Raw genomic sequence first — 57671 nt, 5'->3', positions numbered from 1 at the left:
GAAGGCCAGAATGAAATCGTCCGCCAGATCATCAAGCGGGCCGAACGCGGGAAGAGGGGCGCGTGAAATGCGGGTGAAATCTTGGATGAAGTCGGCGCTGCTGCGGGCGCCGGAAGGTGAAGGTGCCGGCGGTGATGCGCCGGCGCCGGCGGCACCGGCCGCGGGGCAGGATGCGGCGCCGAAAGTGCCGTCCAGCCTGTTTGACATGGTGGATCAGAAGACGGATACCACGGCCGCACCGGCGGCGGATGCCGGGAAGCCCGCCGATGCCGCTGGAAAGCAGCGGCCGGAGTGGCTGCCGGAGCAGTTTTGGGACGCAACGAAGGGCGAAGCGCAGTGGGAAAAGCTGGCGCAGTCCCACCAGGATCTGCGGCGCCAGCTGGGCAAGGGCGATCATAAGCCGCCGGCAACGGCGGATGCCTACAAGCTGCCGCAGCTGGGTGAAAAGCCGATTCTCGACGTGCCGGCCGACGATCCGGCGTTGAAGGCTTTCCGCGACGCGGCACACGCGCAGGGGCTTTCGCAGGGGCAGTTCGATGCCCTGATCGCCCCGGTCCTGGCGACACTGGCGGAAGCCATGCCGCCGGCGGAGACCCCGGAAACGAGACAGGCCGCCTATAAGGCGGAACTGCAGAAGCTGGGCACCGGCGGCGCCGGCCTGGTGAAAGCCGTCGGGCAGTGGGGAAGAGGCCTCTTCCAGAAAGAGGCCCTGACGGCCGATGAATGGGAGGAATTCCAGCTGGCGGCAGGGACTGCCGCCGGCGTGCGCATGCTGTCGAAGCTGCGGGATCTGGCTGGCGAAAAGTCGATCCCGATGGACCCGATGAGCATGTCGTCAAGCGTCGGATCCATGGCCGAGGTCGAAGCCCTGTACAAGGAAAAGGACTTTGACACATCCCCGGAGAAGCAGCGGAAGGCGCAGGAGATGATCAACCGCTTGATCGCCAACGGCACGATCAGATGAAACGAGGAAACTTTTTTCCACAAAATGCCTGAATGCATAAAGGCGGGTCATGTCAACTTGACATGCACCCGCCTTGATCGTGTAAATAGTGCGTCCGCCTATCCCGTTATTGGGACCGGACCCGCTGGCGCCGGATGCGTCACGTGACAGGGCGGCACGCATCCGCCAAGCGACAGGACCCCGCGTCAGGGCGGCTTATCAGCTGGCAGTGCCAGGACTGACCCGCGAGCACCGGGCCGATCGGTCGCGATCGTCGAAGATGGATGATCGCACGCTGCGATATCGCAGCGCCGAGAGGTGCATATGTCCGTTCCTGCCTCGCTGGCGACCCAGGTCGATTACGACATGAGGGTCAAAGCCGCCTACGGATCCAAGGGTGGGGTGCTGCGCCCCACCGCCCGGCTGAAGACCGATTGGGTCGGGACTGAAGTCGAATTTCGCCTGGGCGATGAAATCGTCGCCTATCCCGATGATAACGGGGTGCAGGACATCAAGGCTGCGAACAGCGGTCAGGATGTCGTGAGGACCAGCACGCGGGGATGGCGCGCGGGCGATTACATCAAGACCACTGATGTCAACAACACCAACATCGACGATCGCGCCCAGATCGCCCGGAAGGTCGGTGGCGCCATGGGGCGCCGCGAAGATCAGGTGGGCATCGATGCGCTGGTCACCGGCCAGCCCAGCGTGCAGATCGATACCGATGTCGGTGGGGCCGGCACCGGCCTGAATCTCGCCAAGCTGCGCCGGGCGAAGGCGTATTTCGATCACCTCGAAGTGCCGGAGACGGACCGGTACATGCTGACCCATGCCATGGCGATCGAAAGCCTGCTGGGGCAGGTCGAGGTGACGTCGGCCGACTACGCCAACGCCAAGGCGCTGGTCGATGGCAAGGTCGATTACTTCCTGGGCTTCCGCTTCAAGACGATCGGCCGGCGCCCGGAGGGTGGTCTGCCGCGCGTCGGCAACATCTGCACGTCGTTCGCCTTCCATGGCGGCGCTGATGGAGCGATCGGCATGGCCTGGCGCTTCGAGGGGCGGACGATGGTCGACTGGGTCCCTGAAAAGGGGGCGTACCTGGTGCAGGGCATGATCAAGGCCGGGGCCGCGGTCATCGATCCGCTGGGTGTGATCCGCATAGAGCACACCGAAACTGCACCGCCCGTGGCCTGAGAGGAAACGAGACCATGGCCTTTTCCCTGAAGCGCTTGAACGCGATCGGCGGCCAGTCCGCATCGACCTACATGGCATCGGGGGCCGTCGTGAAAGGCGGCCCCATGGTGCATTCCTACGTCTCGGAAGATCCCCTGGCCACCGTGCGGGCCAGCGGATACTTCAACGACGCGTTCGGGCTTTTCAACCTCGGCGACTGGATTTTTGTCACCACGATTACCGGCGGCGCGGTCACCGCCGCCGGCATCATGATCGTGAACAGCGTCAACGCGGCCACGCGGGTGATCGACGTCACCGATGCGACGGCGATGACCGTCACCGACACGGACTGACCCCATGTCCGTCGCCGCGCTCGACGTCCGTCTGGCCAATCAGGCCCTCGCCCTGCTGGGATCGCGATCGATCCAGGCGCTGGACGAGGGGAGCGGTCTGGCGTCGATCGTGTCGACCCTCTACGGCACGGTACGGGATGACGTCCTCTCGTCGTATCCGTGGCGTAGCACGCTCCGCAAGGCGCGCCTCCCTCGCCTTGCGGAGCGCCCCATTGCCGAATGGTCCTATGCCTATGCCCTGCCGGCCGATCTGCTGGTGCTGCGGGGGATCTGGTCGAGCGACAGTCTCTTTGCCGCGGCGCCGGATTATGAGCTGTACGGGGACCAGGTGCACACCCAGGCGGTGCAGGTCTGGGCCGATTATCAGGCGCGGATACCGGAGGCGTTGTGGCCAGCCCATGTGCGGCAGCTGTTCGTCTTCGCGCTGACCGCCATGCTGGCGATCCCGGTCACGGAACAGACGACGAAAGCGGATTTCTGGGAGGGGAAGACCTGGGGCACGCCGTCCGAAAATCGGACGGGGGGCTATGCCCGGGTGGCCCGGACGATCGACAGCCAGCAGCAGCCGCCGGCGGTGATCACCGATTTCCCGCTGATTTCCGCGCGTTTCGGGGGGTGAGCAATGCCCCGTGTCCGGACGGCGCAGGTCAATTTCACCCAAGGCGAACTGGCGCCTCAGGTCGGCGCGCGGATCGATCTGAAGCAATATTACGGGTCCGTCAGGATGGCCCGGAATGTGGTGACCTTCCCGCAGGGCGGCTTTCGCGCGGCGCCGGGGCGGGTGGTGGTCGACGCGCTCGATGATGCCGCCGGCGGCGCCCGGCTGATCCCCTTCGCCTTCAATACCGAGCAGGATTACCTTCTCGTGCTGACAGCCAATCGGCTGCGGGTCTACCGGGATGATGCCGTCGTCGCGGATATCGCGACGCCCTGGGATGCGACCGTGGTCGCCGAACTGGACTATGCGCAGTCGGCCGACACCCTGATTGCCGTGCACCAGAGCATGGCGCCGCAGCGGCTGATGCGGGGTGCGACGCATGCCGACTGGACCATCGGCGCGATGCCGATGAGCCGGCTTCCGACCTATGATTATGGCGCCGTCACGCCGACCGGCACGGTCACGCCGTCGGCGGAAGAGGATACGGTGACGCTGACCGCGACCGATCCGGTCTTCACAGCCGCGATGGTGAACGGCTGGGAATTCAAGGGCAATGGCGGGATCGCGCGCATCACCGAATTCACCTCCGCGACCAGCGTCAAGGCGAAAACCCGCGTCGCTTTTTCGGATACCGACGCGATCCCCGCGGACGACTGGCACCTGGAAGAGCCGGTGATCAGCACCGCCCGCGGCTGGCCCGGGGCAGTGACCTTCCACGAGGGGCGGTTGTGGTTGGGGCGGATGGCGCGCCGACCATCGTCGATTTTCGGCAGCGTCGTGGGGGATTTCTTCAATTTCGACTTGGGGGACGCGCTCGACGATCAGGGCATCGATGCCGCGATCGACAGCGACCAGGTCAACGCGGTGATGGCGATCGCCTCCGGATCTGACCTGCTCGTCTGGACCACGGGCGCGCTCTATATGGCGCTGCGGGGCGGCAGCCCTGCCCTGACGCCGAAGACATTCGCACTGGCGGAACAGACGCGGCGCGGGCTGGCGCCGAGCAAGCCGCCGCGTCCGGTCGAGATCGACCGCGGATGGATCTTTGCGGAGCGCGGCGGCCGCACGCTCCATGAAGCCGTGTACCAGGAAGTCGCCCAGGCCTACACGACATCGCCGCTGTCCCTGCTGGCCCAGCACCTGGTCCGCGACCCGGTGCGGCTCGCCGTGCGGAAGACGTCGCGCGACGACGACACGGACTATGTCCTCTGCGTCAATACCGACGGGACCGTGGCCGTGATCAATACCCTGCGCGACCAGCAGGTCACCGGCTGGACGCTGGTCGAGCCGGCGGGCCAGGTGCTGGACATCGCCGTCGTGGACGGGACGATCTATTGGCTGATCCGCCGGGTGATCGCCGGCACCACCCGCTATCTGATCGAGCGCTGGGACCAGGCCGTCAGGCTGGACGGCGCCGCGGTCGCGACCGGTGACGGGATCACCAGCGTGACCGGGCTCGACTGGCTGGAAGGGGCCACGGTGATGATCATCGCCGATGGCAGCCTTCAGCCGTCGCAGGTGGTGATGGGCGGTGCGGTCACCCTGGCCCGGCCGGCCGATCGGGTCGAAGTCGGGCTATGGGCGATCCCGCTGGTGCAGACCCATCCGCTGGAACCCAGCCTGCCGGACGGGCCGGCTATGGGGCGCCTGTCGCGCCTGGTCCGCGTGATGCTGCGGACCGTCGAGGTACAGAACGTCACCGTCGCCGGCGAGCCGGTGAAGGCGCGGCGCTTCGGCATCGGCGCCGGCTCGCCGCTCGATCGCGCGCCCCCGGTGCTGACCGGTGACATCCTGGTCGACGGCTTCAGCGGCTGGGATCGGCAGACCGTGGTGACGATCACCCAGACGGCGCCGGGGCCTTTCGAGGTGATCGGGCTGGTGGCGGAGGTGCAAATCTGATGGTCGAGACCCTGACCGCGCTTGCCGTCGGATCGGCGGGCACTGCCGCGACCGCGACGACGGCCGCGACGGCGGCCACGGCGGGGCTGTTCGGCGCCGGCGGCGCCGTCACCACGGCCGGGCTGATCACCGGCGGCCTGTCTCTGGCCTCGGCCGGTCTTGGCTTCGCGTCGGCCCTTGGCCAGGCCTCCGCACTCCGGAGTCAAGCCAAGATGGAAAATTTCAATGCGCAGCAAGAGCTTATCAGGGGGCGAGAAGCGGAGAATGAAACCCGCCGTCGCCTGATCGCCTCTCTGGCTGCTGGCACTGCCGCCGCCGGCGCAGCCGGAGCCGATCTGAATGCCGGCTCGATCCAGACCGCGCAGATGGGCGCGGCGGCGGATGCCGACCGCGAATTGAGGGTGAACCGCGACAACACCATCATCGCATCCGGCACCCGCCGGATGAATGCACGTGCGCTCAGGGCCGATGCGACCGGCGCCGTGATTGGCGGCGCGGCCCGTGCCGGCGGCAGCCTGTTTGATTTCGTCGACCGCCGATTGGCGATCGGCTGATGGCGCGGCGCCCGGGACCGCTGATCCCCGATTATCAGCCGCTCGGCATCCGCCCGACCGGGCCGGTGCAGACGCTCCAGAGCGATGGGGTGGCCCGCGGCCTGGGCACGCTGTCGGAGCGCCTGGACGTCTTCCTGGGCCGGCGCCTGGAACGCGAGGCACAGAGCGCGGCGCGGCAGGGCGCCGCAGCGGGTGCCGCCGCCGGCGCGGCCGGCCAGTATGCCGAGATGGACCCGGAGACGATCCGCGGCGCTGCCTATAACAGGGCGGCGCTGGAGACCTATTCCAGGCGCCTCGAAGCCGACGCGCTCGACACCCTGGACCGCCTGGCGCAGGAACATGAGGCCGCGCCGCAGAACCTGGCCGCGGCCGCGGATGCCTGGGCCAAAGGGGCGGCGGAGGGCATCCCGTCTCAGGAAGGGCGGGCGATTTTCAGCGCCTCTTTCGGGACACTCGTCCGCCCCTATGTGAATGCCGCCCGGCGCCAGGCTGACGCCCGGGTCGCGGATGAGCGTATAGCGACCTGGACGGCGGCAGAGCCCAAGCGCCTGTCGCTGGTGCAGCGCCTGGCGCGCGAGGCTGCCGCGGGCGACGCCGATGCGAATGTGGCCCTGGAAGGGGCGATGACGGCGCTGGAAGCCGACTTGATCGCGCTTGGCCCGAAATCGGCATTTGTGTTCGGCGGTGTCGAGTATCCGGCCGACCCGACCCGCGCCGGCGCGCTCACCCTGGCCGCGATCCAGGAGCGGGTGAACGCCTATGACGCCGAGGTCCGCGAAAACGCGGTGATGGGCTGGTGGGAAACCGGGCCGAAGACGCAAGGCCGGATCGACAGCTGGCGGAAACGCGAGCTTGGACCGAAGGGCTCCGGGCTGACCGAAGAGCAGATCGACCAGCTGACACGACGCATGGAAGCCGATCGGGCGAAGGTCGATGCCGGCGCAGCCGTGGGCAAGGCCATCCTGCGCGACCGGATCGCCAGCCATCTGGCCAGCCTGGAGGCGACCGGCGTTGGTGTCGACGGCGTGACGCCGGCGACGGTCGCGGCCGTTCTGGGGCCGGCGGCCGCTGCGGATCTGGCGGCGGCAGAAGCGCGCTCGCGCCGGGTGCACGACGTCGTCACACAGGCGGCGACGGCGACGCCCGACGAGCTGGCCGCGCTGCTGGAAGGCATCAAGCCGAAGCCGGGCGCTGCGACCTTTGCCGATGATGCCTCGGCAGCCGCCCGGGCGGCGCAGCGTCTGGCGCCGCAGGAAGAGGCCTTTCGCGGGCTGGTGGCCTCTGATCTGGAGAGCCGGACCACGACCGGCCAGGGCGTGGACGGGGTGACGCCCGAGACGGTGCGCAGCATTCTGGGCGCGGCGCCGGCGGCGGCGTATCGCCAGGCCGTGGCGGCGGCAGAGCGCCAGTATCAGGCGGTGACCGCCGGCAAGACCGCATCCCCCGAAGACCGGGCCGCGATCGCGGCGGCGATCGCGCCCAAGGGCGGCGCCGGCAGCTATGCGGCCGATGCCGATGTTTATGGCCGGGTGGTCGCGGCCCTGAAGGACCAGGCCGAGGCGATCCAGGCGGACCCGGCCGGCTATGTCGTGCGCACTGTCGGCCCCGTGGCCGGCGACGAGCTGATGGAATGGCAGCGGCGCCTCGGCATCCCGGCCGGTCAAGAGCGCCTGTTGACCAAGGCGCAGGCGGCGGAAATCGTGGGACGCCTGAGCACGGCGCGCGGCGAGGGCCGCGCCGATGCCATCCAGGCGCTGGAAGGCGAATACGGCGCCGACTGGCCGCGTGTCATGGGCCAGCTGGCCGCGGCCGGGCTGCCGGCGGAATATCGCGTTCTCGCCATGGTCGACGAGCCGGTGGCCCGGGCGGAGCTGGGCGGGGTGCTGGACACCCCCATGCGCGATCTGGAACGGCTGGCGCCGACCGCCGGCGATCTGAAGGCGGTGAAGGAAAGTGTGCGATCCCAGATGGCGCCGATCGATCAGGCGCTGGCGCATGCGCCCGACGGCCCGCAGCGGGCGGCGGAAATGGAGGCGGCCGCGCTGCGCCTGGCGCTGAGGCGGATGCAGGGCGGCGCGGCGCCGGATGCGGCGGCCAGCGGCGCCGTGGAAGCGCTGACCAGCCGGATGGACATCGTCCGCCAGGGGGCGGCCACGGCGCTGGCGCCGCGCGGCTGGGGCGGGCGCACGGAAGCCTATGGCAGCCAGCTTGTGACCGCGCTCACGCCGGCGGATGTGGCGGACCCGGGCCCGAGCCCTGGCGCCCTGCCGGCCGATGAAGCCACCCGGCGCGCGGCGGCGCTGGACGCGGCCCGGGCAGGACGGTGGGTGATCAACGACACCTCCGATGGCTGGGTGCGGCTGGACGCGCGCGGCCAGCCGGTGCGCCTGGCTGACGGCAGTATCATGCAGTTGTCGTTTGGGGACGTCCCGAGTGCGCCAGCCTGGCCGGATCCGCCCGACCTTGAAGGCCGTGCCCGGCAAATGCGGGTGACCGACGAGCAGGCGCGCCAGATGCTGGTCGGCGATCGGCCGAAAATCGTGACCCTCTATCCGGGAATGAGTGGCTATTGGGGCGAAGAGACGGAGCAGCTGACCAAAGATAATGACAGCGCAGGCACGCCCCGCCGTCTCTTCGTGCAGCTCGACAGCGCGGGCCGCGAGGTCGATAGCTGGTATTTCGCGGAGGGGCAGCCCTTCGTGAACATGCTGGCGGCCGATCGGATTGACGAGCTGATCGCCGACCCCGACACCTTCGACCCGGCCAATCCCAGCAATTTCGAGCCGCGGATTTTCGAGGTGCTACAGCGCTTCCGGGGCGATCCCGCCGGCCTGAAGACCTGGGCGCGGCGGCATCCCGATGTGCGGCTGTATAAGCAGGAGACCGGGCGATGACCGGTCTCGGCATCTACACGCAACCCACCGCCCCGAACAGGCGCCTTGAGGCGCTTGGCTACGCGACCCTGCCCGCCTCGACATCGGCCGTGCTCGACGCCACGGCCGAAGAGACCTCGGCGACCAATATCACGCCGCTGACCCGGCGCTGGCTGTCCCGACGGCTGGAAGACCAGGGCCGCACCCTCGATCCCGAAGAGGCGAATAGCCTCTATGGGATCGATGGACAGCTGTCGTGGACCGAGCCGGTCGCCGAGGGGATCGCGCGGGAGCTGCGCGACCTGAAGCAGGCGGAAATCAATCGTCAATCCGTGCTGGCCCGCGCGCAGGGCGGCATCTGGGAAGGCACGCAGGCCCTGGGCGTCGGGCTGTGGCGATCGCTGCTCGACCCGATCGGGATCGCGGCAAGCTTTATCCCCTTCGTGGGCCAGGCGCGCTATGCCACGGCGCTGGAAGGCGCCGGCAGTGCGGCCGGCCGGGCGCTGGTACGGACACGGCTGGGCGCCATCGAGGGCGCGGCCGGTGCGGCCGTGCTGGAGCCGGCCATCCTGGGCATGACGGCCGAAGAGCGGGCCGATTATAGCCTGGCCGATAGCATCCTCAACGTCGCCTTCGGCGGTGTCATGGGCGGCGGCCTGCATGCCGGCGCCGGCTTCGCGGGTGATGCCGCCCTGGGCCGCTACCGGTCGCCCGCGACCGAAGCCGTCGACAGCCTGACGCAATCCGGCCGGGCGGATGTGCATGAGGGGCTGATGTCGGCCGCGGTGGGCGCCGTCGCCGAAGGCCGGCCGGTGCCGCCGGAAATCGGCGCGGCGGTACGAGCCGCCATGCCGCCCCGGCGCCCGGCGCGCCGGTCGAGCATCCAGGAAGTCTATGACAGTGAGCAGCGGCGGATACAGACGCGATACGAGGTGGTCGAGGCCGACAGCCTGGTCACCAGCAATCTGGCTGATGGCACGATCAATCCGGCCTTTCCGGCGGATCTTCAGCCCCGCCAGCGCGACCGCATGGCCAGCCGCGAGCAGATATCGGCGATGGCGGCCGACCTTCAGCCGGCGCGCCTGGGCGCATCGGCCGATGCCGCGACCGGTGCGCCGGTGGTGTCGGCGGAAGGTGTCGTGGAAAGCGGAAATGGCCGGGTGCTTGCGATCCGCGAGGCCTATGCCCGCGGCCTGGACGCCGACTATCGCGCATTCCTCGCCCGGGAGGGCTACCAGATCGAGGGCATGACGGCGCCGGTGCTGGTGCGGCGCCGGGTCTCTGACTTGACGCCAGAAGACCGCCGGCGCTTCACGGTCGCGGCGCAGTCGTCGGGGACGCTGGAGCTGTCGGCGACCGAGCGGGCGATGGCCGATGCCGGCGCGATCGACCGCGCCCTTGCCTATCTGGACGAGGCCGCGGAGCTGGACGCGGCCGCGAATGCCCGTTTCGTCCGCGCCTATCTGGAGGCGCTGCCGCAATCGGAGCGCGGCCGGCTGGCGACGGCGACGGGCGATCTGTCGGCCGACGGGCTGCGGCGAATCAAGGCCGGACTTTTGGCGCGCGCCTTCGGCGATGCGGATCTGGTGGCCCGGATCACCGAGGCGGCCGACCCGTCCAGCCGGTCGCTGGGGAATGCGCTGGAAGCGGTGGCGCCCGCCTGGGCGCGGATGCGGGCGGAAGCGGCTTCCGGGCAGATTTCGGCCGGCGCCGATGCCACCACGGACCTGGTGCGGGCCGTGCGGATGATCCGCGACCAGCGGGCCGCCGGCCGGCCGCTGGCCGAGGTGATGGACCAGTACGACGCCTTCGACCCACCGACGCCGGCGACGTCGGCGTTCCTGGCCGGGATGCTGGTCGAGCGGCCGGACGGGACCGTGACCACCAGATCGGGCGAGGCGATCACCCGCCATCTGCGCGCCTATGTGGATGCGGCCGTCAAAACCTCGCCCGTGCCCGACATGTTCGGCACGGCGCCGGCGACGGCGGACGAGATCCTGGCCGGTGTCCGCCGGGTCGCACAGGCGGGCGAGATCGAGGACCGGGCGGCGATCGAGGCGGCGGAACGCCTGGCGCCGGCCGATGACCCGCTGCCGCGCCGCAGCGAGGCGGGGATTGAGATGCCGGCCGACGATCCGACCCTTGATGCCGAGCTGGACGAAGCCGTTCGGGTCGGCGCGCTGTCGGCCGACGAGGTGCAGGCGGCACGGGCCGAAATCGCCGCGCTCGATGCCGAGGCGGACGCGGAGGCTTCGGGCTGGGCTGCCGCGGCCTTCTGCATGGGGAGGCGGTCGGCATGAGCTTCGAGCAATGCGCGGCGGATATCGGGGCGGCGATGGGCCGCGAGGTGACGCCGGCTGAAGCGCTGGACCTGATGGACCGCATTCAGGCCCGGGCCGACAGCATCCGGGCGACCCGCGCCGATCTGGCGGACGCGGAGCTGCGCCGGGTGGCGGCGGAAGAGCTGGCGGCACAGGCCCGGGCGGCGGCGGCTGTGGAAGCCCGGAATAAGCGGCTTGACCTGCAACGGCAGGCGGCGCGGCGGGGGCTGATCGATACCGCGCCGAAGGTCGGCGACACCCCGGGGGCCTATATGGGCCTCAAAGCGCTTCTGACCGGCGTGAATACCCCATTCGCGGGGCATCGCTATAGCGTCGAGGCCCGGGCGAAAGGGCTGCGGACCACGCTGCTGCGGGGCATGGCGACCGAGATCCGGCAGACCGGTGTCACCTCTAAGGAGCTGGCGAGCCCGGAATTCGGGCGGCTGGTCGCCCGCGAGGTTTTCGAATTGAATCGCGAGGGTGGAAAGACCGGGATCACGAAGAACAAGAGCGCCGGCCAGATTGCAGAGATCGGGGTGAAATACCTCGATCGGGCGCGCGAGATCCAGAATCGCGCCGGCGCCTGGATCGGGCAGTATGAAGGCCGGATTGCGCGGACGGCTCACGATCCGGATCGGATCAGACGCGCCGGCTTCGAGAGCTGGCGGGATTACATCCTGCCGCGGCTGGACGAGCGGACCTTCGAGGGCGTGACCGATCGGGACGCCTTCCTGCGATCGGCCTGGGAAGCGCTGGTGAGCGGCGTGCACCTGACGCAGGAATGGAAGGGCTTCGACAAGGCGCCGGCCTTCAAAGGGCCGGGCAATCTGGCCAAGAGGCTGTCGCATGAACGGGTGCTGCACTGGCGCGATGCCGATGGCTGGTTTGACTATCAGCAGAAATTCGGCGCCGAAAATCTGATCGCGGCCTGGCTGGGCGAGATGGACAGCGGGAGCCGGAATGCGGCGCTGATGGAGGTGTTCGGGACGAACCCCCGCTATGGCTTCCAGGCCGATCTTGAATACATCCGCGCGACCAGGCGGATGGACCACAATAAATCGCGAGAAGTGGCGCTGACCCGCCGGTTCGACGTGCTGGACGGGACAGCGCAGCAGCCGGTCAATCGGACCCTCGCGCGCGTCGGCCAGCTGATCCGCATGCAGCAGCGGACGGCGAAGCTGGGCGGGATTGTCATTTCTGCGGTCACCGACCTGGCCGGCAAGGCGTCAGAGTTGCGGTACCAGGGGTTGCCATTGCTCCAGGCGTATAGCGATGGCGTCCTCTCGACCGTGCGCGGCCGCCGGGGCCAGAACCCCGAGCTGGCCGCAGAACTTGGCCTTGGCGTCGAGGGCATGATTTCCGCGCTGCACGCCCGCTATGACGCCGACGATCCGTCGGTGTTGGGGAAGCTGTCGCGCTGGGAAAACCTGTTTTTCGAGCTGACGGGGATTTCCTACTGGACCGATGCGCAGCGCACCGGCGCCGTACAGCTGATGGCGCACCAGCTGGGCAAACAGCAGGATCGAGCGTGGGGCACCTTGAAGCCCGAAAGTCGGCGGCTTCTGACCGGCGCCGGCATCACGCCGGCGGAATGGGAGGCGCTGCGTAAGCTGCCCTGGACCACGGACGAGGAAGGCCGCGTTTTCCTGACGCCGGAGCGGGCGCGGCAGATCGGGGATGACGCCCTCGACGAGCTGCGGGCGGCAGAGGTGCAGCGGACGATTGATGCGCATCTTGACCGGCTGTCGGTCGATGTCGGGCAGGCAGATAAGCTGGCGCGTCGGATCGAAAAGCTGCAAGCCGTGCTCGACAAGATGTTGCCCGGAGATCGCGACGCCGAAAAGCTGGACATCCGCGCCACTGTCGACGCGATGCGGCGCTATCAAAAGACGACTGCCCAGCTCGGGCAAGATGTTATGAAGCTGCGGTATGGGGAAGCGGGAAAGAAGTTGTCGCCCAGCAAGGCGCTGGAGAGGATGGCCCGCGAGGTGAATACTCTCGCGCGCGCCGAACGGCAGATCGGCGAGAAATTCGCCCGGCAGCTGGCCGCGCTGAAATCGAAACGGGCGCGCGGCGAGGCTGCGCAGGACGCGGCGGCGCAGGCTATCGACGGGGTGCGTGACGCCCTGGTCGAGCGGCTGGAGCGCATCGAGCGGGCGCCGGAGCGGCTTGAAAAGGCCCTGGCTGACGGCCGGATCCGCGCGCGTGAAGAGCTGGCGCTGAAGCTGGACGCGATGTATGCCGACCGGGTCGACTATGCCGTTCTGCAGGCAGGTGTCGACGAGCGGGCCATCCTCACCGGCGGCACCCTGCCGGGCACGGAATGGGGCGAGGCGCTGCGGCTGATCACGCAGTTCAAGTCGTTCCCGGCCGCTGTCCTCAATAAGTCGTGGGGCCGCACGCTCTATGGCGAGACGGCCCGGCCGGCGAAGGTCGCGGCCGTCATCCATCAGCTGACCGCCTCGATCCTGCTGGGCTATGTCGCCCAGAGCCTCAAGGAGATGTCCCGCGGCCGCGAGCCGCGCGACCCGGCCAATCCGGGAACCTGGGTGGCAGCCATGGCACAGGGCGGCGGCGCCGGTATCTACGGCGATTTTCTGTTCGGGGCCTATAGCCGCACCGGCAATACCGCGCTGGAAACGCTGGCCGGCCCTTTCTTCCCGACCGCCTCCGACTTCATGAACGTCATCTACGGGATCCGAGAGGGCGAAGACCCGTCCGCGGCCGCGCTGCGGCTGGTCACGGCGAACACGCCCTTCCTGAACCTGGCCTACACCCGGTGGGCGATTGACTATCTCGTCCTGTTCAATCTCCAGGAAGCCATGTCCCCGGGCTATCTCCAGCGCCACGAACGGCGCCTGGCCCGGGAGAACAATCAGAAATACCTGCTGCCCCCGTCCCGCGTGATCCCGCGCGGCGGCGGCTGGCCGACATCTCCGGACGGAGGGTGATCCCATGGCCGACTTTCCTGTCACCCCCTCGACCCGAGTCGAGCGCTACGAGATGACCGGCGGGGAGACATCGCTTCCCCTCAGCTGGCCAGTCTTCGGGGCCGGTGATATCCGCGTGGTGCGCCGGCGCAGTGGCGCGGATGTGACGCTGGTGCTCGATACCGATTACAGCGTATCCGGTATCGGGGCTGCGACCGCCACTGTGACGCTGTCTCTGCCGGCGCTGGCTGGAGATTTGATCGCGATTGTCGGCGCGATGCCGATCAGACGGCTCACAGACTACATCGAGAGCGGTGATTTCACCGCGCGGGCGATGAATCAAGAGCTGGATCGCATCGTCATGTGGTCGCAGGAAATCGAGCGTCAGATAGCGCAGTCGGTCCGATTTCCTGATGCGGACGGCCCGCAGCCGCCGCTCGAAGGCGTCGCGGCGCGGGCAAATAAAATACTGGCGATGACGTCAGCCGGGACGCTGACCTATATTCAAATGCCCTCATTCAGCAACACGATGACGGTTTCATCTGTTGACGAAATAAGGTCGTATAATTTCGAGGAAATGAAGAGCAGTAATGAAAGCCTTATCTATATAAGGGCGATCGGATACTACGCGTCGACCGACGGGGCTGGCGGTGTGTACGTTTGGGACCCGTCCCCCTGGATACCGTCCGAAATTATTCCTGGCCGCCTGACACCGGACGACGGCGGGACGCGGCTTGTCCCGACCGGACAGTCAAGCGGTCCAGGTCTCTGGCGCCGGGTGACAGCCGGCAGGGAGCGTCTCTCCCTCAAATGCTGGGGAGCGAAAGGCGATGGGGTCACTGACGATAGCGACGCTATGGAGGCGGCCGTCAGGTGGGGGGCGGTCTTCGTCCCTCAGGGCGAATACCTCATGACCAGGCGGATTAATGTCAACGGAAATACATCAATAATTGGTGCACATAGAACAGTATCATGGATAAAAATGACAAATCCTGACAGATATTGCTTCTATGGTGACAGCCAAAATAATGTAGTTATAAGTCATATTGGGTTTAAGAACTGCACTTCCGCAGGTCTTATTGTGATGGATATTGCGGCGGGTGCACCACCAGAATCAGGGGCTAATGGATGGTCGCTAAACAACCTGTGGTTCACCGCGTGCCGGGGGCCGCACATTAGAGTGTCTGGCCCATATGACATGGGATGGACTGACATTGACATATTCCAGCCCATGTCGCGGAATGACCGCGTAGTGTATCCCTATACAGATTCCGCCGTTATATTCGGAAATGGCGTCAATAATATAGCGATAAACGGACTTCGCATAGAACAGCCAAAATATTGCGGAGTATTTGTGGCCGCAAAGGCAGAGATATATATCCAGGAAGGAAAGATTGATTGCGGTTTTGCCTCGGGTGGATCGCCAGAAGTCTGTGGTATGTGGATCGAAGGCCGCCTGAGACTGAGCGCATATCTCTTTTCCGGCTTCATCGGCAGCCCGAAAATCGCCATCCACGGACAAGGCAAGGTGTCGGCTGACGATGGCTGTACCCTCGGCGGCGGTGGTGGGGCCGTGCACGTGCTCATTGACGGTAGCTACGGGGTGACGGGCCAGACGCCGGAAGGTATCCGGCCGACCGGCCCGGCTTTTTCATGGGCCGGGAGCATCGAGCGGACTCACCCCGATGTGTCCAGCTCCACGCCTGCGATTTTCGACGGCAAAATGTCAACACCGATCAAAGGTGTGGCCCAGGTGGCGGGCAAAAGTGGGAACTCGATCAGCTTCGGGACGAGCCTCACAACCGGAACGCCGTGGGCAAAACATCATATTGCAGGTCGCGGAAATGGATTGACGCGGCGCTCAAAAATAAACACTTATTATAACTATGGCGTAAATCTATATTCAACATCTGAAGTCTCCGAATACAGCATTGGAGACTATGTTTATGTTGAATATTCGCCGAGCCACGATCTTGATATTACCATGGGAGCAAGGATTGAGTCAAATCTACCTTTCTTCATACAGATAGCAAATATGACGGTCCTGTCCGCGTCATATTCTTCCGGCGTGACGAACATCATCACATCTGCAGTTTTTCCTGAAAACGAATATACGGGACGATGGGTCTATACATCGTCTTCTTCACATAAGATTATCGGATCCGGCGGTTCGGCAATACAGGTGCCATACGATGTCGCCAGCGATTTTGCTGTCGGGGACAGCATTACAGTCCGTGGCGGAGCCCTGTTCCAGACGATGCTTTTGGGGACCGCGGTCGTCTGGTCTCAGGGCGGCGCCCTGCGATCCGTCGACATCAGTGCCCTGCGCGCTGTCGGGCGCGGACCGCGAGATGTCTATCCGTATCGTGATGGGGTCTGATGCTCTCGGATATCTGGGCCGCCGCGCGGCAAGCCTGCGATGCCATCGGGCTGGCATGCCTGCTCGCCTATGTGGGCCGCCTCCTATGGCATGTCGGCGAGGTACAGCGCGGCCGGCGCCGTTTTTTCAGCACTCACCTATTGTGGGAGCTCCTGGCGGCGATCGGGATAGGTCTCGTCGCTGACGGGATGGCGACACATCTCGGGCTGGTCGGCGCGCCGCGTACCGCGGCGATCGTGGCGATTGCCTATCTCGGCCCGCGGGGCCTGGAAGACCTGGTGGGGCGGCTGCTGGCCGCCCGGAAGGGGGGAGTGTGAAGGACAATCGATCGACGGCCTGGGCGGCGATCGCCCTGGCGGAAGGCGGGTCGGCCGTGTCCGACCGGTCGGCGGCAGCCGATCCGGGCGGCACCACCCGCTGGGGGATCTCGCTGCGCTTCGCTGACGCGATCGGGCTGGACCTCGACGGCGACGGCGTGACGACACGGGCGGATATCCTGCTGGTCACCGAGCCGGTGGCGCTGGGCCTGTTCGAGCGGCATTTCTGGGGGCCGGTCCGGGGCGACGATCTGCCGGCCGGCGTGGACCTGGTCACGGCCGATATGGCGTTCCTGCAGGGGGGGGCCAGCGCCCGGCGGCTGCTTCAGCAGGCGGCGGGGGTGACGGCGGACGGGATCATCGGCCCGCGGACGCTGGCCGCGGTCCAGGCCGCGAATGCGGCCGATCTGATCGAGGAGATGACGGCGCGGCGGATCCAGTATCTGGCGAGCCTGAGCAATTGGGGGCACAACGCCGGCGGCTGGACCCGGCGGGCGCTGCGCATGATGCGGGCGGGGATGGTCCTCGCCGCGGAACAATAGGAAGGAGGGCAGAGAAATGGACGAGGAAAAGGACGGCCTGTGGTCGTGGATGAAGGGGCGGCTGCTTCAGCCGTCCACCGCGCGCGGCCTGGTCTGGGTCGCGACGTTCGCAGGCGTGCAGCTGGACCCGGCCGTCGCGGCGCAGATCGTCGGCGTTGCCGCCGGCGTTGTCGGCCTGATCGACATGATCAAGGATGACCATAAGGCGCGGCCGTAGCCGCGTCCGACTTTATCCGAAGAATGAAGGGCTTCCGCCTAAAAATAGTGCGCAGTCCCTTGATTTCATTAAATGTCGGCTAATTCGTAATCAGTAGGTCGTAGGTTCAATTCCTACCGCCGGCACCAGATTCAAAAAGCGGCCTGCACCCGGTGCAGGCCGCTTTTCCATGTCCGGTGCCTTGTCAGCCCCGTCTTACGGCCAGCCGCCGGTGAAGCCCACGGTCTCGCCGACCACAAAGCCGGCCTTGTCGGACAGCAGGAAAGCAATCAGTTCACCGATCTCCTCGGGCCGGCCCAGACGGCCGAGCGGTACCATCTCGCGCACCCGGGCGGCACCGGCGGGATCGTCGATCCATTTGGCGCGCGGGTAATAGGTCTCGCTGTAGAGGAAGTTCGGCGCCACGGCATTCACCCGGATGCCATGGGGCGCCAGCTCGTTCGCCAGTGCCTTGGCAAGCCCGGTCGAGGCCGAGCGGGCGGTTGCGTACATCGCGAACCCCGGGTAGGGACGGCGCGGCGATGCGGAGGTGACCATCACGATGGCGCCGGCGCCCTGCGCCTTCAGGTGTGGGGTCACTGCCGAGGCGAGCGCGAAGGGGAAGACGGTCAGCGCCTCCAGCATCTCGCGCAGCGCCTCCGCCTCGGTCTCTTCGATACGGCGACGGATCGCGGGATAGGCGTCGTTGGAAACGATACCGTGCAGCCCGCCCATCCGGTCGCGCACTTCGGCGATCAACCCGGCCGGATCCTGAGCCTCGGCGGCGGTCATGCCCTGGTTGTCCGCCTCCCAGGCGGCACGGGCCGCCACGTCGGTGAAGGATGCGTCATGGGCGATGATCTGCCAGCCCTGGCTGGCAAGCGCCGCCACCGTGGGGGCGCCGGCATATTTGGTCGCATTGGTAACCAGCGCCACGCGGGGCGCGGTGTCGGTGACAGGCATGGGTGCGTTTCCATCCTCATAACTGCCGGGCCTGCTTCTGATGCTGGCAGGCTCAAGGCTGATTGACCCGGTTCCAGGCAGGGTTCAAAGCTTGGTGCCGTAACGGCTGAGCCGCTCCAGATTGAGGATCTCGATCTGCCCGTGTTGCAGCCTGAGCAAGCCCTCCGCCTGAAGCTGGCGCAGCGCCTTGCTTGCGGTCTGGCGCGACATGCCCGAGAGCAGGCCGATTTCTTCCTGCGAAATCCCGAGCTGAAGCTGGTTGTTCGGGCTGAGCACCGGGTTGAACATCCAGGCGATCGACCGGGCGAGCCGCGCAGTCGGATCGAGCAGGCGGCCATAGCCGACGAACGCAATGTACTGGCCCAGACGCTCATTCAGTTGCCGGACCAGAAATTTGTTGAAGGGGGGGCTGTTGTCCATCAGCCAGCGGAAGGTGCGGCCATTGAGCAGGGCTATGCTGGTATCACGCAGCGCCACGACATCATAGCGCCGGGGTTCGTTCTTGATCACCGAACCTTCGCCAACCCAACCGCTGCTGGAGATGCCGGCCAGACTGACCATTTCACCGCTTTCAGCCACCACACTGATCTTGAGCAGTCCGTCGATGACGCCGAACCAGGCGTCGACATGGTCGTGCTCGTGAAGCAGGTAGGCGCCTTTGGGCAGCAGCTTCTCGGTCATGTTGCGCCGGGCGAGTTCGCGATCCTCCTCATTCAGATCCTTTGCCCAGTGAGCGACGGTCATGAACTTCGCTTCAGAGAGCATGGCATCCCTTGTCCGGTGGAGCATCGGTCGGCCGGCCGGCCGTCAACTGACCCATCAAAGATAACTCCGGCGCTGGCGGCTGTCCCGGCTGATCGCCATCCGGTACAGGCAGGCGATCGGAGCGCCCCCCGGCCTTCTCCGCCTGCCTCGGGATGCACCATAGAGGTTTATAGACTACTGCTATAGTAGCATGATTCACGTCGCACCATCTGTCAACGCACCGAGGAACAGAAAATTGCGATTCGGTTAGGCTTTTCCTCATATCGGAACGAGCCTGCGGGATCTGGCGTACCGGATCTGTATCGCATCCGCGAGAAGAGGGGCTCGACCATCTACGGCGCCATGCCGAGAACATGCGCCCCGGACGGAGCATGGACCAACCATGCCCGCCAATTTCCGGGTCCGCGGCCGTCCGCCAGACACAGGGGCCGGGCGGCACAGGGGGGATCCTGACCATGATGCTTAGCCATACGCAGACCACCACCGCGACCCAACTGCCCGCCCGGGGCCCTGCACCGGCCGTGAGACCGCGCATGGCGCGCGACCAGGCGGTTCGCGCCCTGAAACGCCAGATCATCGTCGATGCCGCCCGATCGGTCTTTGCCGAGATGGGTCTGGAAGCCGCGTCGATGCGCGGCATCGCAGCGGCCGCCGGCTGCACCACCGGCGCGATTTATCCGTATTTTCGCAACAAGGAAGAGCTTTATGCCGCAGTCCTCTCGGACGGGCTGACCAGCCTTCACGAGCATCTGGCGACGGCCAGCGGCAATGCGACGGATCCGCGCGAACGGGTTGAAATCGCCTTGCGCAGCTATTTCGCCTATTACCGCAGCCGCCCCGACGAGTTGAGCCTGGGCCTCTATCTCTATCACGGGCTGAAGCCGGCGGGCCTGACGCCCGAGCTTGACCGCCGGCTGAATCGCAAGCTCTCCCAGGCGCTGGACGTGATCGGAGACGCGCTTGCCGCCTATGCCGGTCTGGACGCGGATGCCCGGCGTATGGAACTCTGTCAGGTGTTCAGCTATCTGATGGGCCTGTTGATCTGCGATTGCACCCATCGGCTCCGCGCACTCGGCAGCAATGCCGAGGCGATGCTCGACCGCTACACCGCCGACCTGCTCCGCCGCCTCGCACCGCATTGACCGCCGGCCGGGCGGGGAGGCCATGACCGGAGCTTCCCGCCCGTGACCGAGACAGCCCCCGCTCTTCCGCATCCGGCCATGCCCGGGGTCGGCGTTATTGCCATCGCCTGGCATGACGGGCGCGTCGCCCTGGTGCTGCGCGCAAACCCGCCCCAGGCCGGCCATTGGGGCTTCCCCGGCGGCCGGGTGCATTGGGGAGAGGGGCTCGTCGACGCGGCCACCCGTGAACTGGCCGAGGAAACCGGCCTGAAGGTCCGGGCCGATGCCTCGCCCGCACCGGAACCTGTCGCGGTACTGGAGGTCGCGGAAGGTGCCGCGGATCGGCCGGACCATCATTTCGTGCTGGTGGCCATCCGTCTTGCCGTGACCGGATCCGCCGGGTTGCGGGCGGCCGACGACGCCCGCGACGCCATATGGGCTGATCCCGATAATCTGCCCCAGCCGCTTTGCCGAGACGTCGAGGCCCTGGTGACGGCCACCCGCCCGGCCCGACGGCTGCCGGGATAACGGGTTTCGCATAGCGGATTTTTCTCCCGTCTACGTTGACAGAAGGGCACCGGCCCCGCCTGATCATGACAGGTCTGGATGTCGCATCCGGGCCGACCATGATCGCCCGGCAACGCATCGGGCGACGGAGGGAGGAAGACCCAGATGATCTGTCTCACATCCCTTGCCGGATCGGCGGTCGGCCGACGCCGGTCGTTGCACGCCGCCCTTCTGGCCGCAGCCCTGCTGACGACGATACCCGGCCTTCCGGCTGCCCGGGCTGCGGAAACCACTGTCACGGATGCCGCGGGCGCGGGCTTCGATGCCGCCCGGCTCACCGCCCTTGGCGACCGGCTGGCAGCGGATGCCGAAGCCGGCCGCATTCCGGGCGCCGTGCTTGCCGTCGAACGTGACGGGCAGCTGGTCACACTGCGTGCCGTCGGCTGGCAGGACCGGGCCGCCGGCACGAAAATGACCGAGGACAGCCTGTTCCGGCTCTATTCCATGACCAAACCGATCGTATCGGTCGCGGCCATCCGCCTGATCGAAGACGGGCGGCTGCTGCTGGCGGCCCCCGTATCGGCCTATCTGCCGGATTTCGCCAGGCTGGAGGTCGGCCGGGAGGTCGCTGGCGCCGACGGCAAGCCGACGGTCGAGACCACCCTCGCCACGCACAAGATGACGGTGCGTGATCTTCTTCGCCACACCAGCGGCCTGACCTATGGCGTGTTTGGCAAGTCGGCGATCAAGAGCCGCTATCTGGCTGCCGGCACCCATCTCTGGACCGACACCAACGAGCAGTATGCAGCCAAGCTGGCGAAGCTGCCCCTGGTGGCGGAACCGGGCACGCTTTGGGAATATGGCCGCTCGACGGACCTGCTTGGCCGGGTGCTGGAAGTCGCCGCCGGCAAACCGCTGGATGAGGTCGTGGCCGGGCTGGTGCTGAAGCCGCTCGGCATGACCGAGACGTTCTTCCACGTGCCCGAGGCCCTGCGCAGCCGGGTGGCAGCCGCCGATCCCGAGGCCGCTTTCGGCAACAAGCCGCCCGAGCTGCTCGACCCTGCGCGCCCCGATACCTTCCTCTCGGGCGGCGGCGGCATGTATGGCAGCACCCGCGACTATCTGCGCTTCCTGCGCATGATCCTGAATGGCGGCGAGCTGGAGGGCACCCGGATCCTGAGCCCGGCCAGCGTGCGGCTGATGACCGCCGATCATCTGACACCCGAGATCGATACCGGTGGGTTGGGCCCCCTGGGCTATGGTTTCGGCCTGGGCTTCGCCGTGCGTCGTGGCGAGGACGGTGCCTGGCCGGGCAGCACCGGCGATCTCTATTGGGGCGGCTATGCCGGTACCTATTTCTGGATCGACCCGCGCGAGAAGCTGCTGGTGGTCTACATGATGCAGAGCGTCTCGCAACGTGAGCCCTATCGGCTGATCGTTCGCCAGGGCGTCTATGGCGCCATGACACGCTGAACCGCAAGGCCGCGGTGCCCTTGGGCCCCGCGGTCTTTCTTACCTCGATATTCAACGTTGGATTGATATTTTCCTACCGCTATCATCCCTGGATCATCTCAACCCCAGGGAGACTCCCCGATGCGGATCGACGAGATCGTGCTGCGTTTCGTGACGCCGAAGATGGTGGCGCCCTTCGCCAATCGCTGGCAGCGCATGGAACGCTGGACCAAGCTGATCGTCGAGATCCGATCCGACGGGCTGTCGGGATGGGGCGAATGCACGGCCATGGAATCGCCCTTCTACCATTACGAAACCATCGAGACCGCATGGCACATCATCGAGCGCCATCTGGCACCGATGCTCGTCGGCCATGAGATTGAGGGGCCGGAAGACATGCTCGACCGGTTCCGCGATGTGGCCGGCCATGTCGAAACGGTCGCAGCGCTGGAGGTCGCGCTGCACGATCTGCTGGCCCGGCGCGATGGCGTGCCGCTGGCGGTGCGTATCGGCGGCGACGTCAGGCCGGTCAAGGCCAGCGCCACGATCGGCGTGACCGGAAGCGTCGCCGATCTGCTGGCGGCGGCCCGGCGGGCGGAAGATGGCGGCTATCACCGGATCAAGGTGAAGATCAAGCCCGGCTGGGACGTGGAGCCGCTGTCGGCGCTGCGTACCGAACTGCCCCATATGCCGGTGCTGGCCGACGCAAACGGCGCCTATGGCCCTGAGGATCTGGATCATCTGGCGGGCTTCGACCGGTTCGGGCTGATGCTGCTGGAACAGCCGATGGCCGCGCACAACTGGAAGGCCTATGCAGCCCTTCAGTCCCGGCTGGACACCACGGTCTGCCTGGACGAAAGCATCCACACGATGGAGGACGTCGACGACCTCCTGGAACGTCGCGCGGCCCGCGCCGTCAACATTAAAGTCGGCCGGGTCGGGGGGCTGATCCGGGCAAGAGCGATCCACGACCGGCTTGCGGCAGAGGGCATCGGCTGTTTCACCGGGGCCAAATTCGAGACCGGCATAGGCCGCTGGACGAATATCGCGCTCGCCACCCTGCCCGGTATGACCTATCCGTCGGATGTCGCAGAAAGCGCCCGCTATTTCGCCCCCGACATCACCACCCTTCCGGTCGCGTTGACCGGGCGGGGGCTGGTCGCTCCGCTGGATGCGCCGGGCCTCGGCACCGAACCGGACCCGGTGCAGCTTGCCCGGGTCACGACCCGGATTCTGAGGATCGGGGACTGAGGGGGGATCGGGGACTGAGGGCCGATCAGGCCGATGCGCCGGCGCTGCGCGCACTGCGCCGGCGCCGGCCGGGGGTGGCGGCCGGCTGCAGGCCCTGCTCGATCCGCCGTGCCTCGGCGGCCATCAGGCCCACGATACGGGCGCGACGCGTCGCGTCCATGCGCTGGCTGATCGCACCAATGCTGATCGCTGCCACCGGCATCCCCGTACGATCATTGATCGGCACCGCCACGGCGCACATGCCGGGCACGATCATGCCGTCACTGACGGCATGGCCGGCCCGCCGCGTGGCCTCGACCATCCGGCCGACCTCCTCAGGGGCGCAGTCGAAGCGGGCGAAGCGCTCGGCATTGGCTGCAATCACCTGGCCGACCTCCTCATCGCCCAGCGCCGCAAGCAGGGCAAGCGACCCCGCCGAAACTCCCAGGGGCCGGCGACCGCCGACATCAAGGCTGAGGGTGCGGATGGGGAAGGCCCCTTCCACGCGGTCGACGCACAGCGCATCCATGCCGCTGCGCACGAACAGATAGATCGTGTCACCGGTCTGCTCGGCCAGACGCTGGAGCGACGGCCGCGCAATATCACGAATGCTGAAACGGTTGGATGCGGAAGACCCGAGCAGAAACAGCTCCAGCCCGAGATGGTAGCGATGGGTGTCGGCCGCCTTGTCGACCAGCCCCTGTTCCTTCAGGGCAGCGAGCAGACGATGGGCCGTTGCCTTGTGCAGCCCGGTCGCGCCCGCAATCTCGGACAGCCGCGCCCCTTCACCCACATGGCCGGCGAGAACGCGGAGGATTGCCGCGGCACGCGCCACACTCTGCACATTGCCGGCATCGGTCGAACGTCGCACCGTCGGCGCCGCGTCCCCCCGATGGCCACCCTCACCGCGGGCAACCCGCGGCAGCTCCTCGACACCCGACATCCGGTTCATGCCCCGGTCCTCCATTCCGACCGCAGCCCGCGCAATCGCGGCCGACGGTCGAAAGAACCTAGGCGATATGATGACCCCTGTCAAACCACCATGGGTTTTGCTTAAGCCGAAAAGGGAGGTCTGCGGCGATCAGACGCGAGCAATCAAAGAACATAGTCCTTGAGGGTTGTATTCAGATTCTCACTCAACCTTTGATCGAATCCTGCCAGCAGGTCGCGGGTCATGCGATCGAAGGCGACTTCACGGGCGAGCGGAGAGCCGCTGGCATCGATGGCGCGCACCAGGCGTGATTCGACATCGACATAGGCCTGCCGCTCGCCGGTCTCCGACAAGATCTCGAGCGTCGCGATCAGCGTCGCGGCGTATTCGTCGGTGGGTTCCTGGGTGAACGTGCCGCGAATGCCGCCGGTCTGGGGGAGCGGCTTCTCGATCACACTCGCGTCGCGGATAACGAGACGCGCCGTCCCCGACACACCCGCCGCCTCCAGCCGGTCCCGCGCCCAGTCGCCGGCAGCCCGTGCCGGTGAGGTCGGGAAAAGATGCTCGACATTGGGGGCCTTGCGCGGCGGCTGGTAATTGTCCAGCAGCTGCACCCGGGCCACATTCAGCCGGAATTTCGGCTTGTCGTCGAAGCGGATCGGCTTCGGCCCCTCGGGCAGCGGCTCCGAGGCGCAGCCGGCCAGAAGGCCTGCCGCGGCAAGACCGGCGGCCAGGCCCAACACCCGGCGACGGGTGGGTCCGACGCCCGCATGGGGGCGCATCGGATGAAGGCGCGTCGGATGGAACGGGGAGGTGGTCATCGTCGGTCAGTCTCCCTCGATATGGCCGGCGTCCTCGACGTGATCCGGCGGCCCGTCAGTGCCGGTGGGCATCATTCGCCCGCAGCCGGGCGATGTCTGCATCGTCATAGACATAGGATGTGCCGCAGAACTCGCAAACCACGTCGACCCGGCCGTCGACGGTCAGCTCGGCCAGATCGTCGACGGGCAGGCTGCGGATCAGCCCCTCGACACGCTCGGGCGAGCAGCGGCAGGCGAAACCGAGCGGCAGCGCCTCGTAGGCGACGGCGCCATCCTCGTGATAGAGGCGAAGCAGCAGGGTCTCGAGCGGCAGATCCGGGTCGGTCAGCTCCTGGTCGCGGACGCTGGAGGCCAGCACCACCGCACGGTGCCAGCCGTCCTCGGCATCCTCGGCCGCGGTCGCCGTGCCGCCCTCGGGCGGCATGCGCTGAAGCAGCAGCCCGCCGGCCCGCCAGCCCCGGTCGCCCTCGGGCGGCATCACCGCAAACCGCACGGCGCTTTCGATCTGCTCCGACATCCGGAAATAGGCGTGAACCGCATCGGCCAGACGCTCGCCATCGAGTTCGACGATACCCTGATAGCGCTCCATACCCTGCCCCGGGTCCAGCGTCAGCGCCAGATAGGCCCGGCCGAACAGGCGCGGCATCGAGGGTGCGCCCTGATGGCGCACGCCGGCAACGGCCGTGTCCAGCGCCGCCACGGCGTCGGCATCGAACTGGGCATAACCCCGCAATGCGCCCGACGCGGTCGCATCGGCGACCATCAGCGAGACCGGGCCGTCACCGCGGATCTGCACCGTAAACACACCGTCGGTCTTCAGCGAATGGGCGACCATGGCGGCCAGCGTCACCGTCTCGGCCAGCACGGCAGAGACCGCCGCCGGATAGGCATGGCGCCCCAGGATCTCGTCCAGCGCCGGGCCGAGCCGTGCAACACGGCCGCGGGCCTCGGCCCAAGGGAGCCGGAACGGCAACGAGCGGTCGACCAGGGTCGACCGCTCGGCAGGGGTTCCGGCGCCGTGGGTCGGCGTCGTCGTCATCACTTGGTCTCCATGACACCCAGGCACCAGGCGAGCACCGCCTTCTGGGCATGAAGCCGGTTCTCCGCCTCGTCGAACACGACCGAGGCCGGGCCGTCCATGACCGCGTCGGTGACTTCCTCGCCGCGATGGGCCGGCAGGCAATGCATGAACACCGCCCCGGGCGCTGCCTTCGCCATCACCGCATCATTCACCTGATAGGCCGGGAAGTCGCGCTGGCGGGCTTCGGCGTCCTTGCTGTCCATCGACACCCAGGTGTCGGTGACCACGCAATCGGCGCCGGCCACGGCGGCACCGACATCCTCGCCCACCGTCACACGGGCACCGGCAGCCAGGGCCGCCGTCACCGCGTCGGGATCCGGCTGATAGGCCGCAGGACAGGCGATCGCCAGATCGAAGCCGAAATGCACGGCCGCCTGTACGAAGGTCACGCACATATTGTTGCCGTCACCGACCCAGGCGATGCGACGGCCGGCCAGATTGCCCGGCCCCCACCTGCTCTTCCAGGGTCATGAGGTCGGCCATCAGCTGGCAGGGATGCGAGCGGCGGGTCAGGCCGTTGATCACCGGCACGCTGGCATGTGCCGCCAGTTCGGTCAGCGTCTCGTGCGCGTGGCAGCGGATCATGATCGCGTCGACATAGCGCGACAGGACGCGCGCCGTGTCGGCGATGGTTTCGCCGCGGCCCAGCTGGCTGTCCTGCGGGTTCAGGATCAACGCCGAGCCGCCCAGCTCGTTCATGCCCACCTCGAACGACACGCGGGTCCGGGTCGACGGCTTCTCGAAGATCATCGCCAGGGTCCGGCCGCCCAGCAGCGGCGGGCGCTCGCCTGCCGCACGGCGGGCCTTCAGCGCATGGGCGAAATCCAGAATGCGCCGCAGCTCAGCCGTCGGCAGCGCGTCCAGATCCAGGAAATGGCGGGGCGTCCGCGCCGCAGTGAGCGGCGCGTCGATGGTCAGGTCCAGGGCCGTCATCCGGCGGCCTCCTCTGTGGCGATCTCGGATGCGACGCTGTCGCAGGCCCGACGGATCGCGTCGATGGCTTGGTCGATCTCGGCATCACCGATGATCAGCGGCGGCAGCAGACGCACCACATTGTCGCCCGCAGGAACGGTCAGCAGGCCGTTTGCCCGGAAGGCATCGACCATGCGCCCGTTGGCCACCACGCATTTCAATCCCAGCATCAGCCCGGCGCCGCGGATCTCTTCCAGCACGCCCGGATAGTTGGGGATCAGCTGCGACAGCTCCCCCCACAGCCGTTCGGACGCCTGGCGGACCCGGTCGAGAAACCCGTCTTCGAGCATCACGTCCAGCACCGCATTGCACGCCGCCATGGCGAGCGCATTGCCGCCGAAGGTAGAGCCATGGGTCCCGGGTCCCATCACCGCCGCCACCTTTTCGGTCGCAAGGCATGCGCCCATGGGGAAGCCCGAGCCGATGCCCTTGGCGACCGCCATGATGTCCGGGGTGATGCCCGCCCATTCATGGGCGAACAGCCGGCCGGTCCGGCCGAAGCCGCACTGAACCTCGTCCAGGAACAGAAGCAGGCCATGCTGATCGCAGAGCTTGCGCAGGCCGCGCAGATAGTCGAGCGCCGCCGGCCGCATGCCGCCTTCGCCCTGAACCGGCTCGATCAGGATCGCCGCGGTTTCCTCAGTCACCGCCGCCTCGGCGGCCGCGAGGTCGCCGAAGGGCACGTGATCGAAACCGTCGACCACCGGATCATAGCCGTCCAGGTACTTCTTGTTGCCGGCGGCGGCGAGCGTCGCCAGCGTGCGGCCGTGAAAGGCGCCCTGGACGGTGATGATGCGATAGCGGCCAGGCTGGTCCGACAGGTCGAAATAGCGCCGCACCATCTTGATGCCGCATTCGATCGCCTCGGCGCCCGAATTGGAGAAGAACACGGTGTCGGCGAAGGTGGCGGCCACCAGCCGTTCCGCAGCCTTTTCCTGACCGGGGCTCTGATACAGGTTCGACACGTGCCAGAGCTTCCCCACCTGCTCCGTCAGCGCAGAGACCAGATGGGGGTGGGAATGCCCGAGGGCATTCACGGCGATGCCGCTGGCGAAATCGAGGAATCGTCGCCCGTCCGCCGTATACAGATACGCGCCTTCGCCCTTGTCGAACGTCAGATCGGTCCGCGCATAGGTCGGCATCACGGCCGGGATCATTGTCCCTCGCTCCTCGTGGCGGTTGGGTGTCCGCACCCGTCATAACGGCGACGGACACGCTGGAAAGGGGCGAGTATCCGGCGTGGAACCTGTGCTGTCAATCGCGCAGCACAGGCGGCAAGCGGCGGATTTCCTTGGTGTGCGCCTGCGGCCCGGTGTACCTTCGGAGGCGTATCCGATGGGTGTGGATTCCCGTGACGGCGGTACCGACCCCGTCGGAATTCAATGGCCCGCGTCCGCTCCGGACGTCAGATGACCACCCGGCAACGGGTCGGCCCGCGTACAGGCAGAACATGACCGTCACCAGCCGTGGTCTCATCGTCCTCGCCGAGGATCAGGACAGTCTCCGCAAGCTCTACCGAGACGTGCTGGAGGCGCATGGCTTTTCGGTTTTTACCGCCAATAACGGCGAGCAGGCCATCCAGCTGTGCACCTCGAACACACCGAAACTGGTCGTGCTCGACATCATGATGCCGGGCATGGACGGTATCGAGGCCTGCGGGCGGATCCGCCGGATCCTGGGCTCGGCCGTGCCGATCATCTTCCTGTCCTCGCTCGACACGCGCGAAACCGTGCGGGCCTGCCTGGAAGCGGGCGGCGACGACTACATCATCAAGTCGGAAAGTCTCGCCAAGCTGGTGGAACGGGTGGAGTTCTGGACCCGCCCGAAAACGCCCCATGCCCGCGAGCGTCGCCGCGAGGTGCTGACCAGCGCGCGCGACGCGCTGGCCAAGCCGCAGGCCGAGCTCACTACCCGGCAGTTGAAGCTGGCTGAGGGCTCGGCGCCCACCATTCAGAACGACGACGTTCTGCTGAAGGTGAGCCGGATCGTCGCCCTCGCCCGCGCGCTCGCCAGCCCGGATTTCGGCAACAGCCATGCCGATCAGGTCTTCATGCTGGGCTATCTCACCGGCTCGGTCGAGTTCTGGGCCCAGCGCATGCCAGAGGTGAAACGGCGCTTCGACGAATATCTCCGCGCGGCACTGCGCGATACCGGCATCGTCGACAAGGCCCAGGGCGACAAGCTGATTTCGGCGCTGGTCGAATATGTCAACGAGCGCACCTTCAAATCCGGTCGCACCGCCGGCCGCCGCGAAGCCGGCGAGGCCGAGAACGGCACCGGCCCGTTCGAGCCGCTGGCCCTGCGCGAATTCGAGGAAAGCCGTCGCGAAGCAGAAGGGCGTCGCGAGGCGGAAGGCCGACGCTGAGGCCGGCCGTCACCCGTCATCCCGCCGCAGGTTCGCGGGTCGCATAGCGCTCCAGCGCCCGGCGCAGATCCGCCGGCACTTCTGCGGGGCGCCGGCTGTCGCGATCGATGGCGACACAGATGCTGTCGCTGTCGGCGATCAGCACGCCGCCGGCATAAAGCGCCTGCGGAATGGCGATCGAGCTGCGGCCGATGCGCTGAACCCCGGTCGCGATCATCACCAGCCCCGGATAGCGCAGCTCGGCCTTGTAGCCGATCCGAAGCTCGGCCTGGACCATCACCGTCGGAGCATCCTGATCATAGCGGGTGGCGAGACCGCAGAGATCGAACAGCCGGGTGCGTCCCAGCTCCAGCCAGCGGGCATAGACCGCGTTGTTCACATGCCCCAGCATATCGGTCTCGCCGAAGCGGATACGCTCGGGGATCCAGAGCCGGAAGCGACCGGCACCGGGGCCGATGGCTGCCGGATCGGTCGGCGGCGGCACGGTATCGATCAGCAGGTCATCGGCCGTATAGGGCGGCAGGGTCTCGGACGTGGTCATGGCGATGGCGGCCTTCGGGGCAGGCCGGCGACGGGTTCGCGCCGGAATTGATCCATGCCCAAAAGACTATCGCTTACCGATCCGGGCGGCCAGCCCGCATCACAATCCGGCGCCGCCAGGGTCCGGCGGTCAAGGGGCCTATTGCGGCGAGCGCTTGGCCAGGATGCGCTGCAGGGTCCGGCGATGCATGTTCAGCCGCCGGGCGGTCTCGGAGACGTTGCGGTCGCACTGCTCGAACACCCGCTGGATATGCTCCCACCGCACGCGATCGGCCGACATCGGATGCTCGGGCGGCGGCGGCAGAACCCCCGAGCGCGACAGCAGCGCCCGCTCCAGATCGTCCGGGTCGGCGGGTTTGGCCAGATAGTCGAGCGCACCGGCCTTCACCGCCGCCACCGCGGTCGCGATGTTGCCATAGCCGGTCAGCATCACGATCCGGGCGTCCTCGCGCCGGTCCCGCAGGGCCGGCACCAGATCCAGGCCGCTGCCATCGTCCAGCCGCATGTCGAGCACGGCAAAGGCGGGCCGCAGGCTGGTGAGCAGGTCGCGCGCTTCGGCGACCGAGCCGGCGGCATGGACGTCGAAACCGCGGCGCTCCATCGCCCGGGCCAGGCGCTGCCGGAACGGCGCATCGTCATCCAGGATCATCAGCACGCGGTCTTCGGGGGCTGCGGCGGCGAGGTCGATCAGATCGGCATCTTCCGCATCGACATGTGGCGGCGTGGACATGGGACGGCATTTCCTCTTGCGATACGGACCCGCAGCAGTGGAGCAGGCTGCATTCAGAACGACACCGGCCGGGCGGCACCCTTACTGCCGCCCGCCAGGGCAGAACGCGACCAGCGCAGGCTGACCACCGCCCCGCCCTCGGGCCGGTTGGCGAAACGGACATCAGCGCCGGTGCGGGCCAGCAGGGTCTTGGCGATGAACACGCCGAGCCCCATGCGCCCCGCCTCGCGGCGGGTGGACATGTAGGGCTCGCCGATCCAGGGCAGCAGATCCGCCGGGAAGCCCGGGCCGTCGTCGCGCACCTCGATCGTGATATAGCGCGGATCCCAGCCCAGCCAAAGCGTTACCCGGCCGGTGGCGAACTGAGAGGCGTTCTCGACCAGATTGCCCAGGCCGTGGAGCAGTTCGGGCACGGGCGCCGCATCGGGCATCTGCGCAGGATCGGATCCGGGGTCGATCTCGACCACGATCTCGGGGCCGGAACTGCGCCGATAGGGTGCTGCCGCACTCTCCAGCAGTTCTGGCAGGCCCAGGCGCTTGAAGGCGGGGCTCGCCTGTTCGGGGGCACGCGCCAGCCGGGCCAGGATCTCGCGACAGCGGGCGCTTTCCGAAACCAGCAGCGCCAGATCCTCGGCCTGCGGACCGTCGGGGCCCAGATCGCGCTCCAGTTCGCGGGCGACGATGGCGATGGTGCCGAGCGGCGTGCCGAGTTCATGGGCCGCCGCCGCCGCAAGCGCCCCCACCGCTGAAAGCTGCTGCTCCCGCGACAGGGCGATCTGGGTGGCGGAAAGCGCATCCGACATCCGCCGGGCCTCGGCCGCGACCCGGGCGGCATACACGGTCAGGAACAGCAGGCTCAGGACCAGCGCCGCCCAGACCCCGGCGACATAGAGCGGCGGCAGGGCGAGAGGTCCGCCCTCGCCGTCCCAGGGCAGCGGATGATGCCAGACCGCCAGCATGGTCACCGCAATCAGCGACATGCCGGCCAGCACCACGGTGGAACGCACCGACAGGATGGTCGCGCTGATCGTGGCCGGCGCCAGCACCAGCACCGAGAAGGGATTGGCCAGGCCGCCGGTGAGCTGCAGCAACACCGCCAGCTGACAGACGTCGAAGGCCAGGAACAGCGCCGCCTGGCCGTCGGTCAGCCGGGCATTGGCCGGCCGTGCCAGGGTGGTGGCAAGGTTGAGCAGGGCCGAGGCCCCCACCGCGGCCACGCATTCGAGCAAAGGCAGCGGGAAGCGCAGCCCCTGCGACACCAGCATGATCGCCGCCAGCTGCCCGGCGATCGCCAGCCAGCGGATGGTGACCAGGGTATGGGCACGCACCCGCCCGCCATCGGGGGATCCCATGCCCGGCGGCAGGCTGGCGGCCGGCGGAAGCGTGGGGCCGGCCGCACTCATTCCGGCACCTCGACCCTGAGATAGAGGTGATAGCGCCCGGGTGCCACGCCCTCGGGCAGGTCGATCGGCCGGAGCCTTGGATCGTCGAGCGGCTGATCGGCCGCAACCACCGCACCGGGCGCCAGCAGAACCGGCAGCGCCGCCGCCACCCGGGCGGCGTTCCGGGCCGTCGCCTCGGCATCGCCACTGCCGATATCGGCATGGGCGAGGGCGGCGGGCGCCGGGATGCGTTCGGCCGCGCGCGGCAGGGTCTCTGCCAGATCCCCCGAAATCAGATGGGCGTCGTCGGGGATGCAATCCGGATGGGCCGCGACCTTGCGCTCGAACACGAAGATTTCCCGGTCGGGCAGGATGCTGCGCAGATGATCGTAGGTGCGGCCATTGCCGAGCCCCAGCTCCAGCACCGGCCCGTCGAGATCGCGGATGATCTCCGCGGCACGATCCAGGCAGGCACGCTGGGCGGTCAGGCGGCGAATGAAACTGTCGAGACGGCTCACGGATGGCTCCAGTTCAGGCGGACGGGGCCCGGGTCGCCGGCCGTCGCGCTTGACCCCCGGCCGGCACCGGACCACCTTCGATCGAACAGCCTGCAGGCCCGACAGGGTTTGCACCCTTTCCTGAGCCCCACCGGCCGAACGGCGTATCCATGACCGAGATCGTCCTTGCCGTCGAGCACCTGCGCAAGACCTACGGCACCGTCGAAGCGGTCGCCGGCCTCGATTTCACCGTCCGGCGTGGCGAAACCGTTGCACTTCTCGGCGGAAACGGCGCCGGGAAGACCACGGCGATGTCGATGATCCTGGGTGTGGTGATCCCGACCGCCGGCCGGATCCGGCTGTTCGGCGAGGACATGACCCGCGATCGCAAGCGGGCCCTGCCGCGGATGAATTTCTCCTCGCCCTATGTCGACCTGCCCCACCGGCTGACCGTGCGCCAGAATCTGGATGTCTATGCCCGGCTTTACGGCATTGCCCATCCGGCGCGACGGGTGCGCGAGATCTCGGCCGCCTTCGACCTCGACGCCCTGCTCGACCGCCCGACCGGGCGGCTCTCGGCCGGGCAGAAGACCCGGGTTTCGCTCGCCAAGGCGATGCTGAACCGGCCGGAGTTGCTGCTGCTCGACGAGCCGACCGCCTCGCTCGACCCCGATACCGGCGACCGGCTGCGCGGGCTGCTGGAACGGTTCCGCGACCTGTCGGGCGCCGCCATTCTGCTCGCCTCGCACAATATGGGCGAGGTGGAGCGGCTGGCCCATCGGGTGCTGATGATGCGCACCGGCCGGGTGGTCGACGACGGCACGCCTGCGGAGCTCCTGACCCGCTACGGCCGTGCCAGCCTGGAAGACGTCTTCCTCGACGTCGCCCGGTCGCCCGAAATGCAGCCTGCGGAGGGGGCATGAACCACGAACGGATGATGCCACCCACCGCCGCGATGGAGGCGGCGTTGAGCGAGGCGCCCGAGCGGCTCACCGGCACCGCTGCTTCCCTGCAGCGCATCCAGGCGCTGGTGCTGCGCCATCTGCGCCTGCTGTTCAGTTCGTGGGCCCGGCTCGTCGAGATCGTCTACTGGCCGACGATGCAGATGCTGCTCTGGGGCTTCATCACCGTCTTCCTCACCACGCGCACCGACTGGCTGGCCCAGGCCGCCGGCACCCTGCTTTCGGGCCTGCTGCTCTGGGAGGTGCTCTACCGCTCGCAGCTGGGGGTCAACCTCGCCCTGCTCGAAGAGATCTGGGCCCGCAACCTCGCCACCCTCTTCGTCAGCCCGCTCCGCCCTTGGGAAATGATCGCGGCCATGCTCACGGTCGCCGGTATCCGGGTCGCGATCGGCACAGGGGCCGCGGCTGCCCTGGCCTGGCCGCTCTACCATTACGACATCTTCACCCTCGGCTGGCCATTGCTGCCCTTCCTCGCGGCGCTGATGATCATGGGCTGGTCGATCGGGCTGATGGTGGCCAGCCTGCTGCTCCGGGTCGGGCTCGGTGCCGAGGGGCTGGCCTGGGCGGCGATCTTCGTGCTGCAGCCGATCTCGGGCATCTATTACCCGATCGAGGTGCTGCCCGGCTGGCTGCAGCCGGTCGCCTGGATCCTGCCCTCCGCGCATATCTTCGAAGGCATGCGTCAGGTGCTGATCGACGGCACCATTCCCTGGCGCCATCTGGCCTGGGCCTTCGCGCTGGACGGCGTGCTGGTCGTGATGGCGGCGGTGGCCTTCACCCGCGCGACCCGCGCCGCCCGCCGCGACGGCCGCCTGCTCGCCTCCGGAGAGTGATCCGGAGAACGACCGGGAGAGTGACCCGGCCGGCGCTGGCCCCTCTGCATACCGCTGCGGCAGGATGTCCACTCGTCGACATGCCATCAAAAGATGTTGCGGTGCGCCGGAAAAGATGCAGCAATTATGACGCTCAGGCTGCACTCACAGTCGTCGCAACGACGTTGGGGATTCTGGTGTGAGGACATCCTGAGAAGGGGGCAAGACCAGGGAAGCCAGGGGAGGCTGTTCCTATGAAGAGCGTATTCCGGAACATCGGGGCCGGTGGTGTATTTCTGGCGGGCATCTGCATCGCCGCAAGTCAACCGGCACTCGCCCGGGATCTGACCGTGGTTTCCTGGGGTGGAAACTATCAGGACGCGCAGCGCGAGATCTATTTCAAGCCCTTCGCCGCCAAGACCGGCAAGCCCTTGCTGGACGAATCGTGGGATGGCGGCTATGGCGTGCTGCAGGCAAAGGTGAAGGCCGGCGCGCCCAACTGGGACGTGGTCCAGGTCGAGGCCGAAGAGCTGGCGCTGGGCTGCGCCGACGGCCTTTACGAGACCATCGACTGGGCAAAACTCGGCGGCAAGGACAAGTTCCTGGCCCAGTCGGGCAGTGAGTGCGGCGTGGGCGCCATCGTCTGGAGCACCGCCATCGCCTATGACGGCGCGAAGCTCGCCGACGGCCCCAAGACCTGGGCCGATTTCTGGAATGTCGAGAAGTTCCCGGGCAAGCGGGGCCTGCGCAAGGGCGCCAAGTATACGCTCGAATTCGCCCTGCTCGCCGACGGCGTGCCGAAGGACGAGATCTACGATGTGCTCGGCACGCCCGAAGGGGTGGACCGCGCCTTCAAGAAGCTGGATGAACTTTCGCCCAACCTGGTCTGGTGGGAAGCCGGCGCCCAGCCGCTGCAGCTGCTCGCCTCGGGTGAGGTGGCGATGACCACGGCCTATAACGGGCGCATCACCGCCATCAACAAGGCCGAGGGCAAGCAGTTCAAGGTGGTCTGGCCGGGCAGCATCTATGCGATCGACAGCTGGGTGGTTCTGAAAGGCGCCGAAAACGCGGCGGCCGGCCAGGACTTCATCGCCTTCGCAAGCGCGCCCGAGAATATGATCAAGCTGCCGGCGACGATTGCCTATGGTCTGCCGAACAAGGAAGCGGCCGCCATGGTCGATCCCAAATACGCAGCCGACCTGCCGACGGCGCCGGCCAATATCGCCGATGCCATCCCGCTCGACGTCGATTTCTGGATCGACAATTCCGAGGAACTGACCCGGCGCTTCAACGCCTGGCTGGCGCGCTGAGCCCGCGACCGGCGCGAGGGGCGGGTGGCGACACCCGCCCGGCGCGGCATCGTTCCCCCGCACGATCCTTCGCCCACCTCAGCGCCGACCCGGTCAGAGCTGGAGGACGCTGTTGGAAAACGTTCGCATCCGCTTCGACGGCATCAGCAAGTCGTACGGAGCCCTGACGGTCGTCAACGACCTGACCCTCGATATTGCCGAGGGAGAATTCGTCAGCCTGCTCGGGCCATCCGGCTCGGGCAAGACCACCCTGCTCATGATGCTGGCCGGCTTCGAAAACCCCACGGCCGGCACCATCCTGCTCGACGGCCAGCCGATCAACGACCTGCCGCCCCATCGCCGCAATATGGGCGTGGTGTTCCAGAGCTATGCCCTGTTCCCCCACATGACCGTGGGCGAGAACATCGCCTTTCCGCTGCAGATGCGCGGCACCGGCCGCGCCGAGATCGCCGAGCGGGTGGCACGGGTGCTCGACATGGTCCAGCTCTCGGCGCTGGCCGATCGCAGGCCGTCTCAGCTTTCCGGGGGACAGCAGCAGCGTGTGGCCCTTGCCCGCGCGCTGGTCTTCGAACCCCGGGTGGTGCTGATGGACGAGCCGCTGGGTGCACTCGACAAGCAGCTGCGCGAACAGATGCAGCTCGACATCCGCGCCCTGCACAACCGGCTGGGGCTAACCATCGTCTTCGTGACCCACGACCAGTCCGAAGCCTTGACGATGTCCGACCGGATCGCGGTGTTCAACCACGGCCGGATCGAGCAGATCGGCTCGCCGCGCGAAATCTACGACGAACCCCGCACCCGCTTCGTGGCCGAGTTCATCGGCGAGACCAATCTCGCCGAGGGCCGGGTGGAAGACAGCGCGGGGGCCGAAGCCCGCATCGCCCTGGCCGCCGGCGGCCATGTCGTCGCCGCGGTCGCCGAACCGGTCGTCCGCGGCCAGGAGGTTCTGCTGTCGATCCGCCCCGAGCGGATCGAGCTGGCGGAGCGCCCGGGCGGCACCGGCAACAGCCTGGCGGCCCGGGTCGCCGACTGCATATATCAGGGCGATCATCTGAGGGTGCAACTGGACGGCGGGGCGCATGGCTTCACCGTCCGGCTCGACCGCAAATCGCGCGAATGGGCGCCCGGAACCGAGGTTTTCGCCGAATTCCGCCCGGCCGACTGCCGGGTCATCGCCCCATGAGCGGCGGCGGGTCGAAGGGCGCCGCAGCGCTGCTGCTGGCGCCGCTGCTGCTTTTCCTGGGCATCTTCTTCCTCTGGCCGCTGGCCACGATGATGTCGCAGGCGGTGTCGGATCCGGCGGTGCTGCGCATTCTGCCCCGCACCGCCGAGGTCGCCGCCGACTGGGATCGTCAGTCGCCGCCGACGCCCGAGATGAAGGCGGCCATCGTCGAGGATCTGACGGCGGCGACCGATACCCAGGCGGTCGGCGACATGGTCCGCCGGCTGAACAGCGCCCAGTCGGGCTTCCGCACCCTGATGTCGAAGACCATCCGGGCGATCGAGGATGGCGACATGCCGGCCGACCTGGCCGAGGTCGACCGCCGATGGGATCAACCCCGCTACTGGCAGGCGATCGCCGGCGCGCTTTCCCCCTATACGGATCGTCACCTGCTCGCCGCCGTCGATCTGAAGCGCGACGCCGCGGGCGAGGTGGTGTCGATGGCCGACGAGGCTTCGGCCAACCGGGTGATCATGCTGCGCACCTTCTGGATCGCAGCCCTGGTCACCATCGCCTGCGCCCTGATCGGCTTTCCCTATGCCATGCTGATCGCGGCGGCCGAGGGCTGGAAGCGCAATCTGCTGCTCGCCGCCGTGCTGCTGCCGCTCTGGACCTCTCTGCTGGTGCGCACTGCGGCCTGGTTCGTGATCCTGCAGGAAAAGGGGCTGATCAACGATCTGCTGCTCGGCCTCGGCATCGTCGGCGCGCCGGTGCCGATGATCTTCAACCGCCTGGGCGTGGTGATCGCCATGACCCACGTCCTGCTGCCCTTCATGGTGCTGCCGATCTACAGCGTGCTGATCGCCATCCCCAGAAATCTGGTGCCGGCCGCAGCCTCTCTGGGTGCCAACCCGCTCCGGGCCTTCCTGCGCGTGGTGTTCCCGCTCGCCTTCCGCGGCCTCGCCTCGGGCGCGCTGCTCGTGTTCATGACGGCCATCGGCTACTACATCACCCCGGCCCTGATCGGCGGCCCCGGCGACCAGATGATCAGCTCGGTCATCGCCTTCTATGCCACGGGTTCGGCCAATTGGGGCATGGCCGGCGCGCTCGGCCTGGTGCTGCTGGTGGTCACCCTGCTGCTCTATGCGGTCTATGGCCGGCTTTCGGCCGACCCTGCCACGGGAAGGAGCTGACAGCCCATGCCCAAGGCGTTCAAACTGCTCTATGCGCTTGCGGTGGTGATCTTCCTGGTGGCGCCGCTTGTGGCGATCCTGCCGCTCGCCTTCACCTCCAGCGTCTTCCTGACCTATCCGATCCCGGAATTCTCAACCCGCTGGTTCGAGGAACTGGCGACGGCGGCGGTCTGGCAGCGCTCCATCGTGAACAGCCTGATCATCGGCACCGGGGCGACCCTGCTGGCCACGGTGCTCGGCACCGCCGCCTCGCTCGGTCTGCGCAACCGCCGCCTGCCCTTCGCCGGCATCGCCCGGACGCTGTTCCTGCTGCCCATGGTCGTGCCTGCCGTGGTGCTGGGGGTCGGCATGCAGGTGCTGTTCGTCCGGCTCGGCATCGCCAGCAGCTATCTGGGCGTCATCGTCGCCCATGCGGTGGTGGCGATCCCCTTCGTGGTAGTCAGCGTCACCGGTGCGCTCGCCGGCATCGACCGGCGGGTCGAACTCGCCGCTCTCAGCCTGGGCGCCTCGCCGGTCACCGTCTTCCGGCGGGTGACCCTGCCGCTGGCCATGCCCGGGGTTGCCTCGGGCGCGGTGCTGGCCTTCGCCACCTCGCTCGACGAGGTGGTGCTCACCCTGTTCGTCGCCGGACCCAATCAGCGCACCCTCGCCCGGCAGATGTTCTCGACCATCCGCGAGAACATCAGCCCGGCGATCGCCGCCGCGGCCTTCGTCTTCATCGTCGGCACGATCCTGGTCGCCCTGGCCATGGCGGCGATGAAGCGGCGGGGCAAAAGCCCGGCGACATCCTGACGATCCGGCATCCGCCGCGGCGGCCTCCCCCGACGCCGCCGCGGCGGAACCCGGCCCGGTCTCAGCCGGTGATGACCCCGTAGTAGAAGTCGTGGAGCTTGGTCCACATCTTCGACCCGGTCTCGACCACCTGCCGGCCGCGCCATTCGAAGTTCGGCGCCTCATGAGCGTATTTCACGATCAGATCCTTGGCGTGCGACGAATGCTCGATATCGGCTTCACCATGAACGGTGAACCATTCGAGCGCACGATCATCCAACTGGAAGCCGGATTTGAGCGCCCGATACATCTTCATCGCGCTTTCCGAGGTCTGGCTTTCGTTCACATAAATCGCCAGGATGCCATAGACGAAATGATTGTTCCGGCAGTGGCCGACCAGATAGGTCACGAAATCCCAGACTTCCGGCGCCACCGGGGTCTCCCGGATCTCGGCCTCGGTCGCCCCTAGCGCCAGCGCGAAGCGCTTCATCAGGTTGTAATGGCTGTCCGACCCATCGGCGATCGCGGTTTCCTCGGCGATCAGCTGCTCCATTTCGAAGGCGCGGACGTCCTCGTGCCAGCTGTTGGCATGAATGCCGCTGTAGCAGCTGTTCTGCAGATAGACCTGATGATACTTCTGGATCGCCCAGCGCTTCATCTGTTCCCGCGTCACCCGGCCCGCCTCGATCTCCTTCACGAAGGAGTGGCGTGAATACTTGTTGGCCTGGATGATCCGGTCGAACTCCTCAAAATATTCCGACATGCGTCATCGTCCTTCCGAAAGCCCGCCGCGGGCGGGCCGACTTGTCCATGTCCCTGGAAACTGCATCCCGTGTCGCCGTCGCACGACCGACGTCAGAGGCCGGCCCGACCTCAGAGGCCGGTTCGCGATCTGAAAGCGTCGAGGCTGGCCGCGATGTACTCGTGGTTCACGCCCTTGCGGCGGAAGGTGAAGTTCGTCAGGTTGACGATGCTGGTCGCCAGTTTCTGGTCGTTGAGATACTTGGCGTCACCTTTCTCGTGCCAGAAATCCACACCCTCCAGAACCTGCGGCTGGACGTCGGCGAAGGTATAGCGATTGCCTGTGGATGAGATGTTGCCCGAGGATCCGACCAGCAGGATGTCTTCGGCCAGCGCCTTCTCGACCAGCTGCTCGATGAACGCGCCAGTCCGGATGAAGGTCGCGACCGTGCCGTTCTCGCTGCACTGCCGACGGACATGAGGCGTCAGCTTGGCAAACAGCCGGCTGTCGGGGTTGAGCCGGTTGATCACCGCCAGCGTCGTCATCTCCGACACCTCGGCAATCCAGTCCAGCAGCCGGGGATCCTCCATGATCACCAGGTCGCGCAGCACATCGATGCTGCCGATGGTGATGCAGGGGTTGGTCAGCGGCCGCCCCTTCACCTCGTACATCCGGCGGATCGACCGTTCGGTATGGCCGATCAGCCCGTAACCGATATTGGCTTTGAGCAGGGTCAGGCCGCCGCCGCGGATGACCCCCAGCACATGCTCCACCTCGGCATCGTCGACGACCTCGTCATCGGGTACGCCAAGCGCTACTTCCATCGTCCTCATGCCCCCTGACTGACGTGGGCGACAGGGCCTGCGACCGCATCCCCGGCCGAGAGCCGGCGGTGGAGCGCGACCAGCTCGGCCGTGTCGTTGAACCGTTCGGGATCGGCGCTGCGCATCACCGCCTGATAGACGGCCTCCAGCCCTGCCGGATCCAGATTGATCCCGACCTCGGTCAGCCGGGCGCGCAGCACTGCACGCCCCGAATGGCGACCGATCAGGATCCGCCGCTCGCGGCCGAAATCCGCCGGGTCGAGATATTCGTAAGTGATCGGATGATTGAGCAGCCCGTGCTGATGCAGCCCGGCAGCCGTTCCGAAGACGTAGTCGCCGAGCAGCGCCTTATTGCGCCCCAGATCGACCGAAAGCCTTTCCGCGATCGTCATGCCCGTGCGGACCAGGGCCGCGAGATCGATGGCGTGATCCAGTCGGACGTGATCCGGGCGATAACGGATGGCGGTCGCGACCTCCTCGATCGGCACCAGGCCGGCGCGCTCCCCCAAACCGCCGATGGCACCCAGCACCCCATCGGCGCCGGCGGCAAGGCCTGCCAGCGCATTCGCGGTAGCAAGGCCCAGATCGTCGGCCGGTGCCACGATCACCGGGATCGTCGGGCCGGTGATCGCCCGCAGCATGCCGATCGTGGCCGCCGTCTCGGCCGGCAGCATCCGGCCGGTGGTATCGGCAAGGATCAGCCCCCGGGCGCCGGCCGCAAGAGCGGCATGAACCAGGCTCCGCAGCATTTCGGGAGCGGCTGCAGCAATCGCCGCAAGCTCGACCCAGACGGGTGCCCGGGGTGCCAGACGGATGATCGCGCCGGTCAGCAGTGCCACCGGATCCGCACCCTCGGCCAGACGCGGGTCCGTGCCGCATTCCAGCACGACCTCGATCGGCGGCCCGCTTTCCGTCGGCTCGCCCCGGCCCAGCAGATCCGCCAGGACCGGCGCATCGGCAAGCGCCGTGCAGACCATGCGGGTCAGTTGCCGACAGCGTGCGCGGCTCGCCTCCACCAGCGCCAGATCTGCGGGCCGGGCCGCCGGATAGCCGATCAGCGCCGCATCGATGCCCAGATCGTCGAGGGCCAGCAGAATGTCCAGCCGCTCCGCCGTCGGTGCCGTTGCACCGCGGCCGTCGGCCAGAGAGGCGTCAACCAGTCTGGCTGTCCGGAACCCGCTGGCCGCGACGGTCGGAAGATCATGATGCATCGGACATGCTCCCTTCGAAGGAACAGGTCGCGTGCCGTCAGGGCTGATCCTCACACCGGATTGCGGGCAATGGGCCACCCACGGCGCATGGCGGCGGCTGCCGCTCAGCACTTCACATCCGGTCTGCGTCTTCACGCCGGCAGGTCTTGGCCCCGCCGGCCCCCCGTTCGCGACTGCCCCGCTTCGCAGACGAAGCCGGCTTGCCCGCCGCATCGCCCGCGCCACTTGCCCTGGTTCCGTCGCCTGCCACCGTCCCTTCCGGCGCGACCTCGCCCGGCTTTGTACCGGTGCGATGCTGCTGGCGATCGTTCCCACCGATGACTATCCTGACGGATTATCTACCATCAGTTGGATGACCCTAAAACATCGCTATCTAACCGGCAACCCGTTTTCTCAACCTCTACGAGCAATTCATCCCCACAAGTATCACAGAACGAGACATTTGCCGCCGAAAGTCCGCGAGATCGCGGCTCCGGTGATTATTTCAGGATGAATAGATCGCAAAAATTGACAAGCCGGTTTGCGGTGCTCATTTTTGGCTAGGACGGGGCGGCCAATATCACGCAATGGTGGATCGCCCGAAATCGTCTCGCAGAATGAGACATTTGCCATTTCAGGCAGGCAGCACGGCGGAGCAGCCCGATGACCTATCAGCCCGTTCCGAACCGGCGTGGCGCTTTCGCGTCGGCCGAGAAGAAACACCCCTTCATCGATGCCGATTCTCATATCGAGGATCATGACGGCATCTTCGATCATCTGGACCGCGCCTACTGGCACCGGCGGCCCAAGATCGTCCATATCGGCGACATGATCGCCCATCGGACCCAGCGCAACTATGCCTGGCTGATCGACGGCGAGATGCGGCCCAAGATGCAGGGCTATCAGGCGTCCTGTCATGCCAGCCCGATCGTCACCGACTATGCGAAGCTGAAGCCGGTCAGCACCGCTATCCAGGGCATTCTCGACGTCGACGCCTATTGTGCGAAGATGGACGAGATCCAGCTGGACGTGGCGACGATCTATTCGACCCTTTTCCTCCAGCCGCTGACCCGCGATCCGCTGTTCGAGGCGGCGCTGATGCGGTCGTATAACAGCTGGATGGCCGAAACCTGCGGCAAGAAGCCGACCCGGCTGAAATGGGCGGCCCTTCTGCCGATGCGCCTGCCCGATCAGGCGGTGAAGGAAGTGCATCGCGCCAAGGCTCTGGGAGCAACCTCGCTGATGGTGCTGGGCACGGTCGGATCGGTTCTGCTGCATGATCGTCGGTTCGATCCGGTCTGGGCGGCGGCGGAAGAGGTCGGCCTGCCGATCTGCGTCCATGTCGGCTGGGCCCATGACGGCATCGGCGAAGGCCTCGACAGCCCGGCCGCAGCCTTCATCCTGAATTTCGAGATGACCATCGTCTTCGGCTTCTTCAGCTTCCTGGGTGGCGGCATCCTCGATCGCTTCAAGTCGCTGAAGGTCGGCTTCCTGGAAGGTGGCGCCAGCTGGTTCCCCACCGTGCTCGACCGGATGGACAAGTGGCGGGTGACGCCCGCGGCCGAGGTCTGGCCGGCGGAAAAGGCCCCGATCGACTATCTGCGCGAGCGCGAGATCTACTTCACCGTCGAGGGTGACGAGGCCAACCTGCCGGCCTTCGTCGATCTGATCGGCGCCGATCGCATTCTGGGGGCCGCGGACTTCCCGCACACCCATTATGCCGGCGGCAAGCTGGGTGAAGCCTTCGGCTCGATCCGCGAGCGCGACGACGTGCCCGATGCGCACAAGGATCTGATCTTCGGCCCCAATGCGATGCGCTTCTATGGGCTGAAGCCCGAAGATGTGCACTTCTCGAAGCCGACCCAGACGATGCAGGGCTGATCCCGGCCAGGCAGGCCTTGTCGAAAGACGCCGGGGCGGTCACCATCCGGTGACCGCCCATGGCATTTCCAGAACAGGCCCGCCCCAGGCATGAACTACGCCCACGACTTCCACGCCGGCAATTTTGCCGACATCGTCAAGCACGCGGCGCTGGCCGCCACGGTCGCCCATCTGGCCCGCAAGTCGAAGCCCTTCGTGGTGATCGATACCCATGCCGGTTCAGGGCTCTACGACCTCGAGGCCCCCGAAAGCCTGCGCAGCGGCGAGGCCCGCGGCGGCATCTTCCGCATCGCCGACCGACCGGCCCCGGACGAACCGGCGCTGATTGCCGGGCTGCGCCGGGCACTGGATGCGGTGGATGACGGCCGCGGTGCCGTCGGCACGCGCCGACGCTATCCCGGCTCTCCCCTCATTGCCGCCCTTGCCATGCGTCCAGGCGACCGGCTGATCGCAGCCGAGACCGTCGATCCGGTGCGTGCACGGCTGGAACGGGTGCTGGGCGCCCGCGCCCCGCGCCCGGGCCCGCGGATCGAAGTGCTGCGTCACGACGGCTACGGCGTGCTGAAAGCCTGCCTGCCGCCGGGGGAACGGCGCGGCCTCGCCATCATCGACCCACCTTTCGAAGAGGTGGACGAGTTCGATCGTCTGGCCCGCGCCATGGAGGCCGCGATCGAACGCTGGGCCAGCGGCAGCTATCTGATCTGGTACCCGGTGAAGCGGGCCGAGGCCGCCGAAGATCTGGCACGGAGGATCGGTCGCGCCCTGCCGCCCCATGTGGAAGGTCTGCGCGCCGAATTGTCGATCCTGCCCCCCGGCAGCACCTCCGACGGGATGACCACCACCGGGCTGATCGCGGTCAACCCCGCCTGGCCGGTGGAAGAGGGCATGGCCGATCTGCTGGACTGGTGCGCCCGCAGGCTGGCGGCAGATCCGAAGCGCCCCGGCCACTGGCGCGTGAGCCCTCTGCCGCACGACTGATCAGTCACGACAAGGATCTGCACAAACGAAAGGCCGGCCGCCCCGGACCGGGACGGTCGGCCTTTCTGCATCAGAAGCCGGAGATCAGGACGCCTTGGGCATCTCGCCGACATAGGTCGATTCGGGCCGGATCAGGCGGTTCTTGTCGGCCTGTTCCAGGATATGCGCCGACCAGCCGGCCATGCGCGCCAGCCCGAAGGTCGGAGTATAAAGGTCGGTCGGGATGCGCACGCCGCGCAGCACCGCCGCCGCCCAGAACTCGACATTCGGATAAAGATTGCGGCCGGGCTTGTATTCCGACAGCAGCCGGACCGCGGTCTCCTCGACATGGACCGAGAGATCGAACCAGGGATCCTCGCCGGCAAAGCTGTCCGACACCTGGCGGAGTGCCACGGCGCGCGGATCCATGGTCTTGTAGACCCGGTGGCCGAAGCCCATCAGACGCTCGCCGGCCTCGATCTGCTGGCGCAGCCAGGGCTCGGCATTCTCCTTGGTGCCGATCTCTTCGAGCATCGTGTCGACTTCCGAGGGCGCACCGCCATGAAGCGGGCCCTTCAGCGCACCGATCGCGCCGGTGATCGCAGACGCGATGTCCGAGCGGGTCGAGGTGATCACCCGGCCGGTGAAGGTCGAGGCATTGAGCCCGTGCTCCGCGGTCAGGATGATATAGGCGTCGAGCGCACGGGTGTGGACGCGGGTCGGCTTTTCGCCATGGAGCATATAGAGATAGTTCTCGGCATGGCCGAGGCTCTCATCCGGCTCGATCGGGTCGCGACCGGTGTTCAGCGCATTGCGATAGGCGATGATCGTCGGCGCCTTGGCGAGGATCTCCGAGGCCTGCTCGAAAGTGGGGGGCCAGGCGAAGCTGCGATCGCCGATCGCCGAGGTCGCCGTGCGCAGCACGCTCATGGTGTCGGTCTCGGGCGGCAGCGCCCGGATGATCGTCTTCAGATAGTCGGGAAGCTTGCGGCGGGCCGCCAGTTCGGCGCGGAAGGCCTCGCTCTCGCGTTCGTCAGGCAGGTGGCCGCGCCACAGCAGGTGAACCACATCTTCGTAGGTGCGGGAGATCGCGAGATCCTTGGCCCAGTTCCCGCGATAGACCAGATAGCCGTTCTTGCCGTCGACAAGCGACAGATCCGTCTCGGCGACGACAATCCCTTCGAGACCTGCATTGATCGTCACGCTCAAATCCTCTCCAGCTACGGGGCGCGCTCCGTCGGCGGAGTCCCTCGCTGCCGGCGCCGCCCGCTGGGGCGGACGTCGGATTTCCGGGGGGCCCCTGCGTCCGGGCCTCAACATGTGGGGGAGATATAACTCCGCAGGCAGCGGTCCGTCAATTTATTCGCGATTATCGCGGAACAACATGTCACCATAGAATGACGGACACGCTCATCACGCAACAACCTGTCCCAGGCGGCCCCGAATGGCCGTGGTCCCGCTTATATTCCACAACCTACTGTAATTTCGCTCTTATTTCCGGACAGACACGTCAGCACTGCTGACATTATTCTGGCATCAGAGCTCCGCATGTCATGCATGAGTATTCTTCAGGCTAAGACGTGAAATCCTGTCCGGTGAAATGTGTCTCACAAAGCGAGACTCTATGACGATCCTGGCGATCGAGGCGTCCCCCTTGGCCGGCACCGCCCGACGGCCTATAAGCTGGCAGGTCTCCACGCGCTTCCGATCGGCATCGCCGCAATGTCCTTCCCCACCTCCGGCCCCGGCCGCGGTGCCGCCCCCAGCCGCGGTATCACCCTGGTTCTGATCGCGCTGACCGCCCTCGGGCCGCTCTCGACCGATCTTTATCTTCCCTCGCTGCCGACGATGGGGCGGGATCTGGGCGCGGATGCCGCAACCGCGCAGCTGACCCTGACCGGCTATATGTGGGGGCTGGCCCTTGCCCAGCTGGTCTATGGCCCCGTCTCGGATGCGCTGGGCCGCCGGCCGGTGCTGATCGCCGGCATGGCGGTGCAGGTGGTGGCTTCGGTTCTCTGTCTCTATTCCGCGACCATCGACCAGCTGGTCATGGCCCGGGTGCTGCAGGGGGCCGGCGCCTGTGCCGGGGCCGTGATCGGCCGCGCCCTGGTCCGCGATCTGTTTCCGCCCGAACGCGCAGGATCGGTCTTCGCCTCGATCACCTCGGCGACCGCACTCGCCCCCATGGTGGCGCCGATGATCGGCGGTCAGATCGAGGTGCTGTTCGGCTGGCGCGGCAATTTCGCCGCCCTCGGTGTGATCGGCATCCTGCTGATCGCAAGCGCGGTCACCATCCTGCCGGAGCCGATCACCAATCGCGATCTCAGCCGGATCCGGCCGGTCGCGATCCTGAGAGCGATGGGCGAGTTGCTCCACGACCGGCGCTTCGTCGGTCTCGGCATCTGCACCTGTTCGGCCTTCGGCGCCCTTTTCGCCTGGGTGTCGAATTCCTCGGTGCTGCTGATCGAGGGCTACGGCATCCGGCCCGAACGTTTCGGTCTGTATTTCGGGCTGGCGGTCGCCGGCTATGTGGCGGGCGCGGGCATCGGCGGGCGGCTGGTCATGCGGCTCGGCTCGCTGCGCCTGCTGACCATCGGGCTCTGCCTGATGGCCACCGGCGGCCTGGTCATGCTGGCCCAGACATTGACCGGCACCGACACCGCCCTCGGTGTCACGGCCGGCGCCGCCTTCCTGCTCGCCGGTGCCGGCTTCGCCCTGCCCCAGGCCTTTACCGCGGCCATCCTGCCCTATCCCCATATGGCCGGTACCGCCAGTGCACTGATCGGCAGCACCCAGATGACCACGGGCGGCATCGTCGCGGCGGCCACGGCACCGCTTGCCGACGGCACGCCGATCCCGATCGCCGGCACCATCCTGGTGCTCGCCGCCATCGCGCTCACCGCCAACCGGCTGCTGGTCCACCGGCCCAACCGGTCGGTCTGAACCGCGGGCTGTCAGCGGTCGAAGCGCTCTCCGGGATAGGCCGGCGGATTGGACAGACGCGAGGGCTGAGAGGGTGCCGGGCGCGCCGGCTGCTGCGCCGACGGCTGCCCGGGCCGGGCAGGGGCGGCACTCTCCTCGCCGAACAGGCCGCGCAGCAGGCGCGAGAGCGGGTCGTCCGACGGGGGCACCACCGGCGCCGGCGCATTGATCTCCAGGACCGGCGGCGGTACCAGCATCATCCGGCCGCCCCCTTCCGACATCGCGCGTGCCCAGATCTTGGCCGGCAACCGGCCGCCGGTTACGCCGCGCATCGGCGCATCATCGTCATTGCCGACCCAGACCCCCGCCGCGACCGCGCCGGTATAGCCGATGAACCAGGCATCGCGGTAATCCTGGGTCGTGCCGGTCTTACCCGCGATCACGGCGCCGCGCAGCTGCGCGGCACGGCCGGTGCCGGTCTCCACCGCCTTGACCAGCATGGCGTTGATCGCCTGGACCGTATGGGCAGACAGCACCGGTTCGGCCGGTTCCGGCGCGGCGCGCTGATAGAGCACGGTTCCGTCGGCTGCCCGCACCTCCTCGATCGCCCAGGGCTGAACCGGGCGCCCCTGATTGGCTAGCGCCGCATAGGCCGCCGTCATCTCCAGCAGGTTCTCCGACCCCGTCCCCAGGGTCACGCTCGGGACCCGCGGCAGGTCGCCCGACAGGCCCAGACGGCGGGCGGTCGCGATCACCCGGTCGCGCCCGACCTCTTCCGCCACCCGCACGGTCGCAGTGTTGAGCGAGCGCACGGCCGCCTGGACCAGGGGCACCTCGCCCGCATAGTCCGGCTCGAAATTCGCTGGCGACCAGCCATCCACCGTCACCGGTGCATCCAGCACCAGAGTGTTCGGCTCCCAGCCCGCCTCCAGCGCCGCCAGAAAGGCGAACAGCTTGAAGGTCGATCCGGGCTGGCGCCAGGCCTGGGTCGCCCGGTTGAACTGGCTGGCACGATAGTCCCGGCCACCGACCATCGCGAGCACGCCGCCATCGGGCGCCACCGCCACAAAGGCCCCCTGGCCGGCCTTAAGCTTCGGTCCGTCGGCGGCCAGAACCTCGCTCACGGCCGATTCGGCCGCACTCTGCAACTCCGCATCCAGGCTGGTGCGGACCACGATGTCGCGGGTGGTGGGCTCCAGATGGGCCGAAAGCTGGTCCAGCACCCAATCGGCGAACCAGCGCCGGTTGGTGGCCCCCACCGTCGCCCGGGCCGAGGGGGCAAGCTTCGGCACCCGCACCTCTTTCGCCGCCTCCGGCGTCAGATAGCCGACATCGACCAGGTTCTGGACCACCGCCCTCATCCGCCGCTCGGCCCGCTCGGCCGCCGATGTCGGCGCATAGGCCGACGGCGCCTGCAGGAGGCCCGCGAGCATCGCCGACTGGCCGACATCAAGCTCCTCGACCGGCTTGTCGAAATAGCGCCGGGCCGCCGCATCGATGCCATAGGCCCCGGCGCCGAAATAGGCGCGGTTCAGATAGCGGGCCAGGATCTCGTTCTTGTCGTAGACCGCTTCCAGGCGGAGCGCCATCACCGCTTCGCGCAGCTTGCGCTCGAAAGAGCGTTCCGGAGTCAGAAACAGCATCTTGGCCAGCTGCTGGGTGATGGTGCTGCCGCCCTGCACCACCCGGCCGGCCGAAAGATTGGCATAGACCGCGCGGCCGATGCCGAAGATGTCGATGCCGGGGTGGTCGTAGAACCGCCGGTCTTCGGTCGACAGCACAGCCTCGACCAGGGCCGGCGGCAGATCGTTGACCGTGATCTGGCGGCCGGTCAACCGGCCATAGACGGCGATCGCGGTTCCGTCGCGGGCCAGCACGGTGATACCCGGCTCCGCCGCAGGCTTGTTCAGCTCGTCGAGCGAGGGCAGGTCCCGCAGCACCCAGGCGATATAGCCGGCGAAAATCAGGGCAACCACGCCGAGCGCAATGCCTGCCCGGCGGAACCAGCGCCGCGGCGGCCGGCTGCCCCCGCCACCGGTTCCCCCCCTGCCCGCGCCACGGCGCCCGCCACCGCCGCCACTGCCCGATGCCCTGGCGCCACCACCCGATGTGCGACGCTCGGCCATCAGAAGCGGGCCATCCCCGGCCGGGGTCTCGGCAGCCGATGACAGCACGGGATCACGACGGACGGGAATGGCAGCTCGGCGCATGAACGACAGGTCTCTGAACGGAACGGGAATACCAGCTCGGGACACTACGTGGAACGGCCTGTTCCAGGTCGTGACCTTCATGCGACTTTGCCGGATCAGCCGGTGGACGCATACTCGGCATTGAACCCCAGCCGGAGGACGCCCCCATGAGCCAGGCCGCGACCGCGCCCATGCCCGCGATCTACATCCCCCATGGCGGCGGCCCCTGCTTCTTCATGGACTGGACGCCCCGCGACACCTGGACCCGCATGGGCGATTTTCTGCGCGGGCTGATCCGGGGGCTTGCGGTGCGACCGCGGGCGATCCTGATGGTCTCAGCCCACTGGATGACCGATGATTTTGCCGTCACCGGTGCCGCGGCGCCGGAGCTGATCTACGACTATTACGGGTTTCCGCCACATACCTACCAGCTGCGCTATCCGGCGCCCGGCGATCCCGCGCTCGCCGCCCGGGTGGTCGACCTGCTTGGGGCAGCCGGCCTCGCGGCCCGGGTCGACCCTGCGCGCGGCTTCGATCACGGCATGTTCATCCCGCTGCTGCTCGCGGCCCCCGATGCCGACCTGCCGGTGGTTCAGCTGTCGATCCGCAATGATCTGGATCCGGCCAGCCATCTCGCCGCCGGTGTCGCCCTTGCCGCCTTGCGTGACGAGGGTGTGCTGATCCTGGGCAGCGGCATGAGCTTCCACAACATGCGCGGCTATGGCGATCCCCGCTTCGGGCCCGTCTCCGACAGCTTCGACGCCTGGCTGACCGGTGCGGTGGAGGCGGCCCCCGCCACCCGCCATAAGTTGCTGACGGAGTGGGCGGATGCCCCGGCGGCACGGCTCTGCCACCCGCCCCGGGCGGAAGAGCACCTGATCCCGCTCATGGTCACCGCGGGTGCAGCACCCGAAGGGCGGGGCCGGAAGATCTTTTCCGACCGGGTGATGGAGACGACGGTTTCGGCGTTCCGGTTCGATTGACGCAGGTGAGCAGCTCCGCACCCGCGGCCCGCCTCATTTGCGAATCAGATAACCGATCAACCCGGCTGCTGCGGCAGAAAGAACCGACATCGCCCACTTCTTCTCATCGACAGACGCAGCAACCGACGTCACCGTCAAAAAGCAAAAGACGATGATGAGAATGACGAAGCCTGCGGCCATCAAAAACAGGGTGACGTCCTTGAACAGACGCACCTGGCGCTCACCGGCCGCTTCGTCAGGAGAAATCTTCACGTCGAGCCTGTGCCCCGACGGAGGACGATCGAGATCAATCGTGTTCACAATCCGACGATCTCGGTCTCGACGCGCTCAGATCCGGGTTCAATGAGCCCGAGCTTTAATCCGCGCCGCTTGCCCTCCCGGGCTGCCAGATACAGCTGGAGCGCCTTCCGGAAAATTTCACTCCGGTCGGTCTCGCTCTCCCTTGCCGCCTGATCGATTTCGCGGCCGAGGTCGTCCGACAGGATCAGATTCAGTTTGACGCTCATCCCGACCTCTTTTGCCCGGATCACTCTGAAATATAGGAGCAATCCGGGCGAGGAGGCAATGGAGGCGAAGCAAGATACGGCGCTTTACACGTCCAGGTTGGAAACGTTCAGCGCGTTATCCTGAATGAAGTTGCGGCGTGGCTCGACCACATCGCCCATCAGGGTGGTGAAGATTTCATCCGCCTCGTCGGCATGGTTGATGCGGACCTGAAGCAGGGTGCGGCTGTTGGGATCCATGGTGGTCTCCCACAGCTGGTCGGCATTCATCTCACCCAGGCCCTTATAGCGCTGCACCTGAATGCCGCGGCGGCCGGCCTCCAGCACCGCCTCGAACAATTCGCGCGGGGCGACGACGCGCACTTCCCGGCCCTTGTCGAAGGCGATGGTGGCGACGCCGTCGAAGACCGGACCGAGTTCGGCCAGATGGCGGCTGATCAGCCGCGCCTCGCCGCCGCGCGACAGGCTGGCATCGATGGCATAGCTTTCCTGCATGCCGCGCAGTTCGCGGCGCACCCGGATCCGCCGCACCTCGCCCGCCCGGCCGGCACCGGCCGAGGGGCCGATCTCGCCCTCCGCGGCACCGGTCTCGACCGCGAAGGACCAGCCGCGGTCATGCTCGTTGGCACGGGCATCCAGCCGGCTGACCAGGGCGGCGCCGGCGCGTTCCGCCGCGGCCCGGTCGGCAAAGGCCGCCTCGGAAAGCGCACCGGCGAGGGCCGCTTCTTCCAGCAGCCAGAGCGGCGCACGCCGTGCGATCGCCTTCAGCTGGTTGGCGACATCGCGTGAGCGCTCCACGATCACCCGCAGGTCGCCGCCGGCATGCTGGGCCCCCGAGGCCAGGGTGAGAACGGTATCCTCCAGCGCCTGAGCGATCAGGTGGTTCTCAAGCTCCAGCTCGCCCTTCAGATACACCTCGCTCGACCCGCGCTTGATGCGGTAGAGCGGCGGCTGGGCGATGAACAGATGGCCGCGTTTGATCAACTCGGGCATCTGACGGTAGAAGAAGGTCAGCAGCAAGGTGCGGATGTGGCTGCCGTCCACGTCCGCGTCGGTCATGATGATGATCTTGTGGTAGCGCAGCTTGTCTGGGTCGAAATCGTCCCGGCCGATGCCACAGCCGAGCGCCGAGATCAGCGTACCGATTTCGGCCGAGCTCAGCATCTTGTCGAAGCGGGCGCGCTCCACGTTCAGGATCTTGCCGCGCAGCGGCAGGATGGCCTGATTGGCACGATTGCGGCCCTGCTTGGCGGAGCCGCCTGCCGAGTCACCCTCGACCAGGAAAATCTCGGACTTGGCAGGGTCGCGCTCCTGACAATCGGCCAGCTTGCCGGGCAGGCTGGTGATGTCGAGCGCGCTCTTGCGTCGGGTGAGTTCGCGGGCCTTGCGGGCCGCCTCGCGCGCCACCGCCGCCTCGACCACCTTGCCGACGATCGCCTTGGCATCCTGCGGATGCTCTTCGAACCACTGGTCCAGACGCTCACTCACCAGGTTCTCGACCGCCGGCTTCACCTCGGAACTAACCAGCTTGTCCTTGGTCTGCGACGAGAATTTCGGGTCCGGCACCTTCACCGACAGCACGCAGGTCAGCCCCTCGCGCGCATCCTCGCCCGAGATCGCGACCTTCTCGCGCTTGGCCAGGCCGGAAGACGCCGCATAGGCGTTGATCGTGCGGGTCAGCGCCGCACGGAATCCGGCCAGATGGGTCCCGCCATCCCGCTGCGGGATGTTGTTGGTGAAGCAGAGAACGTTCTCGTGATAGCTGTCGTTCCACTGCATCGAGACCTCGACCGTGATCCCGGCCCGCTCGCCCGAGACCGTGATCGGCAGCGAATGCAGCGGCGACTTGCTGCGGTCCAGATAGCGGACGAAGGCCTCGATGCCACCTTCGTAATGCATGCGGTGGACGGCCGGCGTCTCGGCTCGCAGATCGGTAAACTCGATCGTGACGCCCGAATTCAGGAAGGCCAGCTCACGCAGGCGGCGTTCCAGAGTGGCGGCGTCGAAATCGGTCTTAGTGAAGATGTCGGTCGAGGGCAGGAAGGTGATCTCGCTGCCGGTGCGGTCACCGGCCGGCCCCACGATCTCCAGCGGGGCCTCGGCATCGCCCATGCGGAAGCGCATAAAATGCTCGTTGCCCGCCCGCCAGATGCGCAGCTCCAGCCATTCCGACAGTGCATTCACCACCGACACGCCGACGCCGTGCAGACCGCCCGACACCTTGTAAGAGTTCTGGTCGAACTTACCGCCGGCATGCAGCTGAGTCATGATGACCTGGGCCGCCGACACGCCCTCTTCCTCGTGGATGTCCACCGGAATGCCGCGGCCGTTGTCGCGCACGGTCACCGATCCGTCCGGGTTCAGCACCACGTCGACGGTGTCGCACCAGCCGGCCAGCGCCTCGTCGATGGCATTGTCGACCACCTCGTAGACCATGTGGTGCAGGCCCGAGCCGTCGTCGGTGTCGCCGATATACATGCCGGGACGCTTGCGCACGGCATCCAGGCCACGCAGGACCTTGATCGAGTCGGCGCCATAGGACGTGGCTGCGATGGCAGTCTCGGACGGGGAGTGTGCGGGCTGCTCTGTCATCGAACCGGTTCCATCATCCTCGGTCATGGTCGCCCGCCGCCGGCAGGGGAGTGCCGGCAGGGTCGACGATCTGGTCGCGGATCGCCGAGGCATCGGTGATCCGCACGAACTGCGCCCGTCCGCCGCCGAGCCCGGCGAAGAGCGGGCGGTCGGTGCCGGTAAGCCAGGCCTGGGCACCGAGCGAGACGAGCACGTCATAGAGCGCGTCGCGCCGCTCGGCATCGAGATGGGCGGCCACCTCGTCCAGCAGCAGGATCGGCGCCGATCCTTCCACCGTCCGTTTCAGCCGTGCCACCGCCAGCACCAGGGCCAGCAGCAGCGCCTTCTGTTCGCCGGTGGAGCAGCGCGCCGCCGGCATGCCGTTGCCCTCGTGGGTCACGGCCAGATCCGTGCGATGGACACCGGCCCGGGTGGTTCCGGTATCGGCGTCGATCCCCCGGTTTTCGGCCAGCCGCCGGGCCAGCCCGTCCTCCACCGCAAGGGCGGGCTGGCCGGCCAGGGCCGCCTCAACCTCGCCCTCGATCGCGATCCGGGCCTTGGGAAAGCCGTGGCCGCCCGCCGCCAGAACCGATTTCAGCTGACTCGCGAAGCCCAGCCGCGCGGCCGCGATCGCAACACCCTTGGCGGCCATGGTCGCCTCCAGCGTGCCCAGCCAGGCGGGGTCCCGCCGGCCGTCGCGGAGCAGCCGCGCCCGCTCGCGCATCGCCTGCTCATAGGCCGCGATCCGCCCGGCATGGTCGGGATCCAGCCCATAGACCAGCCGGTCGAAGAATCGCCGCCGATTGCCCGCCGCCTCGACGAACAGCCGATCCATCGCCGGCGTCACCCAGAGGACCGACCAGCGCCGCCCGAGTTCCGCAGCACTCGCATTGCGGCCGTCGACCCGGACGATCCTGCGCTCGCGCTCCAGGCCGCCGCCGGCAAGGCCGGTACCGACCTCGACCGGCCCGTCGGCGGTCTCGACCGTCGCCGCCACCGCCCAGCCGCCGCCGCTTCGTCCCTCCACGCCCGGGATCAGCCGGTCCATCTCTCCCAGTCGCGCACCGCGCAGGCCGCGTCCCGGGGCCAGCATGGACACGGCCTCAAGCAGATTGGTCTTGCCGGCGCCGTTGGGCCCGGTCAGCACCACCGGTGCCGGGTCCAGCGCCAGACGCAGCGTCGGGTAATTTCGGAAACCGGTCAGGACCAGCCGGGTAATGGCCGGTCGCATCACCCCCGGCCGCAGAGACGCAGCGCCGGCGGTGGGCTCCGGGAAATCGGTGGGGTCGAGCGTGATCAAATCCGCATCGGCATCAGCACATAGAGCGCACCGGCATCCGCCGTATCGCGGATCACCACCGGCGAGGCCCCGTCAGCGATCGCCAGCTCCATCAGATCGCCGTCGATCTGGCCGGCCACATCGAGCACATAGCGCGAATTGAAGCCGATATCGATGTGCTGGCCTTCGTAGTCGACCGTCAGCTCTTCGCTCGCCGAGCCGTTATCCGGGCTGGTCACGGCAAGATCGAGCCGGCCGTCGGTGAGCGAGAACCGCACGGCGCGCGACTTCTCGCTCGAAATCGTGGCGACACGATCCACTGCGGCCGCGAAGGGCTTGCAGTCGATCCGCACCATCTTGTCGTTGCCGGCCGGGATCACCCGCTCGTAATCCGGGAACGAGCCGTCGATCAGCTTCGAGACCAGGACCACGTCGCCGAAGACGAAACGGATCTTGGTTTCCGACAGGGCCACCGACACCTCGGCATCGACCTCGTCGACCAGCTTGCGCAGCTCGCCGACCGCCTTGCGGGGCACGATCACGCCGGGCATGCCGGCGGCCCCCTCGGGCACATCCGCCTCGACGCGGGCCAGACGATGGCCATCGGTCGCGACCGCACGCAGCCGCCGGCCATCCGGCCCCTCGGCCACATGCAGATAGATGCCGTTCAGGTAATAGCGGGTCTCTTCGGTCGAGATGGCGAAGCGGGTCTTGTCGATCAGCCGCTTCAGCTCATCGGCCGGCAGCGAGAAGGCGAAGGGCAGGTTGCCCTCGGCGATCTCGGGAAAATCCTCGGCCGGCAACACCGACAGCGCCGACGCATAGCGACCGGCGGTCAGCTTCACCTGGCCCTTGGCGGCATCCAGCGCCAGTTCGACCTCGGCGCCGTCGGGCAGCTTGCGGACGATGTCGTGCAGGGTGTGCGCCGGCACCGTGGTCCGCCCCGGCTGTCCCACCGTCGCCGGCACATCCTCCACCACCGACAGATCCAGATCGGTGGCGGTCAGGCGCAGCCGGCCCGAGGCTTCCGCCTCGACCTGCACATTGGCCAGGATCGGAATCGTGTTGCGGCGCTCGACGACGCTCTGCACGTGGGTCAGCGCGCGGAGCAGGGCGGCGCGTTCGATGGTCAGCTTCATGTGCGCTCCCGGTGAGGGCTGTCGATCGGCTTGGGGCATGCCCGGCCGGCAGATCTGAGAGGGCGGTGACGACCCCCGGAGACGGTTCCGGACTCTGGCCCCGTCAGGGGCTAGGAGTATACCGCCCGCGCGCGCGCGAAGCCAGTGTAACGGCAGGTGTCACCGGGATGCGGACCACACGGAGAGGGCAGCGCGGATGCCGCCGGCTCAGCTCTCCAGCATCCGGCGCAGCAGCTCGATATCGTCGGAGAAACCGGCGTCCTGAGCGGCCAGTTCCTCCACTTTTTTGACCGCGTGCATCACGGTGGTATGGTCGCGGCCGCCGAATTTGCGACCGATCTCGGGCAGGCTGGACTGGGTGAGCTGCTTGGCCAGATACATCGCCACCTGCCGCGGCCGCGCGATCGCACGCGACCGCCGGGCGGAATGCATGTCCGAGGTGCGGATATTGAAATGCTCGGCCACCCGCTTCTGGATGTCCTCGATCGTCAGCCGGCGCTCATTGGCGCGCAGCAGATCCTGCAGCACCTCCTGGGTGGTCTCCAGCGTGATCGCCCGGCCGACCAGGGTCGCATGCGCCACAACGCGGTTGAGGGCACCCTCCAGTTCGCGAACATTGGAGGCGATCTTATGGGCCAGGAATTCCAGCACCTTCACCGGTACCGCCGCCCCAAGCTGATCCGCCTTCTGCTGCAGGATGCCGAGGCGTAGTTCATAGGTGGTGGGATGGATGTCGGCGACCATGCCCCAGCCGAGGCGGGAACGGAGCCGCTCCTCCATGCCATCCAGATCGGACGGCGAGCGGTCGCCCGAGACCACGATCTGACGGTTCTGGTCGACCAGCGCATTGAAGGTGTGGAAGAACTCCTCCTGGGTCGAGTCCTTGCCGCTGATGAACTGCACGTCGTCGATCATCAGCACGTCCACGGAGCGGAACTGCTCCTTGAACGCCATGGTGTCCTTGTAGCGCAGCGCCCGGATGAACTCGTACATGAACTTTTCGGCCGACATGTAGACGACCTTGCGCCGCGGATTGCGGCCACGGATATGCCAGGCGATGGCATGCATGAGATGGGTCTTGCCCAGGCCGACGCCGCCATAGAGGAACAGCGGGTTGAACTGCACCGTTTCGCTTTCGGCGACGCGAAGCGCCGCCGCATGGGCCAGTTCGTTAGGCTTGCCGCAGACAAAATTGTCGAAGGTGAAGCGCGGGTCCAGTCCGGCCGACCACTGATCGATCCGCTCCGCCGCACGGCTGCCCGCTTCCGCCTCGGCATCGCCGTCGGCGATGACGATCGCAGGCGCCGCCGCCGTGGCGGCACGCGGTGCCGCAGCCCGGGCCGGGGCAACGGCGACAGCGGATCTGGAGGTCATGGGCGCCGGCGCGGCCATCGGCACCGGCGGCAGATCCACCACCTCGGCAGGCCGGGGGGCCGGCTGTGCCGGCGCCTCCGCGGCCGCGGGTTTCACGCCGGCCACGGCGATGTCGACCCGGCGCACCGCCGGATTCTCCCATGACCACAGCACGCGGATGCGGTCGGCATAATGCGACACCACCCAGTCGCGCATGAAGCGGGTCGGCACCTGGATCGTCACCCGGCCATCGGCGACCGAAGCGAGAGCCAGCGGCTTCAACCAGGAATAGAAGGCGGCATCACCGAACTCGGTACGGAGCGAGTCGCGCACACGGGCCCATTGTGCCTCATATTCGGCGAAGTCAGCAGGATCGGAAACCGAGGTCATGGGCAGCGGCAGTCGGAGTTGGCGGGGGTCGTCCGGCTTCAT

The 57671-nt window shown here is 67.3% G+C and carries 50 protein-coding genes and 1 pseudogene (1 of these 51 running past the window's edge); 29 read left to right on the top strand and 22 right to left on the bottom strand.

What is annotated here, in order from left to right:
* The 14 genes from TMO_RS00250 to TMO_RS00190 form a co-directional block, all read left to right on the top strand.
* Window positions 1-66, top strand: the 3' portion of a protein-coding gene (locus tag TMO_RS00250; protein ID WP_041604753.1) for a hypothetical protein. It extends 201 nt beyond the left edge of the window; the window shows 66 of its 267 coding nt (coding positions 202-267); its start codon lies beyond the left edge, outside the window; the stop codon is at window positions 64-66.
* Window positions 67-85: 19 nt separating this feature from the next.
* Window positions 86-964: a capsid assembly protein gene (locus TMO_RS00245; protein WP_014743570.1), complete on the top strand. Its 879-nt coding sequence runs from the start codon at window positions 86-88 to the stop codon at window positions 962-964.
* Between the two features lie 303 nt (window positions 965-1267).
* Window positions 1268-2137, top strand: a complete 870-nt coding sequence (locus TMO_RS00240; protein ID WP_014743569.1) for a phage capsid protein — start codon at window positions 1268-1270, stop codon at window positions 2135-2137.
* A 14-nt stretch (window positions 2138-2151) separates the two neighbouring features.
* Window positions 2152-2469, top strand: coding sequence for a hypothetical protein (locus TMO_RS00235; RefSeq protein WP_014743568.1), 318 nt, complete (start codon window positions 2152-2154; stop codon window positions 2467-2469).
* A gap of 4 nt (window positions 2470-2473) precedes the next feature.
* Window positions 2474-3088, top strand: a complete 615-nt coding sequence (locus tag TMO_RS00230; RefSeq protein ID WP_014743567.1) for a hypothetical protein — start codon at window positions 2474-2476, stop codon at window positions 3086-3088.
* A 3-nt stretch (window positions 3089-3091) separates the two neighbouring features.
* Window positions 3092-5026, top strand: coding sequence for a hypothetical protein (locus TMO_RS00225; protein WP_014743566.1), 1935 nt, complete (start codon window positions 3092-3094; stop codon window positions 5024-5026).
* The gene (locus TMO_RS00220; RefSeq protein ID WP_014743565.1) at window positions 5026-5580 is read left to right on the top strand and encodes a hypothetical protein; all 555 of its coding nucleotides are present in this window, start codon (window positions 5026-5028) and stop codon (window positions 5578-5580) included. The genes TMO_RS00225 and TMO_RS00220 overlap by 1 nt, the downstream gene beginning before the upstream one ends.
* Entirely contained in the window at window positions 5580-8474 is a 2895-nt protein-coding gene (locus tag TMO_RS00215; RefSeq protein ID WP_014743564.1) for a hypothetical protein, read from the top strand. The genes TMO_RS00220 and TMO_RS00215 overlap by 1 nt, the downstream gene beginning before the upstream one ends.
* Window positions 8471-10753, top strand: coding sequence for a hypothetical protein (locus TMO_RS28910; protein WP_014743563.1), 2283 nt, complete (start codon window positions 8471-8473; stop codon window positions 10751-10753). The genes TMO_RS00215 and TMO_RS28910 overlap by 4 nt, the downstream gene beginning before the upstream one ends.
* A gap of 149 nt (window positions 10754-10902) precedes the next feature.
* A complete protein-coding gene (locus TMO_RS00205) occupies window positions 10903-13725 on the top strand; it encodes a hypothetical protein (RefSeq protein ID WP_145978032.1) in 2823 nt (940 codons plus the stop codon).
* Between the two features lie 4 nt (window positions 13726-13729).
* Window positions 13730-16084: a glycosyl hydrolase family 28-related protein gene (locus TMO_RS30135; RefSeq protein WP_014743561.1), complete on the top strand. Its 2355-nt coding sequence runs from the start codon at window positions 13730-13732 to the stop codon at window positions 16082-16084.
* Window positions 16084-16401 (top strand): phage holin family protein, encoded by a 318-nt coding sequence (locus tag TMO_RS00200; protein WP_051045279.1) that lies wholly within the window; start codon window positions 16084-16086, stop codon window positions 16399-16401. Before TMO_RS30135 ends, TMO_RS00200 begins: the two co-directional genes overlap by 1 nt.
* A complete protein-coding gene (locus TMO_RS28905; RefSeq protein WP_014743559.1) occupies window positions 16398-16943 on the top strand; it encodes a glycoside hydrolase family 108 protein in 546 nt (181 codons plus the stop codon). The genes TMO_RS00200 and TMO_RS28905 overlap by 4 nt, the downstream gene beginning before the upstream one ends.
* A 16-nt stretch (window positions 16944-16959) precedes the next feature.
* Complete coding sequence (locus tag TMO_RS00190; protein WP_014743558.1) at window positions 16960-17160, top strand: hypothetical protein; 201 nt, start codon at window positions 16960-16962, stop codon at window positions 17158-17160.
* Between the two features lie 195 nt (window positions 17161-17355).
* Here the strand turns inward: TMO_RS00190 and TMO_RS00185 are convergent, their stop codons facing one another.
* Window positions 17356-18102: an SDR family oxidoreductase gene (locus TMO_RS00185; RefSeq protein ID WP_014743557.1), complete on the bottom strand. Its 747-nt coding sequence runs from the start codon at window positions 18100-18102 to the stop codon at window positions 17356-17358.
* A gap of 84 nt (window positions 18103-18186) precedes the next feature.
* Window positions 18187-18867 (bottom strand): Crp/Fnr family transcriptional regulator, encoded by a 681-nt coding sequence (locus TMO_RS00180; RefSeq protein WP_014743556.1) that lies wholly within the window; start codon window positions 18865-18867, stop codon window positions 18187-18189.
* Between the two features lie 533 nt (window positions 18868-19400).
* On the opposite strand from TMO_RS00180, the gene TMO_RS00175 reads away from it, so the two are divergent.
* The 4 genes from TMO_RS00175 (at window position 19401) to menC (ending at window position 23198) form a co-directional block, all read left to right on the top strand.
* Window positions 19401-20009 carry a TetR/AcrR family transcriptional regulator gene (locus TMO_RS00175; RefSeq protein WP_014743555.1) on the top strand — a complete coding sequence of 203 codons (609 nt, stop codon included), beginning with the start codon at window positions 19401-19403 and terminating at the stop codon, window positions 20007-20009.
* A 42-nt stretch (window positions 20010-20051) separates the two neighbouring features.
* A complete protein-coding gene (locus TMO_RS00170) occupies window positions 20052-20516 on the top strand; it encodes an NUDIX hydrolase (protein WP_014743554.1) in 465 nt (154 codons plus the stop codon).
* A 144-nt stretch (window positions 20517-20660) separates the two neighbouring features.
* Complete coding sequence (locus tag TMO_RS00165; RefSeq protein ID WP_014743553.1) at window positions 20661-21968, top strand: serine hydrolase domain-containing protein; 1308 nt, start codon at window positions 20661-20663, stop codon at window positions 21966-21968.
* Window positions 21969-22088: 120 nt separating this feature from the next.
* Complete coding sequence (gene menC / locus TMO_RS00160) at window positions 22089-23198, top strand: o-succinylbenzoate synthase (RefSeq protein WP_014743552.1); 1110 nt, start codon at window positions 22089-22091, stop codon at window positions 23196-23198.
* A gap of 25 nt (window positions 23199-23223) precedes the next feature.
* Here menC and TMO_RS00155 read toward each other — a convergent pair whose 3' ends face one another.
* The 5 genes and pseudogenes from TMO_RS00155 to TMO_RS00135 all read right to left on the bottom strand — a co-directional run bounded on the left by TMO_RS00155 (window position 23224) and on the right by TMO_RS00135 (window position 28139).
* On the bottom strand, window positions 23224-24129 hold the full coding sequence (locus tag TMO_RS00155) for an IclR family transcriptional regulator (RefSeq protein ID WP_014743551.1): 906 nt from the start codon (window positions 24127-24129) through the stop codon (window positions 23224-23226).
* Between the two features lie 143 nt (window positions 24130-24272).
* A complete protein-coding gene (locus TMO_RS00150; protein ID WP_014743550.1) occupies window positions 24273-24929 on the bottom strand; it encodes a hypothetical protein in 657 nt (218 codons plus the stop codon).
* 55 nt (window positions 24930-24984) lie between these two features.
* Complete coding sequence (locus tag TMO_RS00145) at window positions 24985-25968, bottom strand: Hsp33 family molecular chaperone HslO (RefSeq protein WP_051045278.1); 984 nt, start codon at window positions 25966-25968, stop codon at window positions 24985-24987.
* Window positions 25968-26943, bottom strand: a pseudogene (argF, locus tag TMO_RS00140) (ornithine carbamoyltransferase). The gene TMO_RS00145 and the pseudogene argF overlap by 1 nt, the downstream one beginning before the upstream one ends.
* Window positions 26940-28139, bottom strand: coding sequence for an aspartate aminotransferase family protein (locus TMO_RS00135; protein ID WP_014743546.1), 1200 nt, complete (start codon window positions 28137-28139; stop codon window positions 26940-26942). The pseudogene argF and the gene TMO_RS00135 overlap by 4 nt, the downstream one beginning before the upstream one ends.
* A 293-nt stretch (window positions 28140-28432) precedes the next feature.
* Here TMO_RS00135 and TMO_RS28900 point away from each other — a divergent pair, with 293 nt between their 5' ends.
* Window positions 28433-29347 carry a response regulator gene (locus tag TMO_RS28900; protein WP_014743545.1) on the top strand — a complete coding sequence of 305 codons (915 nt, stop codon included), beginning with the start codon at window positions 28433-28435 and terminating at the stop codon, window positions 29345-29347.
* Between the two features lie 16 nt (window positions 29348-29363).
* Here the strand turns inward: TMO_RS28900 and TMO_RS00125 are convergent, their stop codons facing one another.
* The 4 genes from TMO_RS00125 to TMO_RS00110 form a co-directional block, all read right to left on the bottom strand.
* Entirely contained in the window at window positions 29364-29888 is a 525-nt protein-coding gene (locus TMO_RS00125) for an acyl-CoA thioesterase (protein WP_014743544.1), read from the bottom strand.
* Between the two features lie 138 nt (window positions 29889-30026).
* Window positions 30027-30617, bottom strand: a complete 591-nt coding sequence (locus tag TMO_RS00120) for an ActR/PrrA/RegA family redox response regulator transcription factor (RefSeq protein ID WP_014743543.1) — start codon at window positions 30615-30617, stop codon at window positions 30027-30029.
* Window positions 30618-30670: 53 nt separating this feature from the next.
* On the bottom strand, window positions 30671-32020 hold the full coding sequence (locus TMO_RS00115) for an ActS/PrrB/RegB family redox-sensitive histidine kinase (protein ID WP_014743542.1): 1350 nt from the start codon (window positions 32018-32020) through the stop codon (window positions 30671-30673).
* Window positions 32017-32517, bottom strand: a complete 501-nt coding sequence (locus tag TMO_RS00110) for a class I SAM-dependent methyltransferase (RefSeq protein ID WP_014743541.1) — start codon at window positions 32515-32517, stop codon at window positions 32017-32019. Before TMO_RS00110 ends, TMO_RS00115 begins: the two co-directional genes overlap by 4 nt.
* Window positions 32518-32666: 149 nt before the next feature.
* Here TMO_RS00110 and TMO_RS00105 point away from each other — a divergent pair, with 149 nt between their 5' ends.
* The 6 genes from TMO_RS00105 to TMO_RS00080 all read left to right on the top strand — a co-directional run bounded on the left by TMO_RS00105 (window position 32667) and on the right by TMO_RS00080 (window position 38727).
* Window positions 32667-33419, top strand: coding sequence for an ABC transporter ATP-binding protein (locus TMO_RS00105; protein WP_014743540.1), 753 nt, complete (start codon window positions 32667-32669; stop codon window positions 33417-33419).
* Window positions 33416-34291, top strand: coding sequence for an ABC transporter permease (locus TMO_RS00100; protein ID WP_014743539.1), 876 nt, complete (start codon window positions 33416-33418; stop codon window positions 34289-34291). Before TMO_RS00105 ends, TMO_RS00100 begins: the two co-directional genes overlap by 4 nt.
* Window positions 34292-34524: 233 nt before the next feature.
* The gene (locus tag TMO_RS00095) at window positions 34525-35580 is read left to right on the top strand and encodes an ABC transporter substrate-binding protein (RefSeq protein ID WP_014743538.1); all 1056 of its coding nucleotides are present in this window, start codon (window positions 34525-34527) and stop codon (window positions 35578-35580) included.
* A 112-nt stretch (window positions 35581-35692) separates the two neighbouring features.
* The gene (locus TMO_RS00090) at window positions 35693-36763 is read left to right on the top strand and encodes an ABC transporter ATP-binding protein (RefSeq protein WP_014743537.1); all 1071 of its coding nucleotides are present in this window, start codon (window positions 35693-35695) and stop codon (window positions 36761-36763) included.
* Complete coding sequence (locus TMO_RS00085) at window positions 36760-37935, top strand: ABC transporter permease (RefSeq protein ID WP_014743536.1); 1176 nt, start codon at window positions 36760-36762, stop codon at window positions 37933-37935. Before TMO_RS00090 ends, TMO_RS00085 begins: the two co-directional genes overlap by 4 nt.
* Window positions 37936-37941: 6 nt before the next feature.
* Window positions 37942-38727, top strand: a complete 786-nt coding sequence (locus TMO_RS00080; protein ID WP_014743535.1) for an ABC transporter permease — start codon at window positions 37942-37944, stop codon at window positions 38725-38727.
* Between the two features lie 61 nt (window positions 38728-38788).
* On the opposite strand, the gene TMO_RS00075 is transcribed toward TMO_RS00080, so the two are convergent.
* The 3 genes from TMO_RS00075 to TMO_RS28895 form a co-directional block, all read right to left on the bottom strand.
* The gene (locus tag TMO_RS00075) at window positions 38789-39469 is read right to left on the bottom strand and encodes a TenA family transcriptional regulator (protein WP_014743534.1); all 681 of its coding nucleotides are present in this window, start codon (window positions 39467-39469) and stop codon (window positions 38789-38791) included.
* A gap of 110 nt (window positions 39470-39579) precedes the next feature.
* Window positions 39580-40272 carry a Sua5/YciO/YrdC/YwlC family protein gene (locus TMO_RS00070; protein WP_014743533.1) on the bottom strand — a complete coding sequence of 231 codons (693 nt, stop codon included), beginning with the start codon at window positions 40270-40272 and terminating at the stop codon, window positions 39580-39582.
* 5 nt (window positions 40273-40277) lie between these two features.
* A complete protein-coding gene (locus TMO_RS28895; protein WP_014743532.1) occupies window positions 40278-41483 on the bottom strand; it encodes a pyruvate carboxyltransferase in 1206 nt (401 codons plus the stop codon).
* 642 nt (window positions 41484-42125) lie between these two features.
* Between TMO_RS28895 and TMO_RS00060 the strand changes: the two genes are divergently transcribed.
* Window positions 42126-43343, top strand: a complete 1218-nt coding sequence (locus TMO_RS00060) for an amidohydrolase family protein (RefSeq protein WP_014743531.1) — start codon at window positions 42126-42128, stop codon at window positions 43341-43343.
* 90 nt (window positions 43344-43433) lie between these two features.
* Window positions 43434-44321 carry a 23S rRNA (adenine(2030)-N(6))-methyltransferase RlmJ gene (locus tag TMO_RS00055; protein ID WP_014743530.1) on the top strand — a complete coding sequence of 296 codons (888 nt, stop codon included), beginning with the start codon at window positions 43434-43436 and terminating at the stop codon, window positions 44319-44321.
* A gap of 84 nt (window positions 44322-44405) precedes the next feature.
* Here TMO_RS00055 and TMO_RS00050 read toward each other — a convergent pair whose 3' ends face one another.
* Window positions 44406-45503 (bottom strand): citrate synthase/methylcitrate synthase, encoded by a 1098-nt coding sequence (locus TMO_RS00050; protein WP_014743529.1) that lies wholly within the window; start codon window positions 45501-45503, stop codon window positions 44406-44408.
* A gap of 519 nt (window positions 45504-46022) precedes the next feature.
* On the opposite strand from TMO_RS00050, the gene TMO_RS00045 reads away from it, so the two are divergent.
* Window positions 46023-47243 (top strand): multidrug effflux MFS transporter, encoded by a 1221-nt coding sequence (locus TMO_RS00045; protein ID WP_014743528.1) that lies wholly within the window; start codon window positions 46023-46025, stop codon window positions 47241-47243.
* Window positions 47244-47254: 11 nt separating this feature from the next.
* Here TMO_RS00045 and TMO_RS00040 read toward each other — a convergent pair whose 3' ends face one another.
* Entirely contained in the window at window positions 47255-49348 is a 2094-nt protein-coding gene (locus TMO_RS00040) for a transglycosylase domain-containing protein (protein ID WP_051045277.1), read from the bottom strand.
* A gap of 230 nt (window positions 49349-49578) precedes the next feature.
* Here TMO_RS00040 and TMO_RS00035 point away from each other — a divergent pair, with 230 nt between their 5' ends.
* A complete protein-coding gene (locus TMO_RS00035; protein WP_014743526.1) occupies window positions 49579-50394 on the top strand; it encodes a DODA-type extradiol aromatic ring-opening family dioxygenase in 816 nt (271 codons plus the stop codon).
* A 33-nt stretch (window positions 50395-50427) separates the two neighbouring features.
* On the opposite strand, the gene TMO_RS00030 is transcribed toward TMO_RS00035, so the two are convergent.
* The 6 genes from TMO_RS00030 to dnaA all read right to left on the bottom strand — a co-directional run bounded on the left by TMO_RS00030 (window position 50428) and on the right by dnaA (window position 57629).
* Window positions 50428-50694, bottom strand: a complete 267-nt coding sequence (locus tag TMO_RS00030; RefSeq protein WP_014743525.1) for a hypothetical protein — start codon at window positions 50692-50694, stop codon at window positions 50428-50430.
* Window positions 50691-50900, bottom strand: coding sequence for a ribbon-helix-helix protein, CopG family (locus TMO_RS00025; protein ID WP_014743524.1), 210 nt, complete (start codon window positions 50898-50900; stop codon window positions 50691-50693). Before TMO_RS00025 ends, TMO_RS00030 begins: the two co-directional genes overlap by 4 nt.
* A gap of 84 nt (window positions 50901-50984) precedes the next feature.
* Window positions 50985-53489 carry a DNA topoisomerase (ATP-hydrolyzing) subunit B gene (gyrB, locus tag TMO_RS00020; RefSeq protein WP_014743523.1) on the bottom strand — a complete coding sequence of 835 codons (2505 nt, stop codon included), beginning with the start codon at window positions 53487-53489 and terminating at the stop codon, window positions 50985-50987.
* 13 nt (window positions 53490-53502) lie between these two features.
* Window positions 53503-54768 carry a DNA replication/repair protein RecF gene (gene recF, locus TMO_RS00015; RefSeq protein ID WP_014743522.1) on the bottom strand — a complete coding sequence of 422 codons (1266 nt, stop codon included), beginning with the start codon at window positions 54766-54768 and terminating at the stop codon, window positions 53503-53505.
* Window positions 54765-55886: a DNA polymerase III subunit beta gene (dnaN, locus tag TMO_RS00010; protein ID WP_014743521.1), complete on the bottom strand. Its 1122-nt coding sequence runs from the start codon at window positions 55884-55886 to the stop codon at window positions 54765-54767. Before dnaN ends, recF begins: the two co-directional genes overlap by 4 nt.
* A 207-nt stretch (window positions 55887-56093) precedes the next feature.
* A complete protein-coding gene (gene dnaA, locus TMO_RS00005) occupies window positions 56094-57629 on the bottom strand; it encodes a chromosomal replication initiator protein DnaA (RefSeq protein WP_051045416.1) in 1536 nt (511 codons plus the stop codon).
* Between the last annotated feature and the right edge of the window lie 42 nt (window positions 57630-57671).

It is taken from the genome of Tistrella mobilis KA081020-065 (assembly GCF_000264455.2).
Lineage (GTDB): Bacteria > Pseudomonadota > Alphaproteobacteria > Tistrellales > Tistrellaceae > Tistrella > Tistrella mobilis.
The sequence above is the reverse complement of the archived record's forward strand: the minus strand, read 5'-3'. Positions and strand labels throughout refer to the sequence as shown.

Bases quoted from the DNA above. Each gene is read 5' to 3' on its own strand.
- TMO_RS00135 (WP_014743546.1), bottom strand. From the start codon at position 28,139: ATGATCCCGGCCGTGATGCCGACCTATGCGCGGACCGATCTGACGTTC.
- TMO_RS28900 (WP_014743545.1), top strand. From the start codon at position 28,433: ATGACCGTCACCAGCCGTGGTCTCATCGTCCTCGCCGAGGATCAGGAC.
- TMO_RS00120 (WP_014743543.1), bottom strand. From the start codon at position 30,617: ATGTCCACGCCGCCACATGTCGATGCGGAAGATGCCGATCTGATCGAC.
- TMO_RS00230 (WP_014743567.1), top strand. From the start codon at position 2,474: ATGTCCGTCGCCGCGCTCGACGTCCGTCTGGCCAATCAGGCCCTCGCC.
- TMO_RS00040 (WP_051045277.1), bottom strand. From the start codon at position 49,348: ATGGCCGAGCGTCGCACATCGGGTGGTGGCGCCAGGGCATCGGGCAGT.
- TMO_RS00115 (WP_014743542.1), bottom strand. From the start codon at position 32,020: ATGAGTGCGGCCGGCCCCACGCTTCCGCCGGCCGCCAGCCTGCCGCCG.
- TMO_RS00060 (WP_014743531.1), top strand. From the start codon at position 42,126: ATGACCTATCAGCCCGTTCCGAACCGGCGTGGCGCTTTCGCGTCGGCC.
- TMO_RS00175 (WP_014743555.1), top strand. From the start codon at position 19,401: ATGGCGCGCGACCAGGCGGTTCGCGCCCTGAAACGCCAGATCATCGTC.
- TMO_RS00145 (WP_051045278.1), bottom strand. From the start codon at position 25,968: ATGACGACGACGCCGACCCACGGCGCCGGAACCCCTGCCGAGCGGTCG.
- TMO_RS00200 (WP_051045279.1), top strand. From the start codon at position 16,084: ATGCTCTCGGATATCTGGGCCGCCGCGCGGCAAGCCTGCGATGCCATC.
- TMO_RS00245 (WP_014743570.1), top strand. From the start codon at position 86: ATGAAGTCGGCGCTGCTGCGGGCGCCGGAAGGTGAAGGTGCCGGCGGT.
- gyrB (WP_014743523.1), bottom strand. From the start codon at position 53,489: ATGACAGAGCAGCCCGCACACTCCCCGTCCGAGACTGCCATCGCAGCC.
- TMO_RS00215 (WP_014743564.1), top strand. From the start codon at position 5,580: ATGGCGCGGCGCCCGGGACCGCTGATCCCCGATTATCAGCCGCTCGGC.
- TMO_RS30135 (WP_014743561.1), top strand. From the start codon at position 13,730: ATGGCCGACTTTCCTGTCACCCCCTCGACCCGAGTCGAGCGCTACGAG.
- TMO_RS00095 (WP_014743538.1), top strand. From the start codon at position 34,525: ATGAAGAGCGTATTCCGGAACATCGGGGCCGGTGGTGTATTTCTGGCG.
- TMO_RS00045 (WP_014743528.1), top strand. From the start codon at position 46,023: ATGTCCTTCCCCACCTCCGGCCCCGGCCGCGGTGCCGCCCCCAGCCGC.
- TMO_RS28910 (WP_014743563.1), top strand. From the start codon at position 8,471: ATGACCGGTCTCGGCATCTACACGCAACCCACCGCCCCGAACAGGCGC.
- TMO_RS00105 (WP_014743540.1), top strand. From the start codon at position 32,667: ATGACCGAGATCGTCCTTGCCGTCGAGCACCTGCGCAAGACCTACGGC.
- TMO_RS00075 (WP_014743534.1), bottom strand. From the start codon at position 39,469: ATGTCGGAATATTTTGAGGAGTTCGACCGGATCATCCAGGCCAACAAG.
- TMO_RS00025 (WP_014743524.1), bottom strand. From the start codon at position 50,900: ATGAGCGTCAAACTGAATCTGATCCTGTCGGACGACCTCGGCCGCGAA.
- dnaA (WP_051045416.1), bottom strand. From the start codon at position 57,629: ATGACCTCGGTTTCCGATCCTGCTGACTTCGCCGAATATGAGGCACAA.
- TMO_RS00100 (WP_014743539.1), top strand. From the start codon at position 33,416: ATGAACCACGAACGGATGATGCCACCCACCGCCGCGATGGAGGCGGCG.
- TMO_RS00155 (WP_014743551.1), bottom strand. From the start codon at position 24,129: ATGAACCGGATGTCGGGTGTCGAGGAGCTGCCGCGGGTTGCCCGCGGT.
- TMO_RS00190 (WP_014743558.1), top strand. From the start codon at position 16,960: ATGGACGAGGAAAAGGACGGCCTGTGGTCGTGGATGAAGGGGCGGCTG.
- TMO_RS00085 (WP_014743536.1), top strand. From the start codon at position 36,760: ATGAGCGGCGGCGGGTCGAAGGGCGCCGCAGCGCTGCTGCTGGCGCCG.
- TMO_RS00235 (WP_014743568.1), top strand. From the start codon at position 2,152: ATGGCCTTTTCCCTGAAGCGCTTGAACGCGATCGGCGGCCAGTCCGCA.
- TMO_RS00220 (WP_014743565.1), top strand. From the start codon at position 5,026: ATGGTCGAGACCCTGACCGCGCTTGCCGTCGGATCGGCGGGCACTGCC.
- TMO_RS00165 (WP_014743553.1), top strand. From the start codon at position 20,661: ATGATCTGTCTCACATCCCTTGCCGGATCGGCGGTCGGCCGACGCCGG.
- TMO_RS00080 (WP_014743535.1), top strand. From the start codon at position 37,942: ATGCCCAAGGCGTTCAAACTGCTCTATGCGCTTGCGGTGGTGATCTTC.
- menC (WP_014743552.1), top strand. From the start codon at position 22,089: ATGCGGATCGACGAGATCGTGCTGCGTTTCGTGACGCCGAAGATGGTG.
- TMO_RS00055 (WP_014743530.1), top strand. From the start codon at position 43,434: ATGAACTACGCCCACGACTTCCACGCCGGCAATTTTGCCGACATCGTC.
- TMO_RS00185 (WP_014743557.1), bottom strand. From the start codon at position 18,102: ATGCCTGTCACCGACACCGCGCCCCGCGTGGCGCTGGTTACCAATGCG.
- TMO_RS00070 (WP_014743533.1), bottom strand. From the start codon at position 40,272: ATGGAAGTAGCGCTTGGCGTACCCGATGACGAGGTCGTCGACGATGCC.
- TMO_RS00180 (WP_014743556.1), bottom strand. From the start codon at position 18,867: ATGCTCTCTGAAGCGAAGTTCATGACCGTCGCTCACTGGGCAAAGGAT.
- TMO_RS00150 (WP_014743550.1), bottom strand. From the start codon at position 24,929: ATGACCACCTCCCCGTTCCATCCGACGCGCCTTCATCCGATGCGCCCC.
- TMO_RS28895 (WP_014743532.1), bottom strand. From the start codon at position 41,483: ATGCATCATGATCTTCCGACCGTCGCGGCCAGCGGGTTCCGGACAGCC.
- dnaN (WP_014743521.1), bottom strand. From the start codon at position 55,886: ATGAAGCTGACCATCGAACGCGCCGCCCTGCTCCGCGCGCTGACCCAC.
- TMO_RS00035 (WP_014743526.1), top strand. From the start codon at position 49,579: ATGAGCCAGGCCGCGACCGCGCCCATGCCCGCGATCTACATCCCCCAT.
- TMO_RS00125 (WP_014743544.1), bottom strand. From the start codon at position 29,888: ATGACCACGTCCGAGACCCTGCCGCCCTATACGGCCGATGACCTGCTG.
- TMO_RS00225 (WP_014743566.1), top strand. From the start codon at position 3,092: ATGCCCCGTGTCCGGACGGCGCAGGTCAATTTCACCCAAGGCGAACTG.
- TMO_RS00240 (WP_014743569.1), top strand. From the start codon at position 1,268: ATGTCCGTTCCTGCCTCGCTGGCGACCCAGGTCGATTACGACATGAGG.